At 37.0% G+C, this 57671-nt stretch carries 61 protein-coding genes (1 of these 61 cut by a window edge); 28 read left to right on the top strand and 33 right to left on the bottom strand.

The features are described from left to right. Nucleotides 1-568 precede the first annotated feature (568 nt). Nucleotides 569-2701 carry a DUF5011 domain-containing protein gene (locus tag B5D82_RS19185; protein ID WP_081154024.1) on the bottom strand — a complete coding sequence of 711 codons (2133 nt, stop codon included), beginning with the start codon at nucleotides 2699-2701 and terminating at the stop codon, nucleotides 569-571. 913 nt (nucleotides 2702-3614) lie between these two features. Here B5D82_RS19185 and B5D82_RS19190 point away from each other — a divergent pair. After that, nucleotides 3615-4085: a hypothetical protein gene (locus B5D82_RS19190; RefSeq protein WP_081154026.1), complete on the top strand. Its 471-nt coding sequence runs from the start codon at nucleotides 3615-3617 to the stop codon at nucleotides 4083-4085. A 178-nt stretch (nucleotides 4086-4263) separates the two neighbouring features. Then, nucleotides 4264-4752 carry a YchJ family protein gene (locus tag B5D82_RS19195; protein ID WP_081154028.1) on the top strand — a complete coding sequence of 163 codons (489 nt, stop codon included), beginning with the start codon at nucleotides 4264-4266 and terminating at the stop codon, nucleotides 4750-4752. On the opposite strand, the gene B5D82_RS19200 is transcribed toward B5D82_RS19195, so the two are convergent. From B5D82_RS19200 to B5D82_RS19210, 3 genes are all read right to left on the bottom strand, one after another. Further along, a complete protein-coding gene (locus B5D82_RS19200; RefSeq protein ID WP_245807519.1) occupies nucleotides 4749-5282 on the bottom strand; it encodes a VC2046/SO_2500 family protein in 534 nt (177 codons plus the stop codon). The two genes, B5D82_RS19195 and B5D82_RS19200, sit on opposite strands and share 4 nt — an antisense overlap. A gap of 123 nt (nucleotides 5283-5405) precedes the next feature. Continuing rightward, on the bottom strand, nucleotides 5406-6698 hold the full coding sequence (locus B5D82_RS19205; protein WP_081154032.1) for an ATP-binding protein: 1293 nt from the start codon (nucleotides 6696-6698) through the stop codon (nucleotides 5406-5408). 76 nt (nucleotides 6699-6774) lie between these two features. Beyond that, nucleotides 6775-7491 (bottom strand): response regulator, encoded by a 717-nt coding sequence (locus B5D82_RS19210; RefSeq protein ID WP_081154034.1) that lies wholly within the window; start codon nucleotides 7489-7491, stop codon nucleotides 6775-6777. 377 nt (nucleotides 7492-7868) lie between these two features. Between B5D82_RS19210 and B5D82_RS19215 the strand changes: the two genes are divergently transcribed. The 3 genes from B5D82_RS19215 to rlmA all read left to right on the top strand — a co-directional run bounded on the left by B5D82_RS19215 (nucleotide 7869) and on the right by rlmA (nucleotide 11101). Next, nucleotides 7869-9128 (top strand): MFS transporter, encoded by a 1260-nt coding sequence (locus B5D82_RS19215; protein WP_081154036.1) that lies wholly within the window; start codon nucleotides 7869-7871, stop codon nucleotides 9126-9128. 270 nt (nucleotides 9129-9398) lie between these two features. After that, nucleotides 9399-10208: an exodeoxyribonuclease III gene (gene xthA / locus B5D82_RS19220; protein WP_081154037.1), complete on the top strand. Its 810-nt coding sequence runs from the start codon at nucleotides 9399-9401 to the stop codon at nucleotides 10206-10208. A 68-nt stretch (nucleotides 10209-10276) separates the two neighbouring features. After that, a complete protein-coding gene (gene rlmA / locus B5D82_RS19225) occupies nucleotides 10277-11101 on the top strand; it encodes a 23S rRNA (guanine(745)-N(1))-methyltransferase (protein ID WP_081154039.1) in 825 nt (274 codons plus the stop codon). Nucleotides 11102-11165: 64 nt separating this feature from the next. Here rlmA and yfbV read toward each other — a convergent pair whose 3' ends face one another. Beyond that, nucleotides 11166-11597: a terminus macrodomain insulation protein YfbV gene (yfbV, locus tag B5D82_RS19230; RefSeq protein WP_081154041.1), complete on the bottom strand. Its 432-nt coding sequence runs from the start codon at nucleotides 11595-11597 to the stop codon at nucleotides 11166-11168. Between the two features lie 903 nt (nucleotides 11598-12500). Here yfbV and B5D82_RS19235 point away from each other — a divergent pair. From B5D82_RS19235 to B5D82_RS19255, 5 genes are all read left to right on the top strand, one after another. Next, the gene (locus B5D82_RS19235) at nucleotides 12501-12881 is read left to right on the top strand and encodes an ACT domain-containing protein (protein WP_081154043.1); all 381 of its coding nucleotides are present in this window, start codon (nucleotides 12501-12503) and stop codon (nucleotides 12879-12881) included. Between the two features lie 13 nt (nucleotides 12882-12894). Continuing rightward, entirely contained in the window at nucleotides 12895-13239 is a 345-nt protein-coding gene (locus tag B5D82_RS19240) for an ArsC family reductase (protein WP_081154045.1), read from the top strand. 14 nt (nucleotides 13240-13253) lie between these two features. Continuing rightward, nucleotides 13254-14402: a succinyl-diaminopimelate desuccinylase gene (dapE, locus tag B5D82_RS19245; RefSeq protein WP_081154047.1), complete on the top strand. Its 1149-nt coding sequence runs from the start codon at nucleotides 13254-13256 to the stop codon at nucleotides 14400-14402. 1 nt (nucleotide 14403) lies between these two features. Then, on the top strand, nucleotides 14404-15081 hold the full coding sequence (locus B5D82_RS19250; protein ID WP_245807520.1) for a M15 family metallopeptidase: 678 nt from the start codon (nucleotides 14404-14406) through the stop codon (nucleotides 15079-15081). A 117-nt stretch (nucleotides 15082-15198) separates the two neighbouring features. After that, nucleotides 15199-15429 (top strand): hypothetical protein, encoded by a 231-nt coding sequence (locus B5D82_RS19255; protein WP_081154049.1) that lies wholly within the window; start codon nucleotides 15199-15201, stop codon nucleotides 15427-15429. 51 nt (nucleotides 15430-15480) lie between these two features. Here the strand turns inward: B5D82_RS19255 and bamC are convergent, their stop codons facing one another. From bamC to B5D82_RS19270, 3 genes are all read right to left on the bottom strand, one after another. Then, nucleotides 15481-16566 (bottom strand): outer membrane protein assembly factor BamC, encoded by a 1086-nt coding sequence (bamC, locus tag B5D82_RS19260; protein ID WP_081154051.1) that lies wholly within the window; start codon nucleotides 16564-16566, stop codon nucleotides 15481-15483. A gap of 753 nt (nucleotides 16567-17319) precedes the next feature. Continuing rightward, entirely contained in the window at nucleotides 17320-17535 is a 216-nt protein-coding gene (locus tag B5D82_RS19265) for a hypothetical protein (RefSeq protein ID WP_081154053.1), read from the bottom strand. A 99-nt stretch (nucleotides 17536-17634) separates the two neighbouring features. Beyond that, nucleotides 17635-17874 (bottom strand): CDGSH iron-sulfur domain-containing protein, encoded by a 240-nt coding sequence (locus B5D82_RS19270; RefSeq protein WP_081154055.1) that lies wholly within the window; start codon nucleotides 17872-17874, stop codon nucleotides 17635-17637. A gap of 353 nt (nucleotides 17875-18227) precedes the next feature. On the opposite strand from B5D82_RS19270, the gene B5D82_RS19275 reads away from it, so the two are divergent. Together B5D82_RS19275 and bcp are read left to right on the top strand one after the other, a co-directional pair. Further along, complete coding sequence (locus B5D82_RS19275) at nucleotides 18228-18758, top strand: glycine cleavage system transcriptional repressor (protein WP_081154057.1); 531 nt, start codon at nucleotides 18228-18230, stop codon at nucleotides 18756-18758. Between the two features lie 167 nt (nucleotides 18759-18925). Next, the gene (gene bcp / locus B5D82_RS19280; protein WP_081154060.1) at nucleotides 18926-19396 is read left to right on the top strand and encodes a thioredoxin-dependent thiol peroxidase; all 471 of its coding nucleotides are present in this window, start codon (nucleotides 18926-18928) and stop codon (nucleotides 19394-19396) included. Nucleotides 19397-19557: 161 nt separating this feature from the next. Here bcp and cobA read toward each other — a convergent pair whose 3' ends face one another. The 3 genes from cobA to B5D82_RS19295 form a co-directional block, all read right to left on the bottom strand. Further along, on the bottom strand, nucleotides 19558-20388 hold the full coding sequence (gene cobA / locus B5D82_RS19285) for a uroporphyrinogen-III C-methyltransferase (RefSeq protein ID WP_081154062.1): 831 nt from the start codon (nucleotides 20386-20388) through the stop codon (nucleotides 19558-19560). A gap of 471 nt (nucleotides 20389-20859) precedes the next feature. Beyond that, complete coding sequence (locus B5D82_RS19290; RefSeq protein ID WP_081154063.1) at nucleotides 20860-21933, bottom strand: AI-2E family transporter; 1074 nt, start codon at nucleotides 21931-21933, stop codon at nucleotides 20860-20862. 5 nt (nucleotides 21934-21938) lie between these two features. Next, the gene (locus B5D82_RS19295; protein WP_081154065.1) at nucleotides 21939-22163 is read right to left on the bottom strand and encodes a sulfurtransferase TusA family protein; all 225 of its coding nucleotides are present in this window, start codon (nucleotides 22161-22163) and stop codon (nucleotides 21939-21941) included. Between the two features lie 117 nt (nucleotides 22164-22280). Between B5D82_RS19295 and B5D82_RS19300 the strand changes: the two genes are divergently transcribed. The 5 genes from B5D82_RS19300 to B5D82_RS19320 all read left to right on the top strand — a co-directional run bounded on the left by B5D82_RS19300 (nucleotide 22281) and on the right by B5D82_RS19320 (nucleotide 27678). After that, complete coding sequence (locus tag B5D82_RS19300; RefSeq protein WP_081154067.1) at nucleotides 22281-22871, top strand: hypothetical protein; 591 nt, start codon at nucleotides 22281-22283, stop codon at nucleotides 22869-22871. 43 nt (nucleotides 22872-22914) lie between these two features. Further along, nucleotides 22915-24372 (top strand): beta-barrel assembly-enhancing protease, encoded by a 1458-nt coding sequence (gene bepA / locus B5D82_RS19305; protein WP_081154069.1) that lies wholly within the window; start codon nucleotides 22915-22917, stop codon nucleotides 24370-24372. A gap of 56 nt (nucleotides 24373-24428) precedes the next feature. Beyond that, nucleotides 24429-24779: an arsenate reductase (glutaredoxin) gene (gene arsC, locus B5D82_RS19310; protein WP_081154071.1), complete on the top strand. Its 351-nt coding sequence runs from the start codon at nucleotides 24429-24431 to the stop codon at nucleotides 24777-24779. A 2-nt stretch (nucleotides 24780-24781) separates the two neighbouring features. Continuing rightward, nucleotides 24782-25174 carry a DUF2069 domain-containing protein gene (locus B5D82_RS19315; RefSeq protein ID WP_081154073.1) on the top strand — a complete coding sequence of 131 codons (393 nt, stop codon included), beginning with the start codon at nucleotides 24782-24784 and terminating at the stop codon, nucleotides 25172-25174. 533 nt (nucleotides 25175-25707) lie between these two features. Then, entirely contained in the window at nucleotides 25708-27678 is a 1971-nt protein-coding gene (locus tag B5D82_RS19320; RefSeq protein ID WP_081154075.1) for a hypothetical protein, read from the top strand. 185 nt (nucleotides 27679-27863) lie between these two features. Here the strand turns inward: B5D82_RS19320 and hda are convergent, their stop codons facing one another. Together hda and B5D82_RS19330 are read right to left on the bottom strand one after the other, a co-directional pair. Beyond that, nucleotides 27864-28574 (bottom strand): DnaA regulatory inactivator Hda, encoded by a 711-nt coding sequence (gene hda / locus B5D82_RS19325; RefSeq protein ID WP_081154077.1) that lies wholly within the window; start codon nucleotides 28572-28574, stop codon nucleotides 27864-27866. Next, nucleotides 28571-29689 carry a DUF2066 domain-containing protein gene (locus B5D82_RS19330; RefSeq protein ID WP_081154079.1) on the bottom strand — a complete coding sequence of 373 codons (1119 nt, stop codon included), beginning with the start codon at nucleotides 29687-29689 and terminating at the stop codon, nucleotides 28571-28573. Before B5D82_RS19330 ends, hda begins: the two co-directional genes overlap by 4 nt. Nucleotides 29690-29833: 144 nt before the next feature. Between B5D82_RS19330 and purM the strand changes: the two genes are divergently transcribed. From purM to B5D82_RS19345, 3 genes are read left to right on the top strand one after another with little or no spacing between them, the layout of a single operon-like run. Beyond that, the gene (gene purM / locus B5D82_RS19335) at nucleotides 29834-30880 is read left to right on the top strand and encodes a phosphoribosylformylglycinamidine cyclo-ligase (RefSeq protein ID WP_081154081.1); all 1047 of its coding nucleotides are present in this window, start codon (nucleotides 29834-29836) and stop codon (nucleotides 30878-30880) included. A 6-nt stretch (nucleotides 30881-30886) separates the two neighbouring features. Further along, nucleotides 30887-31531 (top strand): phosphoribosylglycinamide formyltransferase, encoded by a 645-nt coding sequence (purN, locus tag B5D82_RS19340; protein WP_081154083.1) that lies wholly within the window; start codon nucleotides 30887-30889, stop codon nucleotides 31529-31531. Between the two features lie 22 nt (nucleotides 31532-31553). Then, a complete protein-coding gene (locus B5D82_RS19345; protein ID WP_081154084.1) occupies nucleotides 31554-32306 on the top strand; it encodes a DUF3108 domain-containing protein in 753 nt (250 codons plus the stop codon). An 88-nt stretch (nucleotides 32307-32394) separates the two neighbouring features. Here B5D82_RS19345 and B5D82_RS19350 read toward each other — a convergent pair whose 3' ends face one another. Continuing rightward, a complete protein-coding gene (locus B5D82_RS19350) occupies nucleotides 32395-33174 on the bottom strand; it encodes a class II glutamine amidotransferase (RefSeq protein ID WP_081154086.1) in 780 nt (259 codons plus the stop codon). 325 nt (nucleotides 33175-33499) lie between these two features. Between B5D82_RS19350 and fadE the strand changes: the two genes are divergently transcribed. Beyond that, nucleotides 33500-35917 (top strand): acyl-CoA dehydrogenase FadE, encoded by a 2418-nt coding sequence (gene fadE, locus B5D82_RS19355; protein WP_081154087.1) that lies wholly within the window; start codon nucleotides 33500-33502, stop codon nucleotides 35915-35917. Between the two features lie 402 nt (nucleotides 35918-36319). After that, nucleotides 36320-37372 carry an aldo/keto reductase gene (locus B5D82_RS19360; protein WP_081154089.1) on the top strand — a complete coding sequence of 351 codons (1053 nt, stop codon included), beginning with the start codon at nucleotides 36320-36322 and terminating at the stop codon, nucleotides 37370-37372. Nucleotides 37373-37440: 68 nt separating this feature from the next. On the opposite strand, the gene B5D82_RS19365 is transcribed toward B5D82_RS19360, so the two are convergent. The 3 genes from B5D82_RS19365 to B5D82_RS19970 form a co-directional block, all read right to left on the bottom strand. Beyond that, nucleotides 37441-37839, bottom strand: coding sequence for a DUF1801 domain-containing protein (locus B5D82_RS19365; protein WP_081154091.1), 399 nt, complete (start codon nucleotides 37837-37839; stop codon nucleotides 37441-37443). A 143-nt stretch (nucleotides 37840-37982) separates the two neighbouring features. Continuing rightward, nucleotides 37983-39803, bottom strand: a complete 1821-nt coding sequence (locus B5D82_RS19370; protein ID WP_081154093.1) for an acyl-CoA dehydrogenase C-terminal domain-containing protein — start codon at nucleotides 39801-39803, stop codon at nucleotides 37983-37985. Between the two features lie 312 nt (nucleotides 39804-40115). Beyond that, nucleotides 40116-40337 (bottom strand): hypothetical protein, encoded by a 222-nt coding sequence (locus B5D82_RS19970; RefSeq protein WP_157673942.1) that lies wholly within the window; start codon nucleotides 40335-40337, stop codon nucleotides 40116-40118. A 500-nt stretch (nucleotides 40338-40837) separates the two neighbouring features. On the opposite strand from B5D82_RS19970, the gene B5D82_RS20270 reads away from it, so the two are divergent. Beyond that, nucleotides 40838-41326, top strand: coding sequence for a pilus assembly FimT family protein (locus B5D82_RS20270; RefSeq protein ID WP_081154095.1), 489 nt, complete (start codon nucleotides 40838-40840; stop codon nucleotides 41324-41326). A 377-nt stretch (nucleotides 41327-41703) separates the two neighbouring features. On the opposite strand, the gene B5D82_RS19380 is transcribed toward B5D82_RS20270, so the two are convergent. The 5 genes from B5D82_RS19380 to B5D82_RS19400 all read right to left on the bottom strand — a co-directional run bounded on the left by B5D82_RS19380 (nucleotide 41704) and on the right by B5D82_RS19400 (nucleotide 46414). Then, nucleotides 41704-42198, bottom strand: coding sequence for an AraC family transcriptional regulator (locus B5D82_RS19380; RefSeq protein ID WP_081154096.1), 495 nt, complete (start codon nucleotides 42196-42198; stop codon nucleotides 41704-41706). 69 nt (nucleotides 42199-42267) lie between these two features. Continuing rightward, nucleotides 42268-42792: a hypothetical protein gene (locus B5D82_RS19385; protein ID WP_081154097.1), complete on the bottom strand. Its 525-nt coding sequence runs from the start codon at nucleotides 42790-42792 to the stop codon at nucleotides 42268-42270. A gap of 331 nt (nucleotides 42793-43123) precedes the next feature. After that, nucleotides 43124-44395, bottom strand: coding sequence for an O-acetylhomoserine aminocarboxypropyltransferase/cysteine synthase family protein (locus tag B5D82_RS19390; protein WP_081154099.1), 1272 nt, complete (start codon nucleotides 44393-44395; stop codon nucleotides 43124-43126). 283 nt (nucleotides 44396-44678) lie between these two features. Further along, nucleotides 44679-44876 carry a CPXCG motif-containing cysteine-rich protein gene (locus tag B5D82_RS19395; protein WP_081154101.1) on the bottom strand — a complete coding sequence of 66 codons (198 nt, stop codon included), beginning with the start codon at nucleotides 44874-44876 and terminating at the stop codon, nucleotides 44679-44681. Nucleotides 44877-45439: 563 nt separating this feature from the next. Next, nucleotides 45440-46414 (bottom strand): transposase, encoded by a 975-nt coding sequence (locus B5D82_RS19400; RefSeq protein ID WP_081154103.1) that lies wholly within the window; start codon nucleotides 46412-46414, stop codon nucleotides 45440-45442. A 203-nt stretch (nucleotides 46415-46617) separates the two neighbouring features. On the opposite strand from B5D82_RS19400, the gene B5D82_RS19405 reads away from it, so the two are divergent. Together B5D82_RS19405 and msrA are read left to right on the top strand one after the other, a co-directional pair. Continuing rightward, a complete protein-coding gene (locus B5D82_RS19405) occupies nucleotides 46618-48006 on the top strand; it encodes an L-cystine transporter (RefSeq protein WP_081154106.1) in 1389 nt (462 codons plus the stop codon). A 502-nt stretch (nucleotides 48007-48508) separates the two neighbouring features. Beyond that, nucleotides 48509-49114 carry a peptide-methionine (S)-S-oxide reductase MsrA gene (gene msrA, locus B5D82_RS19410; RefSeq protein WP_081154108.1) on the top strand — a complete coding sequence of 202 codons (606 nt, stop codon included), beginning with the start codon at nucleotides 48509-48511 and terminating at the stop codon, nucleotides 49112-49114. A gap of 483 nt (nucleotides 49115-49597) precedes the next feature. On the opposite strand, the gene B5D82_RS19420 is transcribed toward msrA, so the two are convergent. Further along, the gene (locus B5D82_RS19420) at nucleotides 49598-49783 is read right to left on the bottom strand and encodes a hypothetical protein (protein ID WP_081154112.1); all 186 of its coding nucleotides are present in this window, start codon (nucleotides 49781-49783) and stop codon (nucleotides 49598-49600) included. 103 nt (nucleotides 49784-49886) lie between these two features. Between B5D82_RS19420 and tnpA the strand changes: the two genes are divergently transcribed. Genes tnpA through tnpC form a run of 3 tightly spaced genes read left to right on the top strand, consistent with a single transcriptional unit; the run spans nucleotide 49887 to nucleotide 52127 of the window. Next, nucleotides 49887-50192 (top strand): IS66 family insertion sequence element accessory protein TnpA, encoded by a 306-nt coding sequence (gene tnpA, locus B5D82_RS19425; protein WP_081148179.1) that lies wholly within the window; start codon nucleotides 49887-49889, stop codon nucleotides 50190-50192. Then, nucleotides 50192-50542, top strand: a complete 351-nt coding sequence (gene tnpB, locus B5D82_RS19430) for an IS66 family insertion sequence element accessory protein TnpB (RefSeq protein WP_157673808.1) — start codon at nucleotides 50192-50194, stop codon at nucleotides 50540-50542. The genes tnpA and tnpB overlap by 1 nt, the downstream gene beginning before the upstream one ends. Nucleotides 50543-50600: 58 nt before the next feature. Then, nucleotides 50601-52127, top strand: a complete 1527-nt coding sequence (gene tnpC / locus B5D82_RS19435) for an IS66 family transposase (RefSeq protein WP_172820608.1) — start codon at nucleotides 50601-50603, stop codon at nucleotides 52125-52127. A 135-nt stretch (nucleotides 52128-52262) separates the two neighbouring features. Here the strand turns inward: tnpC and B5D82_RS19440 are convergent, their stop codons facing one another. The 10 genes from B5D82_RS19440 to B5D82_RS19485 all read right to left on the bottom strand — a co-directional run. Then, entirely contained in the window at nucleotides 52263-52568 is a 306-nt protein-coding gene (locus tag B5D82_RS19440; RefSeq protein WP_081154114.1) for a DUF1330 domain-containing protein, read from the bottom strand. Between the two features lie 146 nt (nucleotides 52569-52714). Further along, nucleotides 52715-53077 (bottom strand): DUF4870 domain-containing protein, encoded by a 363-nt coding sequence (locus B5D82_RS19445; protein WP_081154116.1) that lies wholly within the window; start codon nucleotides 53075-53077, stop codon nucleotides 52715-52717. Between the two features lie 120 nt (nucleotides 53078-53197). Next, nucleotides 53198-53668: a DUF6265 family protein gene (locus B5D82_RS19450; RefSeq protein ID WP_081154118.1), complete on the bottom strand. Its 471-nt coding sequence runs from the start codon at nucleotides 53666-53668 to the stop codon at nucleotides 53198-53200. Between the two features lie 132 nt (nucleotides 53669-53800). After that, the gene (locus B5D82_RS19455; protein ID WP_081154120.1) at nucleotides 53801-54121 is read right to left on the bottom strand and encodes a hypothetical protein; all 321 of its coding nucleotides are present in this window, start codon (nucleotides 54119-54121) and stop codon (nucleotides 53801-53803) included. 89 nt (nucleotides 54122-54210) lie between these two features. After that, nucleotides 54211-54576, bottom strand: coding sequence for a hypothetical protein (locus B5D82_RS19460; RefSeq protein ID WP_081154121.1), 366 nt, complete (start codon nucleotides 54574-54576; stop codon nucleotides 54211-54213). Nucleotides 54577-54615: 39 nt separating this feature from the next. Continuing rightward, nucleotides 54616-55179 carry a hypothetical protein gene (locus B5D82_RS19465; protein WP_081154123.1) on the bottom strand — a complete coding sequence of 188 codons (564 nt, stop codon included), beginning with the start codon at nucleotides 55177-55179 and terminating at the stop codon, nucleotides 54616-54618. Nucleotides 55180-55242: 63 nt separating this feature from the next. Continuing rightward, complete coding sequence (locus B5D82_RS19470) at nucleotides 55243-55530, bottom strand: hypothetical protein (protein WP_081154125.1); 288 nt, start codon at nucleotides 55528-55530, stop codon at nucleotides 55243-55245. Nucleotides 55531-55676: 146 nt separating this feature from the next. After that, nucleotides 55677-56156 (bottom strand): thioesterase family protein, encoded by a 480-nt coding sequence (locus tag B5D82_RS19475; RefSeq protein WP_081154128.1) that lies wholly within the window; start codon nucleotides 56154-56156, stop codon nucleotides 55677-55679. Nucleotides 56157-56297: 141 nt separating this feature from the next. After that, nucleotides 56298-56810 (bottom strand): hypothetical protein, encoded by a 513-nt coding sequence (locus B5D82_RS19480; protein WP_081154130.1) that lies wholly within the window; start codon nucleotides 56808-56810, stop codon nucleotides 56298-56300. A gap of 90 nt (nucleotides 56811-56900) precedes the next feature. Continuing rightward, nucleotides 56901-57671, bottom strand: partial view of a phytanoyl-CoA dioxygenase family protein gene (locus tag B5D82_RS19485; RefSeq protein ID WP_081154132.1) — the 3' portion only. 18 nt of this gene lie beyond the right edge of the window; only the last 771 of its 789 coding nucleotides appear in the window; the start codon falls outside the window, past its right edge — the gene reads right to left on this strand; the stop codon is at nucleotides 56901-56903.

The following is a 57671-nucleotide window of genomic DNA, read 5'->3' on the forward strand; positions in this document are numbered from 1 at the left end:
AATATTTCTTACATATATTTATCACAAACCATGGTCAATTGTATTATTTCAATACAAAACACATGCATTAGTGACAACTGGATAATTACATCAGTTTAGCCACCCAATTACATCAAAACTGCAAGTCATTATCATCCAATATTACCACCAAATGACATCTGCTGTAGCCACTGAATTACATTAGATTTTCCGCTAATAAATAAGTTCACTTTGTGCATAGCTATCATCAGGATTTGCGTAAATAACGTCAGTTGATCCGACAAATCAGTCATTGGGGATTAGGGTAACTGGCTTAAAGACAAAAACTTCACAAATCCGACCTGATTTAGCCTTGAATTCACTACAAACAATAGTCCGCTTGGCCACCACAGCGGTCACTCAAACTTTAAATAATAAGGGCGGGAAATACGACAATTGCGGTCATAAATAAACATAAGTAAAGCTTGTATTCCCCCAATTTCACCAATTTCACCAATGTTGGTTGCAAACGCATTGTTTAGGAAGAGTTACGCAAAAGACATAAAAAAACCGTCAATCACGACGGCTTTGACATACAGTTAAGTATTTCCTACATACATAGTCCCCAATTAATACCATCATCACTACATTCTGTGGTGCGTGTATTATCTTCATGTTTCGTTATACGAACCCATTCATTGTCATTATTCGTATCAATCTGAACATCACTAGTTGTTTTGCGTTTACGCCAGTAACTCGCATCAATCTCTACAGCAGAATCAAATTCATAAGGAAGTGTATTCATATACGTAAACACATCAGTAGGGTCGAGAGCATCTGCTTTATCAACAACATTTATCCACGTCGATAACTCGTTAAAACTATCTTTATCATCACGGAAGAAAAATACGCCGAAGTAGTTATGATCGTCTACTGAGTAACTGACTCTAAACGACCTTTCATCAGGGGAATCTATAGCATCAGGAATACAAGTTTCAATTGTCGGGTGATTCGCTGATGGTATCGAGTTGCTGATCTCGTATGTAATATCGTAGTTTTTAAGTATGACTCTTTCAATTACCCCACAACGATAAGTTAAGTTATCGTTGACATAAATATCATTCCTAATACTCAATACACCATTGTAATTTTGATCGCCCCAAGAAGAATCTACTCTTTCAAGCTTCGATAAAACATAATCAACTTGATCTAAAGCGCCTGTATCTTTTAATTTAACATCCTCGATCAATGTTTTATTCTCAAGAAATATAATCTCATCTCTATACCAGGCATGGTCTAAATTGTATAGCTCATCATTTTCTTTGCTCTGGTAAACGACAACACGAACTTCAGTTGCATTAGGGTATTGCTCATTCAAATCCAACGTATATTTGTAAGCGGCCTTTAAGCCTTTAACTATCTCTTGAGCGGCAACATACGCAAAAGAATTATCATCTAAGATGAAATCAGCAAACATTTGCTCTTCGGACAAATTATAATGAGTAACAGCATTTAAAATAACACTTTCAACAACTGCTTTAATTTCATTGCGCAAAGCAATGTCGTCCATTAAATCTGAGCAACTAAGGTTACCTTTACCACTTCCTTGTAGCTTGCTTCGTAATAAGCCCCAAATACTCGACGTTAATGGTGAAATATGACGCAACTCATCATCAGATAACGTATCTATTGATGGTGGCAAGGCCATTTGGTAAGCGTCAGTTACGATTCCAGTGTCAGCATCTACAGCTCCCACAGGCACATCAACATATATAGTAGAGTATGGTAGGCACTGTTTCTGCTCTTCAGTAAACTCAAAGCTATAATCGCCCGCTTCGCCAGATAGAGTAGAAGGCTCAGTTTGTTCATCAAATTTGCCATTCCCGTTATAATCTAACCAAACAGTTGCACCTAATACATAACCATCAATAACTTTACCTGCAATGGTTGTGAGCTTTTCAATAACCGTCACGGCTCTAGTGACAGAAGATGAATTACCAGAGCTATCAGTCGCTGTATAAGTTAATTGATATGAGCCAATAGTAGATGTGCTCACCTCTCCATCAACGATAACGGATACATCACCATCGACATTGTCTAGTGCTGTCGCACCTGCATCAACATACACCTCACCAAACTCAACTGTGACTTCAGTATCACCTGTTAGGGTTATTACAGGGGCGATAGTATCAACCACATTAACCATTCTTGTAGCTGATGACGTATTGTCTGAATTGTCTGTTGCCGAATAAACTAATTCGTATACACCAATAATTGACGTATCTACCGCGCCATTAACCATCACAGTAATATCACCATCGGCATTATCTAGCGCTGTTGCTCCTACATCCTCAAACAAAGCCTCGAATTGAACCGTCATTAATGCTTCACCTGCCAATGTGATAACAGGAGCAACACTATCAACCACATTAATCGCTCTAGTTGCAGACGATGAATTACCAGAACTATCGGTCGCTGTGAAGGTTAATTTATATGAACCAACCGAAGATGTGTCCACCTCGCCATCAACGGTAACAGTTACATCACCATCAGCATTATCAATCGCAGCCGCACCTGCATCAACATAAGTGTCATCATATTGAACGGTGATTTGTGCATCACCTGCCAGTGTTATAACAGGGGCAATAGTATCAGTAACAACAGGAGTAGAGGATGAAGAATCACTCCCCCCCCCACAAGCAGAAAGAAGAGAGGCGAAAGCAAGGGTATAAAATAACCGCATAAATTTCCTTATAAAATATTTTATTGGAGCCACCTACGGCGGCAGAGTTTAAGTGCACTATAAACTAATAGAAAAAACAAGTCGTTATAACATTCTAACTCTATTAAAGCGATAAGTTTTTGCAGTGGTCAAAGGGGTCGTTGGTCACTATTTTATAGCAATAGTTACTTGAATTAATATTCCAATAATGTCGGCAATAGGTTCAAATATTCCAATAATAAATCAAATACCGACGGCAGCTTTGAGTTTAAACCAGCCCCACAAGTGGCAGAAAATTTTGGCTAATATTGCCCTAAATACGCCCCTGAATTTGCAAAGGCTTACTGTCCGCAATTTGGCTATCAGTTGTTCTAAAGAACAACTGATAGCTAACTTCGGCACTATAAAGCGCACAACGTGACCTTTAAATCTAGTGATTCCAACGACAGCAATAGGCTCCAAATGGCCCTTTCATATAATCAATCTAATGACTGCTTTATAAAGTTTCTTCATTTGTTAAGTGGCAACGCTGTATGTAATTGTATGGCCATAGTTGATGAAATTGGGTGGCAGCCACACGTTATTTTCCAATAACTTATTAGGGTTGAAAACAGCATAATAATTGAAGAAATTTAACGCTGAATATCTAATTGTCTTTTTGTCTTATAACAAATTATGTATTCCCTTTATCCCTAACACTAGTCAATTTTAGAATATGGCTGTAATACCATTTATTAGCTAGGTCGACTCTAGACGAAGGAAACAGCGCTAAACAGGTTATTCTTTAATTAATAACGCTGTAATAAAATTTTTGACGCAGAATAACGAGTGGGATAAATATAAATCACATGCAACAGAAATAGATCAAATAATACTTGAAATAACAGCTCAATCGATATACTGTATGTTTATACAGTATATCGAGGTTGGTACTATGATTAACATCAATAAAATAGATTTAGAACTAAATAACAGTAGCTTAGCTATAAATAACGCTGTAGAAAGTCCGCGTGAAATAAGTTTATCTTCTACATGGTGTAATATAGTACCTGTGAATAGTCCTTATGACTTATCTGAAAAATACCAAGATATTTGTCAAAATCATCATGATGATAACAAATGGATTTTAATGATTAATCCTGAAAACAATTCACTAGAACAACTCTCTAGTATGGGTAAAATTAATCCTGAAAAAATACTAAGAGTTAATGCAAATAAGGTTAATGTCAGCCTAGAGCATATTAAAAATACGTTATTAAAGGGTACTTGTTCAGCGATGATTTTGTCAGATACTAATTATAATGAAGCTCAACTAAGAGAAATATCGCGTTGTGCTGCTTTAGGAAAAACCCACTGTATTTTATTACAAAAAACAGATTCTCAACAAACCAAGCAACTTCATTAATTCACTAAATTAGTTCAATGGGAGTATGCTAGCAATAGGTTAATCTGTAGATATTAATAGTATCCGCATTGCGGTTATCAATAGGGCAAAAAAAAGGCCTGAAAAAGCTATAAATGATTAAACCATACTGGTGGTCATGATAAACTAGCTAAAATTTTAATAGCAATAGCCTATTTACATGTTATGTCCATGCGGCTCAGAACAAGCCTATACTGAATGTTGCCAACCATTTGTAATGGCAAGTAAACCCGTTAATTCCCCCGAACAACTAATGCGTTCACGCTACTCTGCCTATGCAAGTAAACAAGCAGAGTATATTTACCTCACTTATGCAAAGTCTAGCCAAGTTGAGCAATCAGTTGAAGATATTGCACAATGGGCTGCACAAACAACATGGTTAAAGTTAATTATTCACTATGCCAGTGATCATCAAAAAAATTTAGCTCGCAATGAGAATGCTCAAGTAGAGTTTTCCGCCTTTTATCAGCACAACGGTCAAATTTGGCAAATGCGAGAAATATCTAATTTTGTGATGGAAGATGGTAAGTGGCGATATCTTGATGGTGATGTCTCAGATAGCAAATTGTGTAATAAGCCCAAAAGAAATGAACTTTGTTTTTGTGGCAGTAATAAAAAGTTTAAGCAATGTTGTGCAAAGAATTTTTAGGCAACAGCATTCATTAATGGCGCTTTCACAATCGTTGTTTGTACTGCAGCTAACCAAGCCTGAGCATTAAAATCAGCCCTTTGTTGTGTTTTTTCAATTGATTTATCTTGGTGTTTTTGTTGGCAATACAAACTTGTATTAGTCATAACAGACTGACTTATATGTTTGGCATCGTCACGAAATACTAAAGGTTTAGGGTTAAGCGAGTTAGTTAACCGTAGATGTTCTAACTGCTGTAATTCTATTAAGCTGGCCTGATTATACATACTTATATCTTCAACGTTATTTAACGCGATAGGCGCTTCTTTGGGTAATTGAAAATATTTTCGTAGTTGCGCTGATGTCGTGATTTTTTCAGCAGTTTGTGAAAGTGGTAACTTGAATTGGCTATGCGCTCTAACATCGTCTGTTAGCATAGCGAGTAGAAGAGAAAAATCAGCACGACGATCATGTTGAACACTTTCGCTAAGCTGCTCGCCTAACTGAAGTTCATGAACAAGTATGTCGTTTGATAAAGCGTCTAGTGTCAAAATAATCTACTGTTTTACTGCTGATAATATTACTATCGGCAGCGTAATAAATTACTTTAATATTTCAGATAACTAATAATTAATTTTTACAATAATTACAATCTGTTGGACAATTTTTGTGCACTAAGCAATAACATGCTTAATTGGCCAACTTAATATAAAAGTCGCTCCGCCATGTTCACTGTCAACAACGGAAGCACTACCGCCATGCCATTCCATAATCCGGCATACAATGGCTAGACCTAAACCAAAGCCACCTGTTTCTCGGTTACGAGATGTATCACCGCGAGAAAAAGCGTCAAATATAGTACATTTAAAGTCATCAGACACTCCTTCACCATTATCAGTAACTTTTATTTGACAGTGATCATCTTTTTGCATGATGGTGATGTCTATTTCACCTTTACCGTATTTTATAGCATTTGAAATGTAATTATTTAAAGCTCGTCCGATAAATTGACGGTCAGCCTGAACGCTAACATCTCCAAGCATATTAATAATATTAAAATTTTGATCAAATTGTTGATAATTACTGACCTGCTTTTCAACAATTTCAACCAATGACTCTTCATTGAAGTTCAGTTCTGGTCTGTCACTATCGAAACTAGCATAAATCAACATTTCATTAATTAATTGCTCTAACTCACAAATATCTTTGCTAATAGCGGTGCGATATTTTTCTTGTTTAGCTTTATCATCGGTGCAGCCTAACATTTGCAAGGCAAATTTAGTGCGCGCCAAAGGGGTACGTAATTCATGTGCAACCGCAGTTGATAACTCTTTATGAGCATCAATTAAACGCTTGATTCTACTGGCCATAGTATTAAATGCAGTTACCATGGGCTCAGTCATCTTAGAACTTGCTTTGGGTGCTACAACATCAAAACTTTCTTGACCAAAGTCGATGGCTGTTTTTCTTAATTGATCCAAGTCACGAGATAGAGGCCGTAACCAAAAAAACAATATACAAGCTAAACATGCTAACAGAATAACGCGAATTAATGCTTCTACTCTAGGCCTAGTAGGCATTTTAGCTGGTCCTAAAACAATCACCGTGCCAGCACTGTTAATTCTGTGATGAATTTCTACGGCGTCATTATCATAATATATATGGGTATTATCTTCTTTAATAACGTCATTACGTTGATGGCTAATTATTTTTTCTTGTTGCTCTGACATTAACTTTAACGGTAACTGCCATTGCTTTGCAGCACCAGATATTATCTCTTGCCATTCATTTTCTGGATGTTTTTCTAAATAATTAGAAAGCGATAACAACATGCTTTTATAGCCAGTATAGGATTCAATATCTTGTTCAAGATATGAACTCCACACTTCATCTAGCATCCAGGAGAATACGATAAAAATAGAGATAATAAGAAAATATAAGCTGAAGAATGAGCGACCAAGTTTCATCAAAATGCCTAAAAAGAGAGGAGAATTACTGATGAGATGGCGTAGCAGCCCATCAGCTTACACAATGTAATAATGATTAACTCCACGCATCTGGAACAAATAGATAACCTTGTCCCCAGATGGTTTTAATACGAAAAGGTGTTTCATTACTATCATGCAATTTTTTACGTAAGCGCGATATACGAACATCAACACTTCTATCCATGCCATCGTACTCACGACCAACAACCGCTTTATAAATATAATCACGATTTTGTACTTCGCCTGAGCGACTAGCTAATAACCAAAGTAAATCAAATTCTTGGCTAGTAAGGTCTACATTTTTTCCATGCAATGTCACTTGTCTAGAGCCACGGCTAATATGTAGTTCTCCACAATCAATTTCAGCGTTTTCTTTACCTTCAGAAGGCAGTTGACCACGGCGTAATAGCGCATTTACACGCGCTAATAGTACTCTTGGCTCTACTGGCTTAATGACATAGTCATCAGCACCAATTTCTAAACCTAGTACTTGATCAAAGTCAGTACCTTTCGCTGTAAGCATTAAAATCGGGCCTTTGTAGCCAGGTCGTAAGTCTTTACATACCGCAAAACCATCTTTACCCGGTAGCATAATGTCTAAAATTATTAAGTCTGGCACGAATTTATCAACTCGTTTTTCGACCGTATCTCCTCTGAATTCTTGCTTAACGTGATAGCCTTCACTTTCTAAAAACTCAGCGACTAAATCCGACAACTGGCGATCATCCTCAACGAGTAATATCTTCTTAACTGACAATTTACTATCTGACATTAACTTGCTCCTACTTTGTTACGCTGCATTAACAGCATTTCATGGTTGTATTATCAACACGGTTCAATGTATACGCTAGCTAATAAATAACAACCATTGAAAGTATGAATGACTCTAATATTTATAAGCTTAAAATGTTTATGGTAAATTAACAACGCCATGTACAAGGTGTTACGGCAATAGCACAACTTATTACCCCGTGATTACACTTAATTACAATAGGCGTAACAATCTGATTTTATAGTTTTTTTACAATAAAAAGCACAAAAATACAATATAAGTGTGCTGATAAAAATACAAATTTTTACTTAGTTGCGAATACAAATTATTATACAATTCATTTGCCTTCTTCTCTTTGTAAAATCTAAATATTTGTTATGACCATTCACGCCGCTAAAATAAAAAAAACGATTATAAAAAGATCAAATCTAGAAGAGTTAAAAGCAAAAAAATCTCTATATTCTGTCATGCTTGTCGTGCTATTTAGCAGTGCGGGCATCGCCTTACCCTACCCGATATTAGCACCTATTTTTCTTAATGAAATTAGCCCGTTAACTACCTTCTATGACTTACCCAGCAAAATATTACTGGGTATTATTCTGGCTATATATCCTTTAGGTGTTATTTTAGGAAGCTCAGTGCTCGGCGCTGCATCAGGCATTTATGGTCGAAAGAAAACCTTAATCATCACGTTAGTATTAACTTCCATTAGTTATGTATTATCGGCTTTAGCCGTTATCTCTGAGAGCTTCCTGCTGCTTATTTTAGCGCGATTTCTTACCGGTGTTTTCTCTGGCAACATTAGTATAGCCAAAGCAGTCGCGGTAGATTTATCACCAACGCTTGATAAAACTTACACCTTTAACCTTGTTAATGCTACGGGTTATTTAGGTTGGTTACTTGGCCCTTTAGCCGGTGGATTACTTGCAGTATATGGCTTAGAAACCGTTTTCTATTTCGCAGCCGTTGCCATAATTATTGCTCTCATCAGTGTTGCATGTTTACTACATGCTGATGCCATTAACCCAACTATTAGCAAGATAAAATTTTCACAACTGTTTAGTAAACAAAACTCATTCGCCCTACTGTCCAATGATAAAATTAGACGTATCTTTATCATTTATTTACTGGCCACACTCGGTTTAAATGCCTATTACGAGTTTTATCCCGTTTGGTTAGTTGAGAAATTTGATTTCAACAGCCCTGACATCGGCTATATCACGGTAGTGTTAACTTTGTTTATGACCATAACCAGTGTCTTTTTTGTTAAAAAATTAAAATATTTACTAGGACTGAAATTTGGCGCTATTGTAGGAATGCTATTAATGGCTGCGTTATTTAGTTTGCACCCATTACTAACAGAAAATAATGTTTGGCCCATCTATGCCATAACAGGCATAGCTATAGCAATTTTTAATGGTTTATTACCGGTGTATATTTCTGAGCAATATAGCGATATTGAACAAGGTCAACTTATGGGGTTGATCACCACCACATTTAGTGTTGCTAATGTACTCATGGCACTTATCGGTAGCCTATTAGCATTGTTTGGTGCCCATTGGGCAATATTATTTGGTGCAGTTTTACTTATCATAGCCTCTGTCGACTTTCACTTTAGCCAAGAAGATATTCGATAAGTGCGATTAGCCCTATTTTAACGCTATTTTTTCATAGGTAGTTCTGCTATTAGTTAACAACCATCGCGAAAATAAAACCAATATAGATAGGGTACCTATACACTTTTAATAACTATTTTAAACTTTCTTCAAGTGCTGATTAATCTTCTAAATAAAAAGGTCTTATTCTATAGTAAACCTCGCCCTTATTGCTGAATTTCATCGTAATATGACTACTGCTAATGCATGAGTTCTGGTAGCATAAGCGCAAAATAATTATCGAGCTTTTAAATGAAAATCATCTCCTTTAACATTAATGGTCTGCGTGCACGTTTACATCAGTTGCAGGCAATTATAGACAAACATCAACCTGATATTATTGGCCTACAAGAAATTAAAGTGCATGACGAAGTTTTCCCGTTGGCTGATGTTGAAGCCATGGGCTATCACGTATATTTTCATGGCCAAAAAGCACATTATGGCGTTGCTATGTTGTGTAAAAAAGCGGCTGATGTTGTCACAAAAGGTTTTCCGTCTGATGATGACGAAGCTCAGAAACGTATGATCATGGTGCAAACAACCGACGAGAATGGTGAAAAAATAACGGTATTAAATGGTTACTTTCCACAAGGTGACAATATTGCCCATGAAACTAAATACCCTTACAAGCGCCAGTTTTATAAAGATTTAATGCAATACTTAAATGATAACCATACGCCTGATGAAAATGTTGTTGTTATGGGAGATATTAATATTTCACCTACTGATTTAGACATAGGTATTGGTGAGCCAAATAAAAAGCGTTGGTTAAAAACGGGAAAATGTAGCTTTCAGCCAGAAGAAAGAGAATGGTTAGCTACGCTAATGAATTGGGGCTTTACTGATACCTTTAGAGCCTTACACCCGACCCGTGAAGAAAGATATTCCTGGTTTGATTATCGTTCTCGCGGCTTTGATGATAATCGGGGTTTACGTATTGATGTGGTGCTAGCAACTGAGAAGCTTGCTAAACGTTGTATAGAGTCCGATGTTGACTATGAACTTAGAGGCATCGAAAAGCCTTCTGATCACGCTCCTATCTGGTCTACGTTTAGTAAGTAAAAGTTTTCTAACATACAACTTAAAGGGCTTATGCCCTTTTCTTTTTTAAAAACATAGTATTAATAATTATGACTATAGCTGACTATGCTTGCCCTTTATGTAGTTTACCACTGCTCAATCAAGCGAAGATTTTTCGCTGTGAAAATAATCATAGCTTTGATCTTGCGAAAGAAAACTATTTAAATTTACTGCCCGTACAATTTAAACATTCAAAAAATCCCGGTGATAACAAGGCAATGGTAAATGCTAGACGGGCATTTTTAGAAAAAGGGTATTATCAACCCCTTGTGGACAGGTTGGTCGCTTTATATCAGGAAAAAATAATTACTGATGCCGATAAACCCACTATTGTGCTTGATGCTGGTTGTGGCGAAGGGTTTTATACTCATCAACATAAAACTGCTGAAAATACGGTTTACGGTGTTGATATTGCTAAAGAAGCAATAAAAAAAGCCGGTAAGAAATACCCTCAATGTCACTTTAGTGTTGCGACATTATCAAAGTTACCTTTTGCCGAGAGTTTGTTTTCTTGGATAGTATCGGTTTATGCGCCAATTTTAGAACAGGAATTCACGCGAGTTTTATCCAATGGTGGCTTTTTGTTAACAGTTACACCAGCGAAACAGCATTTAATGCAACTAAAACAGCATATTTATGACGACGCTAAAGAACATGATGTAGAAAAATTACCCATTGCACATTTAGCACTGGTACATCAAGAAAATATCTCTTATCAAATGCACTTAAAAACCGGTCAAGACACGCTAAATTTACTGGCTATGACCCCTTTTGCTTTTAAGGCGAGTGAAGAGGTTAAGCAAAAATTATCAAATCAAACTGACTTTATCTGTCAGGCTGACTTTCTTATCCGCCTTTATCAAAAACAGGGCTAAAAAAAATGCGATACATATTTACTGTATCGCACTATTTTAATAACTCTCAACAAGGTTATTTCTGTTAAGACGTTTTGTAACGGTTTTGATAAGTTAAGTTCAATAATTGAGCTAGGTCTAAGTAGCGTGGTCGTTGAGTTGAAAGTTTAATCTCACCACCACTTTGATTAACGCGAGCAACACTTTCTTTGTACCAATTTTCTAGAGCTGGAGGCAGAAATTTATCAGCTTTCATTCCCATAAAAATCATTGCTTGTAATGGAAAACTTAAAATACAAAGGGTATATAGCAGTGCTTGCGGTAAAACAGCCATGCTACCAAAATACACCTGCATAATTAAACAAAATAGCGCCAAGCCTGGCATAATTTTACATACCAAACGACTGATTTTTACCGCTTGATACTCAGCAAAGTATTCACCGAGCTCTGCGCGGGTCGGCCATAAATTCATATATTTTCGGCCAAGTAATATAATTTCTAATATAGATAACTTCATAATCGATACACTACAACAGAGGTTAATCAAAAGATAGCACAAACTTGTTACCCATTCGTACTGCAGATCTGCTAAGAGGACCGCTATTGCTGATATTTTATTGCATAACAGCAATATTTCAATCACTTATTAGTCAAGTCGTTGCAATCGTGACATTACTTAAATATTAAAATTAAACTATCAAGGGTAATGCACTATTCTATTTATTGGGGGGAATATTAGCATAGCTATTAATTAATTAACTGGCCTACCTTAGCAGGAGGAAAACGGCTAAATATCTTTTACCCCATAAAAATGATCAGATAATTTATGCTCTTAATATTAGCATAGCTTCAGCTGCTAAGAGTTAATTACGTGTTATAAACTCATCCTACTCATCAGGCTTTGATTCAGTTATATACAGGAGCTATACATTGGGTGCAATTTGTACACATTAGTAGTCATCCAACAAAAATATCAATATATAGCAAGATTTCCCCTATGAATAAGTTAATCTTTAGCAGCTTTATTCATTAGTACTACATTTTCCTAACTTATCTATCAGCTTTTGTATATATTTTTATACCGGTATTTTTTAACCACCTAATTAAATACCTATAAAACATGTAGTTATGCACTTAAACAATAGTTGCACACAATGATATCCACAGGTTATGTGGATATCATTAAATGCACAATATTAACACTAGTACAATTAATCCACGCTATAAGCCCTTCTAGACATAGGAATACGCTTGCTTGATAGCAATAATCAAATTAGTACACAGTAAACACAGGTTAACCAGTTAAAAACTATAGTCTTCGGCCTCTAGGGCACAATACGGTAATAGTTTAACCGCTAGAGTTAATGCTCATTAAACGCTATAGTAGCGACATTAACATCTAAATAAACTAAGTTGATTTATGAGTATTTTGACCCTGCGCCGTTTATCGGAAACATTTTCTATTCATAGTTTACGACGTGAAAGCTTAATACCCGATGTAGTATTTAATGCACCAATTTTCTTCTTAGCAAAAACCTATGACGAAATTTCAATTGTTTTACCAGAGCACATTGAAATTGATAGTGAAGAAGCTGAACATGGCTGGCAAGCATTTGAAGTAGTTGGACCCCTCGACTTTACCTTAACCGGTATTATGTCGAACATATCAACGGTCTTAGCAAATGAAAATATCAGTATTTTTGCTATTTCGACTTTTGATACCGACTACGTTTTAGTAAAATCAGATAAATTTGAAGCTGCAAAAACTGCACTTATAAACCATAACTATCAAGTGATATAACTCAGGAAATATAATGACAATACTGTATGGCATTAAAAACTGCGATAGCGTAAAAAAAGCAAAAAAATGGTTAGAGCAAGAAAATATCCCTTACCAATTCCACGACTTTCGAACTGATGGTTTCAGCTCTTCATTATTAGAAGAATTTACAAACTCTGTGGATTTAAGTGCTTTGTTAAATAAGCGCAGTACTACTTTTCGTAATTTATCTGAAGACATTAAAAACAACCTGACCGATGAAGTGATGACCGAGGCTATTTTAGCGCAACCCACATTAATAAAACGCCCGCTACTTAAGCATAACCAAGCATTTTTGGTTGGCTTTAAAGATAGTCAATATCAAGAAACTTTGCTTTAGGTACACGTATCATTATGAAAAAACATAGTAATTGCACTATTTCATTAGCCCAAGCGTTGATTGAACGCCCTTCTGTTACCCCTGAAGACTTCGGCTGTCAGCAACTAATGTCTGAGCGTTTAGCCAAGTTAGGTTTTAATAATGAAAGTATGGTATTTGAAGATACCACCAATTTATGGTCTCGACGAGGTAACTCAGGGCCAGTATTTTGTTTTGCTGGCCACACAGACGTTGTGCCAGCAGGAAATTTAGAGAGCTGGAAAACCCCACCTTTTGATCCTGTTATTGCTGACGGTATGCTTTATGGCCGTGGTGCTGCTGATATGAAAGGAAGCTTAGCTGCAATGATAGTAGCAACAGAACGTTTTGTTGCTGATCACCCTAACCATTCAGGCTCAATTGCATTTTTGATCACAAGTGATGAAGAAGGCCCATTTATAAATGGCACTACCCGTGTTATTGATACGCTCGAAGCACGAAATGAAAAAATTGATTACTGTATAGTTGGTGAGCCTTCTAGTACAAGCAAGCTGGGTGACGTTGTAAAAAATGGCCGTCGTGGTTCAATATCTGGTGAATTAACTATTCATGGGAAGCAAGGCCATGTTGCGTATCCTGATCACGTCATTAACCCCATTCATAAAGCCATGCCCGCTTTAGGCGCGTTGAGTGAATTGCATTGGGATAATGGTAATGAATATTTTCCGCCGACAAGCTTTCAATTATCTAACATTCAATCCGGCACTGGCGCTACCAATGTGGTTCCAGGGCATTTAACTGCACTGTTTAATTTACGTTATAGCACTGAATTAATAGCAGAAATGATCGTTGATAAAGTTGAAGCATTATTAACACAGCATCAACTAGACTTTGACATTAACTGGGTATTTAACGGCCAACCATTCATTACTGAGCCAAGCACGTTGGTTGACTCTGTCGTTCAAGCCATTAAAACTTGCTGTAATATAACACCAGAGCTTTCTACCAGCGGTGGCACGTCAGACGGAAGATTTATTGCACCAACTGGCGCACAAGTTGTAGAGCTTGGTCCTTGTAATGCCACTATTCATCAAGTTAATGAATGTGTTGCTGTACAAGACTTGATTTTATTGACCGATGTCTACTATCAAACCTTGGTTAATGCTTTAATCAATGATGCGTAAAATGACTGAACTTGAGCTAATATTAACGGGAAAAACTGAAAATCATATTCATTGGTTAACCGATAACATTGGCATTCATCATGAAATGTTGTCGGCATTTACGCAACTACAACTCGCCGCACAAAACGCAGGTATAGCGCTAACAATAGCTAGTGGCTTTCGCAGTTTTGAACGACAATTATCGATTTGGCAAAATAAGTTTTCGGGTATTACCGCCATCAAAAATGCCTCGAATCAAATAGTAGCGATTGATCAAGTCAGTGAACGTGAAAAGATACACGCTATTATGTTATTCTCTGCGCTGCCAGGTGCTAGTCGCCACCATTGGGGCTGCGACATTGACGTTTATGCAAAAAATTTATTACCTGCAGAGCAATCTTTAGCCCTAGAACCATGGGAATACCAAGCTTCAGGACACTTCTATCCGTTAACGGTTTGGCTTGCTGAACATGCAAAAGCGTTTGGTTTCTTTTTGCCTTACGATAAGTTTCGCGGTGGTGTTGCTCAAGAGCCTTGGCACCTTTCATACATGCCATTATCTCAACACTATCAACAAGCATATACTGAAGCACTTTTGGCTGAAACATTACTCAATAGTGAAATTAAAGGTAAAGACTTACTTCTTGCGTTATTACCAGAGCTTTATCAACGTTATATTGTCAATATAGCCAATAATTAAACGCGTTCGAGTGACTGCAATTAGCCGTGCTGCAGAAAGCATTATAATGTGATTAGTAGAAGGTTTAATTAAAGATACTGTTGATATTGTTTATACATTTATTCGGAGTTTTAATTTATGTTCAGCATATTAAATGAAGCTTGGGTCGCCCCAACTATCGTTATTATTGCATTAGTTATTTTAATAGGTAATTTAAGTACTTTTCAAAAAAGTGCTAAAACACCATTACGTAAAAAAAGCTTGAACGACTTAAAAGAAACCATACCAAGAACGCAAAAGTCGCCTCATAAAATGCCAACAGTAACCAAAGATACTGTTCATAGTCATAAAACAAAAAACTCCGATTAACGGAGTTTTTTTATGCAACAATACAAGCTAAAGCAATAGTTATTTTAAAGACTAAAAAACATCTTTAAATGACAAACCGGCTTCCATTACGTCAAATATTTTCTCTAAAGTCGCTTCAGGTAAAGCACTACCTTCTTCGTCATATAGAGTAACTGAAGATTTATCGGCCACTTTCTCTACTTGAAATTGGTACTTACCATTTGGTAGTTCGACTACCGGTAGGCTGTCACCCCAAATGCTATTCCAAAAACTCGCTTCAGGTTTAATGTAATCAACATAATAAATTTTAGTTGTCTCATTTAAATCTGTGATACTAAAGCCATGATCTTCAAAAAATAACGGTAGGTTAGACCATAATAAATCTACATCAATTTCTACAATATAAGCAGCTTCACCAGAAACGTTCTCACCTAAACTAACAAAAGTTTGATTAGCACGTAGTAAACGATTTTCTTGCTGTTTTAAACGATATTGAAAATCAACTTGCGCTATAATTTCATTAAGCATGTTCATTTCAGCGCGTTGCTGATCAATAATATCGATACGCTTACTGCCGCCTATCTGATCTGTTTTCAGGTAATCAAGCAATTCAACAACTAATGAAACGCTTCGGCCATGAGATTTACTTTCAAGTGTATAGCGATACCGAATACTCTCAGAAATTGCTATTGATTTAAAAGGCCATGTGCCTGTTTCTACTTCTTTGTTATACCAGTCTGATTCAAAAACCAAACCAGCTTCATCTGTTTGTTTTAATTCAATATTATCTGTCGCTAACTGACTTTCTAGTGCTTTGGTAATAAAACCTTTAAGGTCTTCATTTTCGAGCACTTGATCAAACCACACTTTAGAAGTCGACGTGGTGTTTTCTGTTCGCGTTGACGCCGCGATAGGTAAAACAAGTGATGGTGCACGCACATCAACATCTGCACCAATGGGGCCTTCATGGTTTATTTCATCAGTTACAAAATAGGTGTTAACTTGTTTAGGTTTAGCTAAACCTGCAGGTATTTTTAACGCTGTTGCTTCTTTTTGTTCCGCGTATTCAAAATCGCCTACCGCTTGCTTATTATTTACAGTACCGCAGCTAGCCACTGCGACACTTAATAATGAAAAATAAAATATCTTGCGATTCATTAACACTCCCGAGGATACAAATCTGAATCTTTCTAAATTTAATTTTGCTTGTTTAGTATTTATAAGTAACATTTTTAGTCTTTACGACACACTAAAAGTCTAATGTCGTAAAGTTCAAGCAATACATCTATAACGCCGTTTTGATTACTGAATCAGGGCTAAGTTCCCTAAACTCATCTCTTTTATTTAAAAGCCGCTAAATTAAAGGAAATAGCGCTAAATTGAGCAGCGCACCATGGTACTTGCCTGAAAATACAAACACAAGATATTGAGGCATATTTATCTTAAAAAGAGCGAAATAATCCAATATTTTAATCGTAACTTTATCGGAAAGTTACTCTTATAGGTTTTCTATGGAAGAGTTTGTCTGCTGTCTGAATTTGCTTTAAATTTTTTAGCCTTATCAATAGTAACTTTCAAAGTCAAAGCAAGCTCACTTATGTTTTGTTCGTTTCATCTGTTCAAAATAACAACAGCATTGTTTTGAACAATGCCTTATTAAAATAAATGCCATATCTGTTGTTAGTACACCTGCATATAAAATAGCACAGTGAATTTACAAAATAGTTAACACATCGCTATATCTGAAGTGAAGCCATAAAGAAGGCATCTCAACAACGAGTTAATGTAAATTTTTTAAATAATTTACGGCTTGATAAACAGGTGAGTAATTGAATTAATAATATTAACTATCAAACGATAGTTAATATTATTATGACCATCTTAAAGAGGAAAAGCCTAGTTATTTAAATATCACTTTGATTCTAAGCGATATTTTTCTTGGTTACGTGAGACCTTAAAAGCTTTATTGATTGCCGATAACATGGTGCTAAACATTACAGCGAAAATAATAGCTTCATTAGAAAAAAGTCGAATACCGGGATATTTATCGAATAATACCGTTATTGAAATTGAAACGACAAATCCGATCAACGAATATATAAGCCAGACCTTTACGGGTGAATTCATATTTTATACTTCCTTGTTATAAAACCTTTAGATAAAGGTAGTTGATTAAAAATAAAAATGTAAATAATCAACTATCCAAGGTGCCGTTTATTGTTAATGTTAAGATTTTTTATGACTGCCATCACACATTGGCTGATTATTGGTTGATTTACAGCCACAAAAATATACTTTAGTGGACTCTTTGGCGGTATATTTCACAGGAGTAAATTCAGAACCTTTATGTGAACCATCACAAAATGGCTGGTTTTCACTTTGCCCACATGCACACCAGAAATAAGTTTTTTCTGCCTCTACCTCAATGCCATATGGAGTGTCTGATGCTCTTACTGGTTTACTCATAGGTATTCTCCGTAGTTAGTTTTCTAGATATTGTTTTCTAGATATTGTTTTCTAGATATTGTTTTCTAGATATTGTTTTCTAGATAATAAATTTAAATTTGCTAACGTCTGAATTCAGCTTAGCAATAATTCACCAAGAGCCAAGTAACTATTTCATCTTTTGGTATTTTAGTGGTTTGGTTATATGATTTTTCGCATAGTAAAAATGGGTATTAACTCTGCGAACACCTTTTTACCGTGTTAATTAAATTTCGCTTATTGCTAAGTTTAATTAACCCTGCGCCACTGACGTTAGCTTTAGCCCTATAACTTACGTTATAATAGCGTTTTTAATATCTCAGCTAGGTTAATTGATGAGCGAATATTTAGTTTTAACGGCCATGGGGCCAGATCGCAAAGGTAGTGTCAGTGACTTAACCAAACTAGCCAGCGAATGTGGTTGTAATATTTTAGACAGTAGAATGGCAATATTTGGCTTAGAATTTACGCTAATCATGCTACTGATGGGGACGAATAAAGCTATTCATCAATTAGAAAGTAAGCTACCCGCTGTGGCGCATAAACTTGAACTTATTACCATGATGAAAAGAACTTCAGGTTATCGCGATCAAGATTTTGTCCATCATTACCAAGTTGATTATGCTGGTATAGATCAACCTGGTGTTTTGAAATCCGTGACAGCATTTTTTGCCACACGCAATATTGATATATCGTCATTAAAGTCTGAAATTAATCAGAAGAGTAATCACATGAGTGCCTCAATTTTAATTGCGCTGATGGAAGAAACCAGTATCGAACAACTTGAAAGCGACTTCTTAGAATTGTGTGAACAATTTGACGTACAGGGCTGTATTAAAAAAGTTCAATCAAACCAGCTAGATTAACTTATTGAACAACTTTCAATGAAGATAAATATTAAAATTCAAGGTATTAAAGAAACTAATCGATAGCTATCAAGTTTACGCGAGATGAATACATTTATTATTTAGACCAATAGAAGTTATAACGTTAATTAATCTTATTTTTATTATATTTATTTTAGAGGGATACAATGAACACATTAGTTGTAGGCGATAACGCGCCACTTTTCACATTAAAAGATGAAAATGACCAAGACATTAAACTTGCAGATTTTATCGGAAAAAAACAAGTATTAGTCTATTTCTATCCTAAAGCAATGACACCGGGTTGTACTGTGCAAGCACAAGGGCTTCGCGACAGTAAATCAGCTTTAGATAGCTTAAATACTCAAGTATTTGGTATTAGTCCAGATGAGCCAAAAAAGTTAGCTAAATTTTGTGTGCGCGACGAACTTAACTTTAGCTTATTGTCAGACCCTGATCATAGTGTTGCTGATGCATTTGGTGTGTGGGGCTTAAAGAAATTTATGGGCCGTGAATACGATGGTATTCACCGTTTGAGCTTTTTAATTGGTCTTGATGGTAAAATTAGCCATGTGTTTAACAAGTTTAAAACCAAAGATCATCACGAAGTTGTTCTAGATGTACTTAACAAGCTTTAATTACAGCACTATTACTGCTTAAAAAAGTAATTAAATAGCAAAAAGGCTTAACAATTAATTTGTTAAGCCTTTTTATTTGCAAGATGCACATGACGCCGCTGTTACTTGCACATGAAAGCGTGCCGATATACCCGTAACTAGTACGGATAAATTAAAATATATTAACCGACTTCTGCTGCAAGCTGAATTGGCTGCTGATAATTTTTTGCATCTAAAAATCCAGGCTTTGCTAAAGCAGTATCTGTTAACTGATTCACAACATCACCTATGACAATTAAGGTAGGCGGTGTTATTTTATGCTCTGCAACTAAATCAGCAAGTGTCGATATTTTACCACGAAAAATTTGTTGTTCAGGCTGTGTGCCTTTGCGAATTAAAGCTGCAGGCGTATTAGCGTCGCGACCATGTTTGATTAACTGCTCTGTAATACTTGGCAAGGTATTAATTCCCATATAAAACACAACCGTTTGACTACTAGAACTTAAACTTTGCCATGGTAGATTAAGTTGTCCATCGTTTTGCATATGCCCCGTTATAAACGTACAACCTTGTGCCACACCTCGGTGTGTTAAAGGAATACCGGCATAAGTGGTGCAGCCAGATGCGGCCGTAATACCCGGACAAAGATGACAGCTAACACCATTTTTTAATAAATATTCAGCTTCTTCACCGCCACGACCAAATATAAACGGGTCACCGCCTTTAAGTCGCAATACTCTTCTACCTTGTTGTGCATATTGCAGTAACAATTCATTAATTTTATCTTGTGGAACACAATGTTTGGCCTGCTCTTTACCAACATACAAACGCTCACAGTCGTCAGGTAAAAGCGCCATAATTTCATCGCTAACTAAACGGTCATAAATGGCAACATCTGCCTGCTCAATAAAGCGCAGAGCACGTATAGTCAATAATTCTGCGTCACCGGGACCTGAGCCAACTAGTGCTACTTCACCAGGTTGTAAAATAGATTTTCTATTTACGTTTTTCAAAAGCTTTATACTCTATTGATTTTTATCAGAAAAAGCATCGTAATATACGACATCCCCTACCACGGTTATTCTATTATAGAATAAAAAGACCTAGCCTTATAAAATTTTATTCGATAACTTAGTGCGAATTAACCTAAGTTATTTTATTTACACTCTAATCAAACAAATATGGCTTAAGGGTTCAATAAAAAGGACGTGATAAAAGGGATATACGCGATAAGTTGTTGGTCAAAATAGGAGGACATTAAATTAAGTAACAAAACCTGGCTAACCCAGTTAGTGAGAAGAAGGCATAGGCTTAGCGTAGATATTTAGAATAGTCGCGGCTAAAAGCTAAAAATGTAAACTTGATAATATCCCAAACTAATCATTAAACGTTCAAGCAAAGTATTATTAAAGCAGTTTAATAAAATCAAAAATATAAGCCCATAAAACCAGGCTTATATTTATTCCTAGGCGGTATAAAAATCACTAAATGTCAGTGATGCCCTCACCTTGAGTTGTTGTTGACCAAGCATTAAGCACAGCCTTAACAAGCGTAGCTAATGGAATAGCAAAAAATACGCCCCAAAAGCCCCATAATCCGCCAAACAATATTACCGCTATAATAATAGTTACCGGGTGTAAATTTACCGCTTCAGAAAACAATAAAGGGACTAACAAATTACCATCTAGCGCTTGGATAATACCGTACGCTATCATCACGTAGCCAAATTCAGCGCTAGTCCCAAATTGAAATAAGGCCACAAGCAAAACAGGTAAGGTTACAATCGTCGCACCGACATAAGGTACTAATACCGATAATCCCACTAATACGCCTAGTAATACCGGGTAATTAAGGCCCAAAACAATAAATGCGATGGTTGATGCCGTACCAATTATAATAATTTCAATTAATTTACCGCGAATATAATTCATAATTTGTTGGTTCATTTCACTACCAACTTGTTTTGCCATTCGGCGATCTTTAGGCAAAAATTTGCGTAAACTATCAAAAAGCACACTTTTATCTTTTAGAAAGAAAAATACCATTAACGGTACTAAAATCAGATATATCAACAGTGCAACAACATTAGAAATTGAGCCAAGAGACGCTTTCAGGGCCATTTGCCCCCATTCAATAAGCTTATCATTGACTAAAGTAATAACATGGCCAATTTGCTCGGCACTAACTAACTCAGGGTACTGCTCTGGCAACGCTAATAAATAGGTATGCCCTTTCCCAACCATTTGCGGAACTTCTTGCAGTAAATTACTACTTTGTTGCCATATAACCGGCATAAGGCCCAAAATACCTATTAAGCTTAACCCCACAAAAGCTGAGACCACGATCACTACGGATAAACCACGAGATAGCCCGAGCTGCGAGAGTTTATTCACCGGTAAATCTAATAAAAAAGCAATTGCCACAGCAACAAATACGGGCATTAATAAACTACTAAAAAAGTAAACGAACAAAAAAGTACAAATTAAAATAACCATTAAGGTTACCGCACTTGGATCTGAAAAATTTCTTTTGTACCAATCGCTAAACAGTGAAACCATAATATTTACTTTTCCATTCTTATCTTTAATTCAACAATATATTTATCAACATTACGCTGTTCAAAATAAAATCCTTTTTTGATTAACAATTTAGGAATATCTCTTTTAGAACCATTATCGCAAATGCGTATTAAACAACTATCAATCGGTGTTAACTTTCTGAGTAACAAGCGTAAATTTACCAAAGGTACTGGGCATTTATCTTGAGTGGCATCGTATTCGTAAATCATAAATAAAATATGCGTAGAGCTTTAGTTTGATTATCTAATTTGCGACAATTGATTACAATGACAATTGTAAATTCTTTTGATGTATTTTTAATAATTTAAAGGGGTTAAAGAGATTAAATGAGCGAGCTTTCTGATAATCCGAGTCTTAAAGAGATATACGCCTACAAAAAAAAGATAAACTGGGGTGATATCCCCTCTATTTATCAATTAGCGTCAAATTCAATTAGTGAAATTGACGGTATTTTATCGCACGGTTTTAATAATGCATTTACACAGTTGCTAGACCAAAGTAATTGGAATGTAAATTTTAAAACGTCAGAAAGCGATATAGTTGGCAAGGTAACAACACCTAAGCCGAAGATTTCGCTGTATCATAATATTAATGAACAACATTATGAGTTACATTGTTATCCAGTAATCAATAATGAGTCAGTGCTTGAAGCACAGTATAATAACCCACGTTGTTCATTTATAGAATGGACACCACAAACAATGCAAATATTGTTTAGATTGAACTCATTGATACCTTTTATTGTCTACACCCTTCAAAAGGGAGATATAGCAGATTATGCCCTTATTCGTTATGCCAACCAGCGTGTTGATGAGTTGATTACCTTGCTAAGCCAATCCTTTGACATTACTGATATCAAAGGATTTTCAATTGCTGATTTTTGTAAAGAAGTTTATCGTAAACACTCACAATCTTAATCATCTGGTCGCGTAATACACTTGAATATATGGAAAAATAAATTTGTTTAAATTAAAGCCGCTTATTGTTGCACTTGCCATTACCTCTTCAATCACAAGCAGTGTATTTGCCGCGAACAAAGAAACCAACAAAAATAAATTACCCGAAATAGGCTCAGCGGGTGTCAGTGTGTTGTCTATCGAAAAAGAACGCCAAATTGGTGGCGAAATGATGCGGCAAATTCGCGCGACTCAACCGATATTAAATGACCCCGTATTAACCGAATATATCAACGACCTGGGCAACCGCATGGTACGCAACGCCAAAGACGTTAACTATAGTTTTGAATTTTTTGTCATACGTAATCAAGAATTAAATGCTTTTGCCTTTTTTGGTGGTCACATTGCCATTCACAGTGGCTTGATCACGACCGCAAGTACTGAAAGTGAACTGGCTTCGGTTGTCGCACACGAAATATCTCATGTCACCCAACGCCATTTGGCAAGAAGACTAGAATCACAAAACAGATCACAACCGTTAACTATGGCCGCTATGGTGTCTAGCGTTTTGCTAACGTTAATAAACCCTACTGTTGGCATGGCAGCCCTCAGTACAACAATGGCGGCATCACAACAAGCTAGCATTAACTACACCCGAGGAAATGAACAAGAAGCTGATAGAGTTGGCATTATGTTACTGGTTAATAGTGGTTTTAATCCACAAGGTGCGCCTGACTTTTTCAGCAAAATGGCAGAAAAATACCGCTATACATCAAAACCACCCGCCATGTTATTAACGCATCCTTTACCTGAATCTAGAATTTCAGATGCCCGAATAAGAGCACATAACTTTTCACCTCGGCCACTCGCACCAAGCTTGCAATTCGAGTTAGCTAAAGCCCGCATAATGGCAAGGTATGAAGGCAATGCTAAAGATAACATTATTAACTTTAAGCAAAGTTTAGAGAAACAGAACTATGCCATTGAAGCAGCGGCAAAATACGGTCTTGCGCTCTCACATTATGAAGCTAAAAACTATCAAACGGCTATCAATCAACTTGAAGCCTTATTACGCGACGACAACCGGAATCTCTTTTATGTTGACGCCCTAACCGATGCCTATATTGCGATAAAAGCTTTCGACAAAGCCATCGCTATGCTTGGCGAGTTAAATTTGTTAATGCCTAATAACCAAGTGGTAACATTAAACCTCGCCAACGTATTAAATGAAGCAGAGCAATATAGTAAAGCAGAAATACTATTACAAAATTTCTTGGTACTCAGCCCCAAAAACTTTATTGCCAATGATTTATTAACCGAAGTATATAGAAAACAAGATAAGAAGGCCCTGATGCATGCCAGCAAAGCCGAAGTGTATGCGTTATTTGGCGCTTACCCAAAAGCCGTTGATGAATTACAAACAGCTTATAACTTTGTTGAAGAAAACCCGTTATTACAAAAACGCATGAAAGGCCGGATATTACAATTACAAGAACAGCAAGAAAAGCTTAAGCGTCTTTAAAAAATCAGTTAAAATAGCGCTAATTGAACTATTTAAAATAATCTAAGAGAAAAAACATGTTAACTATTTATCACAACCCTCGTTGCTCTAAAAGCCGACAAACACTAGCACTTATCGAAGAACAAAAGCATGAGGTCACTATTGTTGAATATTTAAAAACGCCGCTTAGCATTGCAGAAATTGAAAGCTTAATGTCGTTACTAAAAGTATCGCCAAAAGATATGATGCGAACAAAAGAAGCTGAATTTAAAGAGCAAAATTTAGCTAACGCTGATGATAAAACGTTAATAGCCGCGATGGCAGCAACACCAAAATTAATTGAACGCCCTATTGTGACTGATAACACCCGAGCCATTATTGGTCGTCCGCCTGAAAATGTACTTACGCTCATGCAGGCTGATAAATAAAGATGACAACTCAACCTCGTTTTTCAACAACTACGCTTAAGAAAATAACCTTATTTGGCTACTTTTCCTTGTTGTTTTACATGCCTTTTTGGCTTGTTTTTATCAGCGATGACTCCGCACTTTCAGTGCCACTAACGTTGGTGTTTTTTACCTTACCTTTGTTATTTCCACTCAAAGGCTTGGTTCAGGGCAACCCTTACACTTATGCTTGGTCAAATTTTATTGTGATGATTTATTTTTTACATAGTTTAACCACTTTATGGGTTTCAGCCGATGAAAAGTTATGGGCAGTGGGCGAATTATTCTTTGCCACAATTATGTTTATTGCTGGCAGTTATTATGCAAAATATCGCGGCCAAGAACTTGGTTTAAGTATTCGTAAAAAGAAAGAATAATGTCACTGCTTTCATCTGCAAAAAATAAATGGATATTCGACAGCTAATTTACTGCTGTAAAATTTAATCATTTTCTTTAAAAACATAGCACTAAAAAGGTTATACACCTACATTAGTGCTATTTTCCTTTTACATTCAGTACATTCAGTACATTCAATACAATAATTAATCAACTTGGTATGATACTAATTTCATTTACACATTGGCTTACGTTACCTCCAGAGGTAACGGTAAATATAAGGCATTTAGTTTAATAACTCATCAATAAGGACAATACATCTCCAGTATTGTCTAATCAGCGCATCCATTCAGCGATATATATAAAATGTATTAATCTAGTAGTTAATTGTTTTAAATAGTAAAAATAATCAACTATGTGTGAGATAAGTATAAATACATTCAACCTTTACTATCAGAACAAAATTGTTTAAAAATAGGTCTGAAGATTAATACTGTAAACTATCAGCGTTATTTTGAAGTAAATTTACCTTTAATGGGTCTTTACTATATCCATGTAATAAACAGAGGCACGAATGAATAGTATTCACTTGAAACGAAAACGCTCTTCAAACGCAATAAATACATTGACGATAACTTTAGTTGCTTTGATTTTACAAGGATGCGGCGGTAGTGGTACTGACAGTGAAAATAGCCTGCCAACTGAAAGCTTTACACCCGTTGTTACTCAAACAGGCATAATCGCCTTTGACGAAGATAGTAAAATCGCACAACCGATAGAGCTATTCCTCTATTATCCCAACGACACGCTGAACAATATTAGTTGGCAACAAACCGCAGGGAATAACCTTGTTTTTCATGCTGGTAACGCTAAAGGAATTGCTTTTACACCGTCAATGGCAGGCGATTATAGTTTTCAAGTAAACTTTATCAGAAATGGCCAAGTCGAGACCTTGTCACATACTTTTACGGTGTCAAATGATAACAGCCAAATAGCGGCAAGGTTAGGTCATGCCGTGTTAGAAGGAAATGACGTTTCATTAAGAGCCAGTATAGAAAATTCAGCATTAAAAAATGACAGTATTATTTGGCAACAACTCTCAGGACCACGCGTTACATTCAGTGAAACCACAGCGGGGGAAAACGTCGTTTATTTCAAGGCGCCGGCAGTCAGTATCGATAGTTTACTTACCTTTAGCGTTAGTGCTTCAGATGGCGCAACACAACACCAAGATACCATTGCCATTTTAGTGGAAAATGCTCCAACAATTAGTACGGATGAAAATATTGCCTACGACACTCGATTAGCCACTGTATTTCCTTTCAATGCTAACTCGCCATATGCCGATGTTTTAGTCAATTGTGTTTACAGTAATGACATTGATTTTCGAACTAGCTGCCGCTTAAGTGAATTACCCTTGATTGCACAAGATACCACTACCCCAACGATTGAAGATATTATGGATCGCGTGGTGGTTTCTCATCAGTGGATGGGGCAAAGATTTAAAGAGTTTTTACAAAACTGGGATCAACAAGGTGATTTTAAAAATTTACTGCGTGCTACTACAGCCATTGTTATTTCGTATGACGTCCGCCCTTCCTATTATTGGGTCGTAACCGGTGCCATTCATCTTGATCCTAACAACCTTTGGTTAACCCCCGATGAAAGAGATACCATAAATGAAGCGCCTGACTATCGTGCGTCATTTGGCGACAGCTTAAATTTCGTAATGCCGTGGCGCTATGTTAAAAATAACGACTACGCTAGCTTTTACTACCCAGAAAATATGAGAGTAACACGAGAGGCAAGCGATGGTATTTATAACTTAGCTTCCTTGATGTATCACGAACTTGCGCATGCAAATGACTTTTTCGCACAAAGCACATGGGCAAACTTAAACCGAAACGACCGCATACTAGATGCCGCAGATAAAATAATACAAACAACCGGCATACAATCAGACTTGTTAAGTACTACATTAACGCTTAATGGCGCTGAGATGTATCGTTTAGCGCAAGTTCGCTATAAAGGGGAAACAGCTACCTCGAGCGAGAAAAACTATAGCCCAAGTGACGTAACAAGTTTTTTTAGTCCTGAACACGCACCGCAATTTTACAATTACAGCAGTAAGCGCGAAGACTACGCCATGCTATTCGATGGTTTTATGATGAAAGCCCGTTATGATATTGACCGAGACATTGCGATAACCAATCAGCCACAAAGTGCCAGTGAGCAATACATAGTTACCTGGGGACAACGTGGCCGTATTGGAGACGAAAATATTAAGCAAAGAGTGGATTATGTCACTCGCAGAATATTGCCAGAGTTTACTTCTGCCTCGGGGATTATTAGTAACCTATCAGTCCCCATTATGATGGAATCAGGAAAAACTTGGACAGAAAATTTAACGATTAGCCCTACGGTTAATAATCCTGAGAAAATAGCACTCGATGGTCAATTATTGAACAACTCGAAAGGTCATAGGATTAATGCCGATGGCCCGATGTTTTACGAAAAAACCATGCCTACACGCAAAAACAATTAATCGTCTATATAATCGCCTAAATAATCATCTATAAAAATATTTTATGCTCAGGATGAAGTAGACAGCAGCTAAACGGCATAAGTCCAATTTGTAGGTCGGCATTTATGCCGTCGAACTGTGCCTTTAGCTCGATAAAGAAAGTCAGTTTACTGACAGCGTTAACTGACTATTTTTAAATGAAGAATTTAAAACAGTACATCTTTAATAAAGGGAATAGTAATACGACGCTTTTCTCTTATTGATGCTTGGTCAAGTTGCTCTAACGCGGCGATTAAACTTGTCATATCACGTGATAAACGATTGATCAAAAAACTTGCCACTTCATCACTCATATATAAACCTCGCTGCTGAGCTCGGTATTGCAAAGCAAATGACTTTTCTTTATCTGACAACGGTTTCAATTGTTCCGTTAAACCCCAACTTAGTCGCGATACCAAATCAGGTAAACTAATATTTAACTTCGCAACACTTTGATCGCCAGTAATAATTAAACATTTGTTTTGCTCGACCATACGGTTATATAAATCAAACACACCTTGTTGCCACTTTTTATTACCTGCGATTAATTGAATATCATCTAAACAAACTAAATCGATATTCTCTAAACCGTCCAGTACATCAACCGAAAGCTGTGTGAGCTCAGAAAATGACAAACACAACGACGTTATGCCTAACGTGTCGGCGTAAGCACAACTTGCGTGTAATAAATGACTTTTGCCAACGCCTGTTAAACCAAACAAAAACAAACTGTGCACCTGTTTGTTAACATCGCCCATATGATCAAGAAAGTGCGTTAATTGTTGTACAACCATTTGGTTGCTTTCACTTTGAAAACTAGCAAACGTTTCATCATCAGGTAATTGCACAGACAGAGTTAATTGCGAAACTTTCTTCACTTTTTACCCCAATAAAATACCGGCACTTGTTCTGCGCCTTCAGGTGCGGCCAAGGGGTCGACATAACGATTCAAATGTTCGCTTAACTTTAATGAGGCAATCAAAGCTTGTTGTGAGCCAATTAACGACAATTTAAAACGCCGATTTGTACCATTTACGCTGACCAGTTGCACTGATTGTACGGCTGACAGCTCTTCAAGAAAGTCTGTCACTGCAATTAAATCGATTAATGAAGCGATATTAGCAACATCGACTTCAAGCTCATTACTATTCGTTGTAGATAACGCATATTGCTGATAAATAATGTCGGTAATATCGGAAAAAGCCGCTATTAATAATTCATCAACGTTATCACCTAAGTATTGTTTACTAAATATTTGTGCATGCTCACTTTGCACATCCGTCATTAAGCTCCAGTCCACTGCTAAACTATGGTTTTGGCAAAGTGGACAGTCATCTTTATCAGCTTCGGTCGCTACTAAACTTGAATTAGACACCCTGACTACCACCACGGCTTCTGCCATATAACGGGCAGAGGCTTGGGCAACAGGTTGAGAAAATCGCCCCCAAACATCGGTTAATGTCAAAGCGGTTACGTCAGTTAAGTCCATTATTGGCATAACTATAGGAAGACCACGTAACTCAGAAAAATCATTTATAACAACAGGTAACTGTGAATTCGAAGTTGAAGAAATTATTGTTCGATTAAAACCATCCTCTTCAACCAACCAAACCATAATTTGCGGTCTTAATCGCCCCCAAATAGCCAAATCGCTTTCTTTAAATAATTGATTAATTTTATCTTCATCGAAGGAAACATTAAGTAAGACTTTATTACTGCTGCGAATATATTGATATTGCGTAACATACTTATTGTAGTTATTAATAGCTTGGGAAATAAGCGGATGCTCAATTTCCTTACCACCAACCTTGACTAAAATAGCGCGTAAGGCATTTTTAAGTGCTAAGTTACGATCGTCATTTGATTGTGACGCTACAGCAACTTTCGCGCTGTACAAGTTTGCAACTTCTATAGCGCTAATGTTAAGCGGCAATACAAAGCAAAAGAATATCAAAAAATTTCTGAACATATATGGCATTAGCGTGTGTTTCATAATGAAGATCTTATCATAATGTTGCTGATTTTTATCACTTATAAAAAATAATTTATTTTAAAGATTTTCAGCGCGTCTTTGCGCTGATAGAATGTGCGCCTTTATCGTAGAAGCAAACTAACACAACATAATCGAGGTTTCCCCGTGAGCGAAGAAAAACAGTCTTTAAGTTATAAAGATGCTGGCGTTGATATAGATGCAGGTAATGCCCTAGTTGAAAATATTAAAGGTGCCGTAAAACGTACTACACGTCCAGAAGTTATGGGGGGGCTAGGTGGTTTTGGCTCTGTCTGTCAACTTCCTACCGGATACAAAGAGCCCGTACTTGTTGCTGGGACCGATGGCGTAGGTACAAAATTACGTTTAGCTATCGATTTAAAGCGTCATGACACTGTCGGTATCGACTTAGTCGCCATGTGTGTTAATGACTTAATCGTACAAGGTGCTGAACCATTATTCTTCCTAGATTACTATGCTACAGCAAAACTCGATGTTGCCGTTGCCTCTGCCGTTGTTGAAGGTATTGCTGAAGGCTGTGTGCAAGCAGGTTGTGCATTAGTCGGTGGCGAAACCGCTGAAATGCCAGGTATGTATCATAAAGGCGACTACGATATCGCAGGTTTTTGTGTCGGTGTAGCTGAAAAGTCACGCTTGCTAGACGGTACTAAAGTTGCTGCGGGTGATCAGCTTATTGCGCTTGGATCTTCTGGTGCACACTCAAACGGTTATTCTTTAGTACGTAAAGTATTAGAAGTAAATAACACTGACACTAATGATTTACTTGACGGTAAACCATTAGCCGAACATTTATTAGCGCCAACAAAAATTTATGTTAAGTCAGTTTTAGAGCTACTTAAGCATGTTGACGTGCACGCATTGTCGCATATTACAGGTGGCGGATTTTGGGAAAACATTCCTCGTGTATTACCAGAAAGTGCACAAGCGATTGTTGACGGCAACAGCTGGCAATGGCCTGCAATCTTTAATTGGTTGCAAGAAAATGGCAATATCAGCGAACACGAAATGTACCGTACATTCAACTGTGGTGTTGGTATGATCATCGTTGTTCCTGCTGACCAATTATCGAAAAGTATCGATATTTTGAATGCTCAAGGTGAAAACGCTTGGCACATTGGTGAAATTGCTGATCTGCAAGCGGGCCAAGAACAAGTTATTATAAACAAAGGTTAATCATTGATGCGAAGCCGAATTGTAGTACTAATTTCCGGCGGCGGCACAAACTTACAGGCGATTATTGATGCCAGTAAGCAAGACAACTACGGCGGCGACATCGTCGCTGTAGTGTCTAACAAAGCTGACGTTTATGGACTCACACGAGCACAAGATGCTGAAATACCAACCTCGGTACTTTCACATAAAGACTTTGACAGCCGAGAAGAGTACGACAGTGCATTAATCACTGAGATTAATAATTATCAGCCTGATTTAATTGTGCTAGCGGGTTTTATGCGTATTTTAACCGCTAAATTCGTCCAGAAATTTCAAGGTCGATTAATTAATATCCACCCTTCTCTGTTGCCTAAATATCAAGGTTTACATACTCATCAACGGGCAATTGACGCCGGTGATACTGAACATGGTGTCAGTGTGCACTTTGTCACAGAAGAACTTGATGGCGGTCCGGTGATTTTACAAGCTAAAGTACCTGTTTTCCCAGAAGACACGGCCGATGAACTTGCTCTGCGAGTACATCAACAAGAACATCGTATTTATCCCATGGTAGTTAATTGGTGCTGTACTAAGCGCGTAACTATGGTAAAAGAAAGTGCATTATTTGATGGTGTAATCCTACCAGTTTCAGGGTATGCTAGCGAAGAATAACCTTTAATCTAGAGAGTTTACCATGTTGAAATCATTACCTTATACCGCTTTACTTTTTTCTAGCTTGGCATTTAATGTCGTGGCAACTGAAAAAGACAATAGCGTAGTGATCCCGGCATTTAATGCTAAATATACTATTTTACATAAATCTAAAACGGTTGGTGAAGCAACACGCGAATTAACTTATTTAGATAATGGCTTAGCACAGTACAGTTATCATACTGATATCGAATGGCTAATTTTCTCAGATATTCGTATAGAAACTTCAATTGTTAAACTTGAAGATTACAAAGTAACGCCGAAGAACTTTGAATATCTTCGCGAAGGTACAGGCTCTGATAAACATTATAAATGGCGATATGATACCGAAAAAAATATTGCCGTTGATGAAATAAAAGAACGAACAAAAAACATTAAATTTCCTGAAAATATTCAAGACTCGCTCAGTTATCATTTGCAGCATCGATTAAATATGATGGCTAACCCTGAGCAAAAACATTTTGTCTATCCGGTGATTAAAACATCAGGTTCTATCAAAAACTATGTTTATCAATATGACGGTGAAGAAGAACTCATGTTGCCATATGGTTTGGTAAAAACCATTAAACTTAAACGGGAAGTTATTGAGAAGAAACGTGTAACTTATGCCTGGTTCGCACCAGAACTAGATTACCTGTTAGTTAAACTTCATCAAATTAAAGGTGATGTAGATCAATTTGAAGCACAGTTAAAGTCTGTTACCGCCATTAAAGCGGCGACACCGGAAAAAAAATAGCTAAGTGAGAAATGGCTAAGCAAAATTTACTTTTCTTAGCCATATCGCTTATGTCACTTTGCTAACCATACAATTTTTACTCACTTGCTTAGCTGCTTTGGTAAATTAATTGCCCTTTACAAAACAACAACCCTTCACCTTTTTGCATTTTATGCCATGTTTCATCATCAGTTAATGGTTGTGTTGCCACGACCGTAACGATATCATTTTCAGTGGTTTCTTGATCAAAGTTCACTACCATTTCTGCATCAATTAAACTCGCTTTACCAAACGGCGCCCGTCGAGTTAGCCAATGTAAATTATTGGTACAATAAACTAATAAAAAGTCACCATCAGTTAACAATAAATTAAACACACCGAGCTCATTAATTTGCTTACATAACCCAATTACATAATGAAATAAGTCTTCTGAGTTAGGCTCATCGCCGTCAAACCTTTGTAAAAGCTGATCTAATATCCAACAAAATGCATGCTCACTATCCGTTTCTCCAATGGGCAAATGATACTTTGTTGCTAACCTAGATTGAAAGTCAGCTAATTGGCCATTGTGTGCATAAGTCCAATTTTTACCCCACATAGGGCGAATAAACGGGTGGGTGTTCACCAAAGATACATTGCCAGAATTTGCTTGACGTATATGACAGATCACCGTTTCACTTTTAATCGGGTAATCCGTCACCAATTGGGCAATGGGCGAATGGGCGCTAGGTAGCGGATCTTTAAAGCTGCGACAGCCCTTGCCTTCATAAAAAGTAATACCCCAGCCATCTTTATGCGGGCCGGTATTACCACCGCGCTGCATTAAGCCACTAAAACTAAAACAAATATCTGTAGGTACATTGGCACTCATGGCCATTAATTCACACATATAATAGAACCAACTAAACAATAAATTGATAGGATAAATACCAGAGAAATACAGTGTTGTAATTCAGGTATCAGTCAGGGAAAAAAAGTTGTACATCACTTAAAATCAAAACTTAAAATCGAATTAATCAAGGCTACTTAACCATTTTACGTTAATATGATCATTAATTAATACTGTTTTAACACACAACGACAAATAACCGCAGAATAGGCTGCTAAGTAACGATAAATAATTTGAAATTATACAGCAGACGAATTAAGCTTAATCACTAATCTGGTCTGACCTTAACCAGCGTCGACCAAAACATCAACATTAAGGATCAAATGTGGACTACTTAACTTGGATACTCATTGCTATAGCGTTAAGCGGGTATATGGCTTATTCACGCGCCTCACTATCAACATTTACCATCGCATTTACCTTGCTGATGATTGTGGGTACTTTCTTCGATGTCATCGGTTTCTTCGGCTGGCTAATTTTTGCCATTATTGCCCTGCCACTAAATATTGCTGATATTCGAAAGCAGTATATTTCGAACCCTTTACTTACTATGTTTCGGGGCATTATGCCTGAAATGTCAGAAACTGAACAAGAAGCCATAGATGCTGGCACCACCTGGTTTGAAGCAGAGTTATTTCGTGGTACACCTGATTGGAAAAAGCTACACAACTACCCTAAACCAAGATTAAGCGCAGAAGAACAAGCATTTCTAGACGGGCCGGTAGAAGAAGTTTGTCGCATGACTGACGATTGGCAAACAACTCATGAGCTTGCTGATTTAACACCTGAAGTGTGGCAATACCTAAAAGATAATAAGTTCTTCGCGATGATTATCAAAAAGCAATATGGTGGTCTTGAGTTTTGCGCTTATGCTCAATCTCGTGTTTTACAAAAGCTTTCAAGCGTGAGTACCGTTTTATCGTCTACTGTCGGTGTGCCGAATTCACTCGGGCCTGGCGAATTATTGCAGCACTACGGTACAAAAGAACAACAAGATTATTATTTACCACGCTTAGTAAAAGGCGATGAAATCCCTTGTTTCGCCTTAACTAGCCCTGAAGCGGGTTCAGATGCTGGCGCTATACCTGACTACGGCATTGTTTGTCGTGGTGAGTTTAACGGTGAAGAAGTGTTAGGTATGCGCTTAACGTGGAACAAACGTTACATAACCTTAGCACCTGTTGCGACAGTATTAGGCTTAGCATTTAAATTACAAGACCCTGATCACCTATTAGGTGAAGAAGAAAACTTAGGTATTACCTGTGCATTAATACCAACAGATATTGAAGGCGTTATTACCGGCCGTCGTCATTTCCCACTTAACGTGCCATTTCAAAATGGCCCAACCCAAGGTGATGACGTTTTCGTCCCCTTAAGTTACATCATAGGTGGCCCAGAAATGGCAGGACAAGGCTGGCGTATGCTGGTTGAATGTTTGTCAGTTGGCCGTGCGATTACCTTGCCTTCAAATAGTACTGGCGGAATAAAGTCATTAGCGTTGGCAACGGGTGCTTATAGTCGTATTCGTCGTCAATTTAAAATATCTATAGGTAAAATGGAAGGTGTTGAAGAAGCCTTAGCCCGTATTGGTGGTAATGCTTACTTAATGGATGCAGTAACCACGATGTCGACAGGCGCAATTGATATGGGCGAAAAGCCAAGTGTAGTTTCGGCTATCGCTAAATATCATTTAACCGAAAAAATGCGCTCGTGTGTGGCAGATGCTATGGATATTCATGGCGGTAAAGGTATTTGTATGGGTCCAGGTAACTACTTGGCTCGCTCATATCAAGGCGCTCCAGTGGCCATTACCGTAGAAGGTGCAAACATACTAACGCGTAGCATGATTATATATGGACAAGGCGCTATTCGCTGTCATCCGTATGTGCTTGCAGAATTATCAGCAGCAAATAATCAAGATAAAGACCAAGCATTAAATGATTTTGATCATGCTTTGTTTGGCCATATTGGCTTTGCTATTAGTAATATTTGCCGCAGTGTTTGGTTTTCATTTACCGGCAGTTATGCCCTAAGTGCACCTTATAATGATGATACTAGACGTTATTACCAGTTAATGACGCGTTTTAGTTCAAATTTAGCCATGCTTTCAGATATTGCTATGTTGACCCTTGGTGGTGATTTAAAGCGCAGAGAACGCATTTCAGCGCGACTAGGTGATATCTTAAGTTACCTATACTTAGCCTCTGCAACGCTTAAACGATATAACGATGAAGGTCGTCAAAGTGCTGACTTACCTCTTGTTCAGTGGGCCTTAGAAGACAGCCTGTTTAAAACTCAACAAGCCATTGATGAGCTTATTAGCAACTTCCCAAATCGGGTAGTGGCGAAAGTATTAAGACTTATCATTTTACCGCTCGGCTGTTGGTTGAAAAAGCCGTCGGATACCACAGATCATAAAGTTGCTGCGTTATTACAGTACCCAAATGAAACGCGCACACGCTTAGGACAAGGCCAATACCTGACTCGTGAGCCTGGAAATGTTTTAGGTCAGTTAGAACAAACGCTTGAAGATATTATTGCTTGCGAACCTATTTTTGACAAAATTTGTCGTGAACTAGGTCAACGCCTGCCATTTTATCAACTTGATCTTGTGGCTGAGAAAGGCCTAGCGGCAAACATTATTACTGAAGAAGAAGCGGCATTACTTACGGCTACTGAGGTTTCGCGTAAAGCGACCATTGATGTTGATGACTTTGACTCTGACTACTTAAAAGCAGGTTAATCACCGTTATTCATTAAAAATGACTGTCACAAAGCCCATTACTGCGAATAGCAATAATGGGCTTTTTTTTAGTTATGATTAAAGGAGTAAATTGAACAAATAACAATTTTTATAAAAAAAAGTAAAAATCCCCCGCAACAAAAACCTTTACAGCTATCCAACTAAAGCTTTGTTCAACTTAATAAAATAAGTTAAATTAACACATAATAATCTAGCGTTTAACTAGCGTAAGTCATTTAAACAAACCTTAATAGGTACCCAAAAACAAATGCTACAAAATTTTATTTTGGGCATACGCACAGTATTTTTCCGTATAATAAACAGAGTGTAAATCTTTTTACTTAAAACCCTAACACAGCAACAAGCATTCTTTATTGAAAAGAATTATATAAGGTTAATCATATGAAATATGTTCGATTAGGCAGTAGCGCATTAGATGTGTCGACTGTTTGTTTAGGCAGTATGACCTGGGGCTTTCAAAACAATCAAAGTGATGCCAATGCCCAACTCGACTATGCTCAATCAGCAGGTATAAATTTTATTGATACTGCCGAAATGTACGCGATACCTCCGACAGAAAAAACCTATGGTAAAACCGAGGAAATTATTGGCCATTGGCTTAATGCTAATCCTTCACGTCGAAAAAACATTGTCTTAACGTCAAAAATTTCTGGACCAGGTTTTTCCTATATTCGTGATGGCAGTGACATATCAGGAGCCAATGTTATTGCCGCGGTTGAAAGCTCATTAAAACGTTTACAAACCGATTATATCGATCTTTACCAGTTACATTGGCCTAACCGTCAATCACCACACTTTGGTAATCACTGGCCGAATAACATCAACTATACGCAAGTTAATGCTGAACAACAAAATGAAGAAATGTTAGATATTCTCCAAGGATTAGATAGCTGTGTTAAAGCAGGAAAAATACGCTATTGTGGCCTATCAGACGATACACCGTGGGGCATTAATCAGTACCTTAAACTCAGCGCAGAGCACAATTTACCGCGCATGGTATCAATACAAAATGAATTCAGTTTGTTACATACCAAAGACTGGCCCTATTTAATTGAAAATTGTGTGCATGAAGATATCGCCTATTTACCTTGGTCACCACTTGCTACCGGCGCACTTACCGGTAAGTATCTTAATGGTCAACGCCCAAAAGGTAGCCGCTGGACGTTTGGACAACGCCATGGTCTTTATAGAGATAATGCTAATACTGACGCAGCGGTTAGAGCATATTTAGACATAGCTAAACGGCATAACATTACGCCAGCACACTTGGCTTTAGCTTGGTGTGAACAAGTCAATGGCGTGACTTCAACCATTATTGGTGCTACCAACCTGCAACAGCTAGAAGAAAATATAGCGGCATTCAAACAACCACTAACAACAGAAGTACTCGAAGAGATTAAGCAAGCATTAAGGCAGTTTCCGTCACCGTTTTAGTCATAAAGAGCCTTTAACAAGGCATATATTAACGTTAATTAATGAGAATGAAGTATATAGCTGCTGCGCTATTTATCGTTGCAGCTATATTTATTTTGCATTTCCTTAACCGACAAATTCGCAATGACTTTTAAAACATCAAGATCGATATCCTCAAGCTTATTGATGTATAAGCAAGACTGCCCCACTTTATGTTTGCCAAGTATTTTTAATTGTGACTGAAATGTTGAAAACCCAGGCATAATATAAATAGCAATATTTTGCTTACGTGGTGAAAAGCCAATAACCATGCTATCGCCCTCTCGTCCACTTTCATATTTATAATGATATTGTCCAAAACCTATGATATTGCCATGCAGACTAGGTTGATAGCCTGACGCATCAGCTAATAAATTGACCAGTTTTCGGCTATCATCTTGTTTAGTTTTATTGTCAATAGCAGCGATAAATCTCGTAATTTCATCCATAAAACCTCCTCTTTGAGTTAACAACAAGAGTATAAACCAAAATATTCACTTGAGCCGATAGATCGAAAAAGGCTGTATTTCAAATGAAATACAGCCTTTAAATTTTATTGTCTAAATCGAACTAACTAACTAATGCTTAAAGATTACAAGAAAGATAATAACTCTTCATCTAACTGCATTAAGGTTTTCGGGTCTGCCATCATAGTTACAGCTAAAGACTTAGTACGGGGTAATAAACGTTCAAAGTAGAATTCTGCCGTTTTAATTTTTGCACGGTAGAAGTCTCTATTTTCAACATCAGTCGCTAATTTTTCATACGCAGCTTGTGCCATTTGCGCCCAAAAATATGCCATAACGATATAACCTGAGTACATTAAAAAGTCGACAGATGCTGAACCGATAACGTCACGATCTTTTTTCGCTTTAAGCCCTAAACGAATAGTGTATTGTTGCCATTTAGCTACGGTAGTACTTAGAGGCCAGATAAACTTGTTCATTTGACGTCTATGTGGATTACTCGAGATCATACTCTTGTCTTTACAGAAAATAAGCACTTCTTTTGCAAATGCATTTAAAGATTTACCACGCGTCATCAGTACTTTACGGCCTAATAAATCAAGCGCTTGAATACCTGTGGTACCTTCATAAAGTGTTGAAATACGGGTATCACGAACAATTTGTTCCATGCCCCATTCTTTAATAAAACCATGACCACCAAAAATTTGTAAACCATGGTTAGCACTTTCTTGTCCGAGCTCAGTTAAAAATGCTTTTAAGATTGGCGTGATAAAACCTAAACGATTATCGGCTTTTTTACGCTCCTCTTCAGATTTGCCATTTTCTATTTCATCAACCAACTTTGCGGTGTAATAAATCATCGCACGGCCGCCTTCACTGATGGCTTTTTGGGTCATGAGCATTTTGCGAACATCAGGATGAACAATAATAGGATCAGCCACTTTCTCAGGATGTTTAGTACCCGATAAAGAACGCATAGACAAACGCTCTTTTGCATAGATTAACGAGTTTTGATAAGCCAATTCAGCCGCACACACACCTTGCAGTGCTGTACCAACACGCGCGGTATTCATAAAGGTGAACATACATTCTAAGCCTTTATTTTCCGGGCCAATTAACACGCCTTTAGCATTGTCAAAATTAAGTACTGCCGTTACCGACGCTTTTATGCCCATTTTGTGTTCAATTGAACCACAAGAAACATTATTGAATTCGCCAATAGTCCCTTGTTCATCGGTTTGATTTTTAGGAACGATAAAGAGTGAAATACCTTTCGTACCTTCAGGCGCGCCTGGTAACCTTGCCAATACGATGTGAATAATGTTTTCTGTTAAGTCATGCTCACCGGCAGAGATAAAAATTTTCGTCCCGGTAAGGTTATAAGTACCATCACCATTTGGCTCTGCTTTAGTTTTAACTTGACCTAAATCTGTACCACATTGCGGCTCGGTTAAACACATGGTACCGGTCCACGAGCCTTCTATAAGTCGTGTAAGGTATAATTCTTTTTGCTCATCAGTACCGTGCGTGTGAATAGTATTCATAGCGCCGTGACTTAAACCTGGATACATCGCCCATGACCAGTTTGCCGTGCCCATCATTTCAGACATTACCATACCAAGTGACGCAGGTAAGCCCTGGCCACCGTGTTCAACAGCATGCGGTAAACTAGGCCAGCCACCTTCAACAAATTTTTGATACGCTTCTTTAAAACCTTTTGGCGTTGTTACAACACCATTGTCAAAGGTACAACCTTCTTCATCACCGCTTTGGTTAAGAGGAAGGAGTTCATTTTCACTAAATTTTGCACACTCTTCCATAATAGCATCAACCAAATCAGGTGTTGCTTCTTCAAATTCAGGATGCTTTTGGTAATGCTCGTAATAATTAAATACATCTTCAAACAAAAATTTGATGTCTGCTATCGGCGCTTTATAACTTAGCATGGTTAACTCCTAACACTTTTAATAATAATTTTTTTGCATTTCTGCCTAAGTGCTATCGAGTATACACAGATTCGCCCACTGGTCCAACCACTAATTTAAATTTTAATAAAATTAACAACCAACAAACCTACTAAATAAATATAATCAGTTAGTTAAGCGCAATACCAGCTATTAAAATAATGATTAAAACTGCATATAACATGGAATAATTAGTGTTAATGGTTAAGAAATGACATTAAATAAGTAAATAAAAGAGCGATATATGAAGTAAGAGAGGTGCTTTAAGTGAGAGTAATGCACAAAAGTTTGTTGTTATAAAGTGATACAAGCCCCTAAAGCGAAGTTCAAATGCATCAGCCAATCATTTAATCGAGCTACTCCCGAAGAGAAAATAAAACTATGTTTGTCTCTAGGAAAGTGAAGACTAGCTTGTTGTAAGCCAATAATGTCGAGTAAAGTAATAGCCAAACAGATCCTTGAGATCCAAACCCAAAAGTCAGGTATTCGCCAAAGCGGATTATTAATAATAAACACAACGGCAGCGCCTCGTAAGAGATAAATAACGGCAATATTAACTAATAAAACGCGAAGCTATGGTCGTTGGAAGATCAAACTCGCGATAGAAAAAATAACGTAACCAAACAACCAATACAGAGGTGATAGCCAAAATAATGTGATTGGTTGTTAGCTTCCAGACTCAACCATCTGCGCCATTTGCTCAAGCGCTCGTAATTACGCTACCAAGTCGTGCTAAAAGTATCTCACCAACATGTAATAATCAAAGCACATTTATATTTTTTTATGCTAAGTTTTCGCTGGCTGTCATTATTAGTCAACAGTTTTTAACCCATGAAAATCGCAAGGTAAAGTGTATTATATTGGCCGATATTCCATCCTCGTGATAATGATTAACTGATTTTGATTTAATCATAGAAATACTTCAAACAGTTGAATATAATGCATTAAATTCGATAAACGATTTTTAGAATATTAATCGTGCTTAACAATATCTTATCAATGAGTAATTAAAGAACATGAAACTAAAAAATACCCAGGGGTTTACCTTGATCGAGCTAGTACTCGTGATCGTTCTTCTTGGCATACTAGCTGCAACAGCGGCACCTAAATTCATTAACCTTAAAAGTGATGCGATTATTGCTAACCTCAACGCATTAGAAGGCAGTTTAAAATCGGCGAATCAGCTAGTTTATTCAAAATCTATTGTGCAAAATGAAACAATTGGAGATGGAGTCATCTCTATCGGTAATGTAAACGTTGACACTTATTATGGTTCAATAAAAGCCGACGCCCTTAATATTGTTAATGCTATTGATTCATCCTTTACGGTACTGACTAGCCCAACCGCCTCATTTACTACCAATTGGGGAGTTTATAAGGTGCCGAATGCTGGAGTGCAAATTTTCCCAAATGGTTATGACATCTCGAGTAATTGCCTATTATATTATATTGAAGCAGACGAAAATAATTCAGCGTTTTATTCACAAACCACCAATGGCTGCTAGGCTTTCATATTGCCTTTAGTGACTACAGTCTTTAAAGTCAAAATTTAAAATAAAACGAATAAAAACGTAAGGTATGGTTTTTATTCGTTTTCTGCTTAGCTTGCCATGATAAGCCCATGATAAATAAATCATAAATCACTTCTAACCTAGCTCCCGCTTAATTCCCGCTTAGTTCAGCTAAACTTAACGCCAATTTCGGTTGAGTTGACGATACTGAAACTGTTCACGCCTTTAATCTAGAAACAAAAATCATCCTATATGGCTACATTCAATTGGGCGAAAAAGTTAACTTAATTCATTCAAAACGCTGATACATACCCAAATAAAAAGTTGCGACTTTTTTATAAATTGGGCACTAAAACCTGAATGTTTTTTGTTTACTCGTCAATTTTATGGATAGGTAAATAAATATCCATAATTGAGTCTGCCTCAGTTACCTCTGGATAAAAAGACACTCGCTCTAGAAAGAGCGGAAAATCTCTTAGTGCCAAGCTCGATTCGCTTAACCACTGATGATATAAAAAGTTGATCACAGCCGCTAACTTTTCATCACCGCCAATAAGCCGTACCTTTGCACATTGTCCCGCAGGGATTACTTTACTAATAACACCCTGCTTATTTTCTTCAACCGCCTTTTTTATCGTACAAGCTAAATCAAAACGAAAATTTGCGTTAGCAGTAACGCCCGGATCATCATAAATAATATTGAACGTTTTACTTTTAGTTGGCGACAAGCCGTTTTCTTTTCGCCAACTGATAAATTGCGCAATACTATTACCTAACAAACTTGGCGCAGCTCTGTGCTCATAAACCGCAACAGCTGTTTCAGGAAAGCTGACTAATTCAACTTCAAAGTTGTCTGCTTTATTCATTTATTTGTGCCTTAGGGTTAATAATGTAATGACTAAGCGCTAGCTATAATACCTATTGTTTATACGATGCTAATCTTCAGTCAGCCAATCTTGATAACATTGCATAAATAACTGCCAAAAGTGCTGACAGTTAGAAATTTCAAACAATTGCTGTTCCAATATTTTTAAAGCACCTTCATCTGTGACACTACTTGAGTCTGGAAAAAACTGCGCCTGGGTTTGTTGACCATGGCTGAACAACAAATTAATACATGCAACATAACCGGCTAAACTGCTGGCTACTTGTTCTATTTCCCAGCCCTTATCTCCTAAGAAACCGGTGTAAACAGGTAAGCTAAGCTGATTAGTATCAACAAAATATGGATCACCCAATTCTGTATCACGGGCAAAAACTTGCCATGAAGTTTGCCAACTTCCTTGCTCTGTAGCTGAGCCCTCATTAGCACTTACTTGACCTAACTCACTCATACCAAAACCCAGTTGTGCTTTGTCAAGCTCTGCGACAGATGCCACGTTTTTAAAACCCTGTGGACCAAAAAACACTTCATGATTATCTAAAGTATTTAAAATATTAATTAGTTTATTGTCTGTCATATCTACCTGGTGAATATATAAAATAATAAAAACAAATACACCTTTATGACTTTATTAAGGTCACAGTGCACTTCAAAACAAGATTATGCCACAACCTTGAACATTATAAAAAGTTGGCTGAATTTGAGATTTATAAATGAAGAATAATTGAATCATCAAAAACCGGAAATTAATCGGTCAATAATGATATCAAAACGGTGATTATCGAAAACTTTATTAGGGACTTACTCAATAGCCTACAGGTATTTATTTATCACATTGACTCAGCATTTTAATTAGCAGCAATATCGAAACAAAAAAATGCCCTCTTTCAAGGGCAGATACAGTGGACTTAAGCTTTTTCTAACGCTTGGGTAACATCAGCAATAATATCGTCGATGTGCTCAATACCAACCGAAATTCTGATCAAATCTGCACTAACACCTGCAGAAGCTAATTCTTGTTCATTCAACTGCCTATGTGTGGTTGACGCAGGATGACATGCAAGTGATTTTGCATCGCCAATGTTTACCAGTCGTAGGATCATTTCAAGCGCATCAATAAAACGCGCACAAGCTTCAATGCCACCTTCGACGCCAAAACTTAAAATGCCGGAGGCTTTGCCATTGGTAATCTTTTTACAAGCATCAAAATAAGGACTATCAGGTAAAGCCGCATAATTTACCCATTTAACTTTTTTGTGTTGTTGAAGAAATGCGGCAAGCTTTTCAGCATTCTCACAATGACGGTCCATCCGTAAACCGAGAGTTTCAAGACCTTGTAATATTTGAAAAGCATTCATAGGAGATAGTGCCGCGCCAGTATTTCTTAACGGTACAACACGACAACGGCCAATATAAGCAGCTGGTCCCATGGCTTCAGTGTAAACAACATTATGATAAGAAGGATCAGGTTCATTCATTACAGGGAAACGAGCTTTATTTGCCACCCAGTCAAACTTTCCTGAATCGACAATCACGCCACCAATCGATGTGCCATGACCGGCAATGTACTTAGTCAGAGAATGTACAACAATATCTGCACCCAACTCAAACGGTCGACATAAGTAAGGAGTTGCAACGGTGTTATCAACAATTAACGGCACACCATGTTTGTGTGCTATTTGGGCTAATCGAGCAATATCAACAATATTGCCTGCAGGATTGCCGATAGATTCACAAAATACAGCTTTAGTTTTGTCGTCAATCGCATTGTCGAATGCTTCAAAGTCATCATGTGAAATCATTCGAGCTTCAACACCTTGCCTTGGTAGAGAATGCGCAAAAAAGTTATAAGTACCACCATACAACTCGCTAGTGCTGACGATATTATCCCCAACCTCACAAAGACATTGAATAGCATAAGTAATAGCAGCCATTCCAGAGGCAACACAGAGCGCGCCAATTCCCCCCTCCATCGCAGCAATACGTTTTTCCAGCACATCGGTAGTCGGATTCATAATGCGGGTATAAATATTACCAGGCACTTTAAGGTCAAATAAATCAGCCCCGTGCTGGGTATTATCAAAAGTATAAGAGGTGGTTTGATAAATCGGAACAGCGGCAGCTTTAGTGGTTTCTTCCGACTTGTAACCTTCATGTAAGGCAATTGACTCTAGTTTCATGCTCGTTCTCTCCTTCGTGACGATATGTAAATTGAAAATGAAGTAATGTATCTTCGAAAATATACAATCAATTAATGACTTTCAATAACTTAATATATAGCTTCGTATTTAGCTATATATGTTATTAGTTTTTCGATAATTAAACTAAAGTATAATGAGGAAAAAACGAGCAACAATCACGACGGATATCACGAAATCGGGGATAAAAAGATGTGATTTCAATCAATAAACCACTTAAATCAATTAGATTTACAGGCCATTATATTTAGCTGATATTTGTTGTTTAGTACGTATCATCTTCGCTATAAACATTAACGATTAGCTCGCCATCAGCATTTTCAGAAACCACGAAATTTATAGGCTTACAACAGACTTGGCAATCTTCAATATACTGTTGCTCTATATCAGATGAATCAATAAGAACGTTAATCGTCTCAGAACAATAAGGACATTCTATTAGCTTTTCTGTTAATTGGTTCAATTTAAAAGGCCTCCCATACTTATTCCTGTTATGCGCCTGCGTCACATCGCTAAATAAAGTTGTTTAAGAAAACAACGCGGACATCCATCCTAACTGAATCAACTACTTAATAAAACAACTTGGACACCCATTAATAATTCAGGTCAAGAAGTAACATAAATATCAGTATTATTTAACCAACATGTATAGCGTGGCTAAATGTAGATTTAAGAAAATGCTTCAACTATTAAATTAGGCGTCAATTTAGGGCGATTTACTAATATTTTGACATACAAATGAGGCTCAACTTTTGAGAAACAACTCGGACATCCATCCTAACTGAATCAACTACTTAATAAAACAACTTGGACACCCATTAATAATTCAGGTCAAGAAGTAACATAAATATCAGTATTATTTAACCAACATGAATAGCGTGGCTAAATGTAGATTTAAGAAAATGCTTCAACTATTAAATTAGGCGTCAATTTAGGGCGATTTACTAATATTTTGACATACAAATGAGGCTCAACTTTTGACGATTGAGGTGATTGTAGTTATCAACTTTCGTTAAACTGAATTATTTAAGCTAACAACTTTTCACAGCACTTGAGGTTTTGTCTTCGTTTAGCTTCATGGTGCTGATAATAAGCGGTCAAGGCAGCTGTATGACCTACTGCACCATGAAATAGCTTTCTAAAGTCTTTCGTTAACGTTAACCAATTCTCTGAGCCGATGTTTAAACGCTGCAGAAGCTCGGGATGTTTGTGGGTTATATATCCGGGTTTATCCTCTCGCATACTGCGCCCTGTCAAATCGACTAATTCGAGGTAGTCTATTAACACAAACGGTAAACCTTTCGGCATGTGGTTTTTGGGATTACCGACAAAAGGCAATAGATATGTCGGCTGTTTACCCATTTTAGCTTGAATAACGCGCGTTTTTACACTGGTGTAGGCTGAGCTTTCAGGCGTATTGGCAACGCCTGCTCTAACAGGGTTTAAATCAACATAAGCCATACAAGCCGCAAGTGCTGATTCATCAAGTAAGGCTTGTGATTTAAAACGCCCTTCCCAAAATCGTCCGGTACAGTTATCTTCTTGATTGGCTTTTCTAGCGACACTCTCGTTGAGTAAACGCATAAACCAACTAATGTCCATTAACCGACTGCGATAACATTCAACAGTATCGTTTAACGTTGGCTGTAAATAGTCAGCAATGGACTCCCCTCGGCAATATTGTTGTGTTAACAACGTACCTTTAAAAATTTGGTGCCAACGCTTTAATACTTCCTCACTTGACCACGCCTTAGCGCTGGCCTCATCAATAAATAGCACTAGGTGAGTATGATTACTCATAATGGCATACGCACAAATATCAATGGCAAATACCTGGCTTAATGTAATTAGTTTATCTTCAACCCAACTACGGCGGTGTTCAAAACTTTTGCCGGTGAGTTTATCTTCACCACAAAGGTAGGCGCGGCGAACACAGCGTGAAATACAGTGATAATAAGGTGTATCAACTAAACTAATAAGTTGTTTTCTGGCGGTAGTCATTAAGAAAATCCTTTTACTTTGACTGGTCGATAAATCCTAGTTGAGATATTGATACTTTTCAATTAACTTGTCATAAGTACCCAATTAATGAAACATTATAAGAGCATATCAATTTCGTCTAACTCATAGCACAAGCGTTCTTTATTAAGTTAGGACTATGCGTTAAAGTGCCGCGCTAAATCACAGCTCCTAAAGAAGGTACTATGTCGTTCGCTGTATTATTGATGCTAGCCTTATTTGCTGGCTTACTTTTCTCTATCTATCTTTTTTCAAAAAAAAGTAAAACCTTATCACGCACTGTACTATTTGGCCTTATAGTCGGTAGTGTATTCGGTTTAGCATTACAGTTTTTATTTTCAGAACAACCACAAGCCACCCAAGACGTTTTAAACTGGGTTTCCATAGTTGGTAAAGGCTACGTTGGGCTGTTGAAAATGGTTATTATGCCCTTAGTACTGGTGTTTATGATTGCTGCGGTAGTCAAACTTGAAGACCAAGGTTCCTTGGGGAAGATTTCATTTGTCAGTATTTCTATTTTGCTATTCACCACTGCCATATCAGCACTGGTTGGTATCGCTGTAACTTATGGTTTTGATTTAAACATAAATAGCCTAGTGGCCGGTACGCGCGAAACAGCAGAAATGACCACCATACAAAACAAAGCTGCTACTGTTGCCGATTGGACAGTACCACAAATGTTGTTAAGTTTTATTCCGGAAAATCCATTTGCCGACTTAAGTAATGCACGCTCAACCTCAATTATTGCGGTGGTTATTTTTGGTGTATTAGTAGGAATAGCTGCACGAAAAGTTATGCTTGAGCGCAGCGAACTTGCGACCCCTATTCGTACGGGTGTAAATGCCTTACAAGCCACCGTTATGAATTTAGTCAAAATGGTAATCGCCCTAACTCCTTATGGTGTAGCTGGACTAATGGCTAATGTGGTCGCAAATTCAAGTGGTAACGATATCCTTAACTTACTCTCGTTTATTGTGGCCTCTTACGTTGCTATCTTAATAATGTTTATTGTGCACGGCTTATTACTGAGCTTAGTTGGGGTTAATCCAAAAGAATACTTTACCAAAATTTGGCCGGTTATGACCTTCGCATTTACTTCACGCAGCTCAGCCGCCTCAATCCCAATGAATATTGACGTACAAGTTAATCAACTTAAAGTAGCGCCAGCCATAGCTAATTTATCAGCATCTTTTGGTGCCACTATCGGTCAGAATGGCTGTGCCGGAATTTATCCCGCCATGCTTGCGATGATGGTTGCTCCTAGCGTTGGAATTGATCCAATGACAATCGAGTTCATAATACCTTTGGTGGGTATTATTGTGATCAGCTCCTTCGGTATTGCAGGGGTGGGTGGCGGTGCTACTTTTGCCGCATTAGTCGTGTTACCTACGATGGGATTGCCTATAGAGATAGTCGCTCTGCTAATTTCAATAGAGCCTTTAATTGATATGGCACGCACTACATTAAATGTCTCAGGTGCAATGGTCTCAGGTGTTATTACGAGTAAAATAATGAAAGTCCCCCTAGCTGCCACACCAGCTTTAAATGATATAAAGTTAACTAGTAATAACTAAAATTTCTGACAATGGCAGTCCAAGTTAATTTTGAGTCTGCTTTCTTTATAAATTGTGGAGAATTAGCCATTTTGTAGGCTAATTCTCCATTCTTCAAGAAAAACCATACACTCACATATGGATGTCCTCGTTATTCGAGTTATTCTCCAAGTCACCTAGTTATTTCTTTAGATGGATGTCCTAGTTATTTCTTTTTGGATGGGTGTCCTAATTATTCTAAGTTATTTCTTTAGATGTATGTCCTCGTTATTTTCTCTAGTTATTTTGGATGAGTGTCCTAGTTATTCTGCTAGTTATTCTCTTAGATGGATGTCCTCATTATTTTTTTAGATGGATGTCCTCATTATTTTTCCTCATTATTTTTCCAAAAAATCCAAAATAAAAATCTTATACCTATTTTTAAATAAAACACTCAAAAAATTGAAATATCATTCTCTTATAGCGGGTCTATTGGGTATGTCTACATAACTTTTATACATGCCTCATTAGAAGCGAGACTCTTATGAAAAAAATATTATCCTTAGTTTTAACATCCTCAGTACTTTTTTATGCATCGCTCAGCTCTGCAGCAGAAACTGAAAAAGCCATTTTAGCTGGTGGTTGTTTTTGGTGCATGGAATCTGACTTTGAAAAACTCCCTGGCGTTACCGCTGTTGTATCAGGTTTTACTGGTGGAAATATTAAAAACCCGACCTATAACGGTAATCATACCGGCCATTATGAAGCCGTCGAAATAACTTACGATCCGAAAGTAGTAAGCTACCAAGGCATACTCGATCATTACTGGGTGAACATTGATCCTTTTGATGCCAAAGGCCAATTTTGTGATAAAGGCCCAAGCTACCTAAGTGCCATATTTGTTGCTAGCGATCAAGAACGTAAATTGGCTGAAAAAACAAAAGCTGCTGTAATAACAGAGTTTCCCAATCAAACAGTTGTTACGCCTATATTAAACGCGAGTACGTTTTATCCTATAAAAGGTGATGAAAGCTACCATCAAGATTATTATAAAAACAATCCAATACGTTACAATACCTATCGTTGGCGCTGTGGCCGAGATAGCCGTTTAGAAGATATTTGGGGGGAAAGAGCAACGCATTCAAAGTAATGAATTGCAAAGAGTTAACAATGGATGATTGATGTAAAGATTCTGATAAAAAATTAACAGCGAATGATGAATGCCTTAGCAAAGATTCCTGTGAGTGCGTAATTATGCTTACCTACCATCAGAATCTTGATGGTTATTAGGTAAATCATTGCAAACAACACAATTAATATTTTTGCGATAATTGTAGAAACGTCTAATAGCAAAAATAGTGATTGATACCAATGCCCACAAGATACCGAATTCAATAGAGTATTCTAAACTTCTGCCTTTTAAGTATTGAACACTTGATAGCAGAAAAAAAATAATGGGTAAAGCTATTACGTATTGAATAATCCATTTTTTTATTGGCATAAATTTCCATTAACTATCTGAACTTAAAGTAAATATTACGCCTATTCAAGGCTGATAATTGTTAGCTAAAATATGTAGAAAAACTAAACTGAGTAAATTGTTAGCAGCCCAGCTTTAAATTCTTATATGTTCTTAGTTCATTGATTCTATTAGGATGGTATAAGACGTAATACCGATAATAAAATGCGAATTTGCGGCTACAGAAACTACATGCCAACCATCATTTTCTATTTCCCTAATTTGAGTATTGAGTAAATCTAAATCAGGCTCTCCTGACCAAAAATTCTTCTTTTTACTAAAATTTACAACCTTTCTCATTTGACGCTCCAGTGTCTATATAGGTAAGCGCGTAATTAGCCCCACATACTAATATTAATCCAGTCTGCGCATAATTATCTTAGCAAATTAACATGAGGTCATTATGAATAATCAACAAAAAATAAAACACTGGCAAAACATCTTTGAACAGCAGCAAGATAGTGATTTAACTATCATTCAATTTTGTCGCGACAACAATATTAACGTGTCTACCTTCTATGGTTGGCGTAAACGCCTTTCTGATAAAACCCAACCAATTGAACCGCAACAGGTGATCCCCTTTGTTATTCATGAGCAGTCTTTGACACAACCTTCCATGATTAAACTCTCCACGCCCAGTGGCTACCAAGTAGATTTTGAGTCGACCTTAAGCCATCAAGCCTTAACGCAACTATTGAGTGCGCTGTAATGCATTCCCCAAGCCAAGTTTATTTGGTTACCGGCTTCACTGACATGAGAAAATCAATCAATGGTCTTAGCATTATAGTCAGCGAAACCTTATTACTCGATCCTTTGAGTCAAGCTTGGTTTGTTTTTTGTAATAAACAGCGCGATAAATTAAAAATATTATTTTGGGATACTAATGGTTTTTGGCTTTATTATCGTCGTTTAGAGCAAGGACGATTTCAATGGCCAAAATACGGCGAAGCATGTGCTGCAATGAGCATTGAACAGCGCCAACTTCAATGGTTATTATCCGGTTTGGCGGTGACGAGCCAGACTCGACATCCCACATTATCAGGCTTGTCTGTGATGTAATCCATTACGATCATTGTTACCCTCTTGTACGATCTTGCCAGTGTGTCATGCTATAAAAATGACAGATGACACACAACTCCTCACCTTACAAAATCAACTTGCCCAGATGCAAGTACAGATTGATGCCTTGAAAAAAGATAAGGCGGTATGGCAAGAAGATAAAGTTGAAATGCAAACGCGTATTGACCATCTACTCGCCGAATTAAAGCTAAGCAAATCACAAAAGTACGGTCGAAAAAGTGAAAAAGCCCCCCGAGGTACCTTCAACGAAGCCGAGCAGCATAAAACGAGTGAGCCTCCCAAACATCATAAAAAAGGTAAACAATCGCTAGCTAAACACTTTGAGCGAGAAGACGTTGAGCACACCTTAACCGAGTTAGCTTGTACGTGTTGCGGTGAACAAATGCATCACTGTGGCAGTGAAGATAGCGAACAAGTGAAAATTATCCCCGCCAAAATCAGTGTGATAAAACATAAACAATTTAAATACGCTTGCAGGCACTGTGAGCATGAAGAGCTAAGCTGTAAAATAATAACTGCGCCTAAACCAGCTCAACCTATTCCTGGTAGTATCGCGAGTCCTGAGGCCTTAGCCGCAGTAGTTACTGCTAAATACTGTGATGCACTGCCGCTGTATCGTTTAGTTGATATCTTTGAGCGCGGCGGTTTAAAAATATCCAGAGGAACCCTAGCCAACTGGTGCATTAAGGTCGGCGTACTCATTAAGCCATTAGTCAAAGCAATGCAGCGCCACTTACTTGGTGAGCATAGTTTATGTGCGGATGAAACGCGTGTACAAGTCCTTGATGAAGGTGATAATCCAAGTAGCAATTCACAAATGTGGGTTTATCGCAGTAATGAAGTCAGTAAACAGCCAGTGGTTATTTACGACTATCAAGCGGGTCGTAGTCGTGCTTGCGCAGAAGCGTTCCTCAGAGATTATCAAGGATATTTACAATGCGATGGTTACAGTGTTTATGACGGTATTGAAGGCGTTATTCCTGTGGGATGTTGGGCGCACGCTAGACGTAAATATGATGAAGCCTTAAAAGCAGAGTCGAAAAATAAAGGCCGTGCGCATAAAGCGATCAGCTTTATCAGTCAATTATATAAAATAGAAACTCAAGCGAAGAACAAAAAGTTATCACCACAAGCACGGTATCAATTACGACAAGAAAAAGCCCTGCCGATTTTAACACAATTCAAAGCATGGCTTGATGAAGCCAGTGATAAAGTGATCGCGGGGAGTTATATTGGCAAAGCAATAAAATACAATCTCAACCAGTGGCATAAACTGATTAGGTACGTTGAAGATGGTCATTTAGGGATTGATAATAATATCACTGAACGAGATATTCGGCCGTTTACAACAGGTAGAAAAAACTGGTTATTCTCAAAATCAGTCAATGGTGCACAAGCAAGTGCGATACTTTATAGTATTGTCATGACGTGCAGGGCCAATGACATCAATCCATATTATTACTTCCAGCATTTATTCAAAACATTGCCCGCACGTCAAAGTGACGATGATGATTTTACCGATCTAATGCCATGGAATGTGCATCTAGACTTCGATTATAGCTAAGCGCACTGCTTAATTGTGCGCTTACCTATATAGGCTCAATATACATAAATCACCTCACTAAGAGGCGAACAATTATTGGTTAAAAAGAGCGACGAATAAGCAAAAACTAACTATTTTCACTCTTTGTTTATTTTCTTAGGTGTTCTTTTCATGCATAGAAATAGTTGTAACTGATTTTACGGAGCTTTGGAAATATTGAGCTTTTACCGCAAGATATTCTGGATCATTAAAAAAATTATCCATGATTTCTTTATTCGGAAAGTCGATAGTAAACACGCGATTTATAGGCTCACTTGTTTTCGACTTCAAAACCTCATTAACTTTAAAGTCAAAACCAAAACTGCCACCAAATGAATGAAGTATTGGTATCATACTCTCACGATATTTTTGATATTCACTATCATTAGTAACTTCCAAACCCATTATTCGCTCATAAGACATATTGACTCCAAACTAGATGAACACCTAACGCTTTCCAAGTGGCTTAAAATGGTTTGGCTACAATAACGAACGTAAGTGTGGCAGCCAACTGTTTTTTATCCTTATTTACTTTCTTATAGTTCGATCAAGCCACTATAGACAATCTATCATTTAAAAAACTTAATGCTAAGAGGATAATGCCATAATTGATTATCGTTAGCTTTTATAGCTGCAATAATTGCAAATACCAAATTAAGTACTGCTAATACTATAAGGCCTATTATCCCTATAAAAATAAAAACTAAAATCCCACAGACTACCGAATATATAAATAAACTAATTAACCAATTCATTGTCGTTTTACCGTGTTTATCTATCTCCTCATTTTTATCTTTATTCATTGTCCACATTACAATGGGCAAAATAAAACCTAGCCCCGGTATTATAATACTAGTCAACTGACTCAAATGAATCAGCATGCAATAAGTATTTAAAGGCATTCCCCAATATTCTTCTCGACTTTCCGACATAAAACTCTCCCTGTAATAATTGAAACATACCAACGCCTTGTTAACAGGCAATAATAAGTTGGTTAAAATAAGTGAAGTAGGAGAAAAAAACAACTGTCTTTTTCCTCGTTTAACAGCTTGTTAGCTATCATTCCCACCAATAAATTCAATTGAAAAACCGTCACCTTCCTCTCCTGAAACAAAAACAGTAATATTTTTATCTTTATTCAATTGATAATTGAGCTTCTTAGGGAAGTCATGTCGTGAGTTTTCGAATATAGCAGTTTCAGCTGTGCACTTTGTTAATTTGAAAGCAACAGGTAAGTCATTACTGGCAACTTTTGCAATATAAAACACCTCTCCAGACATTTCGACTAACCGTAAGGTTTCAGAACCGACAATTTTATTCTTTTCGATAGAATACGTGTAACCAGAGCCTTCAAAGGTTTTGCCACTGATCCGTTTCCATGATTCATTGATTTTCAGTTTGCTGTTTTCAGAATTCCAATTACCAATAAGCCACGTTAATGATTCGAGCGTATCACAAGCCTTCGCTTGCACCGCTGATTGAAAGACTAAACACAGTGAAACCAAACTTAATAATTTCAACATTGCACGCAACTCCATTGATTAACAAAGATAGCTAACGCCCTTATAACGACTTTATGACGGGCTAAATATTGTGGGCTAAAATAAGCCACGAAGGAGCAAAAGCCAATTTTTTTCTCCTTGTTTAATTCCTCGTTAGGTATTTTTACCCGCTATAAGTAATAATTCTTTTTTTATAATACTATCTTTAAATTGATCTTCTAAACGAGAAAGTATCCAAATTACAAGTCCAATTGATATAGCTAAAGCTACATCTGAATTAATTTCGGTATATTTTCCAAGCAAATAACCAACCATATACCCTGCCAGTATGTATAGAATTATAGAGACAATTGAAATTACCATCCGTAATTTGACAGTTGAATCTTTAGCCTGTTGGATATATTCAAATGTTATTGCACTTGACTCATTTTCTAAGTGTGGCAATTCAGCCTTAATCCATTCTGTGTATTTCAATGAGAACTCCTAAATACTCAACGCCCAATTAGCAGGCTAAAACGATTGAATATAGTGAACAAAAAACCAACTATTTTGTCCTTATTTAATTACTTGTTCGTAATTAAATAAGCCATACCATTACACCGCATATGTGTATTACAACGACCAGCACTTCTATTAACCAAACAAGAATCAAAAACTAAAGCATTACCGCCTAGTTTCTGGGTTTTAACTCTTAAATCAGAAATCAAAGCTTCTTTACTCGGTTTGTAGTCTTTTATATCCTTTTGGCAATATTCGGCTTCTACATAACCGATTTTTGAAGCACCTAACTCCCATACTTCATAGTTAGTATATCTTTGTACTACACTTTTTCTAATTTTGTTTTCAACATAAATACCGGCATTAGAATTAAATGTAGCTGTTGAGCAGCCATTTAAAAGAAAACATATGATTGGGAACAAAAATTTCATGCGAACTCCATTTCTATATAACACACGCTGAATCGCTGGTTATGCTGCAACTTCTATTTCAATATTGCTATAAATATCCGAGCTTTTGTATCTTGCCCAAATATCTCGATATAAAGGGGACTTAGGATTATAGTAATCTTCGGGCATACTTTTCTGGTAGCCACATTTGTTTAACTTATTATCTTCATTTTTCGTAACATAAACAATGACGAGTGCATTAACCAAATAATCATGAACTAATGAAGCCAAATCGACTTTGGATATGGTCAAAGACATTGTTAGAAAATGATTCATTACTTCATTTACCGGGAATAAATGTTCTTTAATGGCACTAGTTTGGTCTGTTAAGTTTTTTGAATAATATATTTGTTGCAACCCTTCTTTTGTTAAAGGTTCACTAAATTTTCTAATCAAATGGTTTATAACTACTTTACAATCATTAACAGTCCCTAGGTTATCGATTCGATATGTCATCAATGAAGAAACAATTTGATGTGCAATCCCTTGAGTAGATAATGCCACATAGCCTCCTTGCTGCATAACGCCGGCCGAACCGGCGGATTTTAAATGAGATAAAATATTAACGTAGTGACCATAACCCATTTGAAATAGTCCGAGCAAGTTTACGAGCAACTTCAGGCACTTGTTATATTTATATTTAATCAACTAATTAAGATTATTGATCGAAACTTCATCACCATCTTTTGATACTGTTAAGGCTAAATTATAAATTTTATCGCAAGCCTTTATTCTCCAATGCTCTTTAAAAGTATCATCAGAACTTGGCATAGTGGCAATAACTTCTTTATTCTGGATGTCATTGCAGTTAGCGGCTTCCATATAAAGTTTAATTAGTTTGGAGGATTTAGAGCGTATTTCGTTATTGTATTTATATGGTGTTGAATTGCATCCAACAATCAATAAAGTGATAGTAATTAGAATACCTGCTTTCATATTGACTCCTACTTCCAATAAATATAACGCCTTCATCAGCTGCGTAGCGAGCTGTCACTTTTTTGCGATTTTCGCACAAAAAGCGAAGTTTGCGTAGTCACATTTCATGGCCTTGTTAGATCTGCCGTTATCATTTTTAGCACAGTTTACTTTACTGGAATTTTAATAGTGCTGCCTATTTTATCAGGTCTTGGAAACTTGGCGTATTCTTTTTCTATTGACTGTAAGCGTTGAAGAACATCATTAGGAAATGGTGATACTCGCCTAGTTTCTATATCTATGTGAACATCAAGGTGCTCACCAGCTGCCGCTCGATACCCTTTATTTGTGCAATATATTTCATGAAAGGTATGTAAGCGTTTTTCATCAACTGACAAAAGCCAAGAAATAACCTCGATTTCGTCATGTTCACATAATTCTCTCTCAAAAATACAGTGGCTCTCAACCAGTGCTTTACTGCAGTTGTTCGCATACCGGTAACGTTCACCTAAATCAAGATGTTCAGTGAAATCAATATGCGCATCATATATTACCAAACCATAATACTTTGTATTCATATGCCCATTAAAATCAACCCAGTCAGCAGGAACTTTGGTTGAATATTTTCTAAATGGATATGCTTCCATTTTTACATCCTCTAAAAAATGGCTAAAATCTGACCGCGCCTATCGCCTCTTAAGAGGCAAATAATATGTTAGTTAAAATTAGCTACGATGAAGCAAAAGCCAACTGACTTTTTGTCCTTTTAAACGACTTGCTAGTTATGTTTATTCACCCGCGCTACTAATAGAAAAAATAACGGAATTAATTTTCCAGCCATCTTCTGCTTTCACTAAAAGTAAACTTTTTCTTCCCCAGTTTGCTTTAGCCCCTTTTACAAAATGGTTGTAATCTAAGTAAACGCTTGCAATATCCCCATCTTGTTGGATTTTTATATTCTCAAACATCATTTCATGATCCTTCTGGCGAGAAACAATAACATCAAAAAAATGTACATGATCGCCGGGATAGGTTTTCATAGGCTTCCAAGATTCCTGACCTTTCATTTTTGCTGTTTCCGCTTTACTTTGGTTTTTCTCAAAATCATTCGTCGAAGAAACACCAACCCAAGATACAGTCCCATCGTAAAATAAACTAAAATATTTAGATCTATCTATAGTCGTAATTGAGTTTTCAAAATCTTGCACTACTTTTTGCAACTGCTCGTCATCTGAAAGCTGGCTTGCAAAAGACACTTGCGTGAATATTAAAAGAGATACCACTAAAATAATTTTGTTCATAACGGCTCCTTGTTTGATTAGTTAGCTAACGTCCACTTAAGCGGAGAAAAATAGTTGTATAATGTGAAGCGAAGCGGAACTAGCCAACTTTTATTTGTCCCGCTTGAACAGTTTGTTAGCACAACTATACCATTGATTATTTTTAATAAGTTCTATTTCTTTCTCTGTTGGAAGAACTTGCTTATCAAAAAAATTAAAGCTTAAGTGATGATACTGACCAACACAGAGGTCGAGCGCTTTTCGTGAATCGTTGAGCTCATAATTTCCACGGTGGATCATTTGCGAACTGAAAATTAAAATATCACCTACATCTAGCTCTATAAGTATCGCATTAGGAAGTTCTTCATTATTCTGATGACCATTTAGCTCAAACCGAACATCTCTTTCTAGATCAGTATCCCATCGTTTATGTGTACCCGGTATGATTTCAACTCCCTTTTCCTTTACCAGTGGAATTCGTATATGCAGACTAACCATATTTTTTTGTTCTGCTTTCTGTATATCATCAGAAATAGGGCTATATTGCATATCTCTATGCCAATATGGAAGACGTTTACTATTTAACGGATTAAAAAACAATTGGGTATTATGAAAGTAAATTTCTGAGCCAAACATACTTTCAAGTAAGTTAGTTAGCTTTACTGGAGATATAGAGTTAAAAAAATCCACTCGTTTCTCTGGAGTGTCTTCAAAAAAAACCTGTTGAGTAAGTGAATGCATATTCACTAATTTATGCTCAAAAATTTCTGTTTTATTACTGCACATCCATGATTCAAAAATACTATTTACGTGCTTTGAAATAGCTAAAATCTCAATATCACTTAAAAAGTCACGGATAACGACATAGCCCATATCATCATA

Origin of the sequence: Cognaticolwellia beringensis (assembly GCF_002076895.1) — a bacterium.
In the GTDB taxonomy this organism is placed as follows: Bacteria; Pseudomonadota; Gammaproteobacteria; order Enterobacterales; family Alteromonadaceae; genus Cognaticolwellia; species Cognaticolwellia beringensis.

Bases quoted from the DNA above. Each gene is read 5' to 3' on its own strand.
- B5D82_RS19185 (WP_081154024.1), bottom strand. From the start codon at position 2,701: ATGCGGTTATTTTATACCCTTGCTTTCGCCTCTCTTCTTTCTGCTTGT.
- B5D82_RS19190 (WP_081154026.1), top strand. From the start codon at position 3,615: ATGATTAACATCAATAAAATAGATTTAGAACTAAATAACAGTAGCTTA.
- B5D82_RS19195 (WP_081154028.1), top strand. From the start codon at position 4,264: ATGTTATGTCCATGCGGCTCAGAACAAGCCTATACTGAATGTTGCCAA.
- B5D82_RS19205 (WP_081154032.1), bottom strand. From the start codon at position 6,698: ATGAAACTTGGTCGCTCATTCTTCAGCTTATATTTTCTTATTATCTCT.
- B5D82_RS19210 (WP_081154034.1), bottom strand. From the start codon at position 7,491: ATGTCAGATAGTAAATTGTCAGTTAAGAAGATATTACTCGTTGAGGAT.
- B5D82_RS19215 (WP_081154036.1), top strand. From the start codon at position 7,869: ATGACCATTCACGCCGCTAAAATAAAAAAAACGATTATAAAAAGATCA.
- xthA (WP_081154037.1), top strand. From the start codon at position 9,399: ATGAAAATCATCTCCTTTAACATTAATGGTCTGCGTGCACGTTTACAT.
- rlmA (WP_081154039.1), top strand. From the start codon at position 10,277: ATGACTATAGCTGACTATGCTTGCCCTTTATGTAGTTTACCACTGCTC.
- yfbV (WP_081154041.1), bottom strand. From the start codon at position 11,597: ATGAAGTTATCTATATTAGAAATTATATTACTTGGCCGAAAATATATG.
- B5D82_RS19235 (WP_081154043.1), top strand. From the start codon at position 12,501: ATGAGTATTTTGACCCTGCGCCGTTTATCGGAAACATTTTCTATTCAT.
- B5D82_RS19240 (WP_081154045.1), top strand. From the start codon at position 12,895: ATGACAATACTGTATGGCATTAAAAACTGCGATAGCGTAAAAAAAGCA.
- dapE (WP_081154047.1), top strand. From the start codon at position 13,254: ATGAAAAAACATAGTAATTGCACTATTTCATTAGCCCAAGCGTTGATT.
- B5D82_RS19250 (WP_245807520.1), top strand. From the start codon at position 14,404: ATGACTGAACTTGAGCTAATATTAACGGGAAAAACTGAAAATCATATT.
- B5D82_RS19255 (WP_081154049.1), top strand. From the start codon at position 15,199: ATGTTCAGCATATTAAATGAAGCTTGGGTCGCCCCAACTATCGTTATT.
- bamC (WP_081154051.1), bottom strand. From the start codon at position 16,566: ATGAATCGCAAGATATTTTATTTTTCATTATTAAGTGTCGCAGTGGCT.
- B5D82_RS19265 (WP_081154053.1), bottom strand. From the start codon at position 17,535: ATGAATTCACCCGTAAAGGTCTGGCTTATATATTCGTTGATCGGATTT.
- B5D82_RS19270 (WP_081154055.1), bottom strand. From the start codon at position 17,874: ATGAGTAAACCAGTAAGAGCATCAGACACTCCATATGGCATTGAGGTA.
- B5D82_RS19275 (WP_081154057.1), top strand. From the start codon at position 18,228: ATGAGCGAATATTTAGTTTTAACGGCCATGGGGCCAGATCGCAAAGGT.
- bcp (WP_081154060.1), top strand. From the start codon at position 18,926: ATGAACACATTAGTTGTAGGCGATAACGCGCCACTTTTCACATTAAAA.
- B5D82_RS19290 (WP_081154063.1), bottom strand. From the start codon at position 21,933: ATGGTTTCACTGTTTAGCGATTGGTACAAAAGAAATTTTTCAGATCCA.
- B5D82_RS19295 (WP_081154065.1), bottom strand. From the start codon at position 22,163: ATGATTTACGAATACGATGCCACTCAAGATAAATGCCCAGTACCTTTG.
- B5D82_RS19300 (WP_081154067.1), top strand. From the start codon at position 22,281: ATGAGCGAGCTTTCTGATAATCCGAGTCTTAAAGAGATATACGCCTAC.
- arsC (WP_081154071.1), top strand. From the start codon at position 24,429: ATGTTAACTATTTATCACAACCCTCGTTGCTCTAAAAGCCGACAAACA.
- B5D82_RS19315 (WP_081154073.1), top strand. From the start codon at position 24,782: ATGACAACTCAACCTCGTTTTTCAACAACTACGCTTAAGAAAATAACC.
- B5D82_RS19320 (WP_081154075.1), top strand. From the start codon at position 25,708: ATGAATAGTATTCACTTGAAACGAAAACGCTCTTCAAACGCAATAAAT.
- B5D82_RS19330 (WP_081154079.1), bottom strand. From the start codon at position 29,689: ATGAAACACACGCTAATGCCATATATGTTCAGAAATTTTTTGATATTC.
- purN (WP_081154083.1), top strand. From the start codon at position 30,887: ATGCGAAGCCGAATTGTAGTACTAATTTCCGGCGGCGGCACAAACTTA.
- B5D82_RS19345 (WP_081154084.1), top strand. From the start codon at position 31,554: ATGTTGAAATCATTACCTTATACCGCTTTACTTTTTTCTAGCTTGGCA.
- B5D82_RS19350 (WP_081154086.1), bottom strand. From the start codon at position 33,174: ATGTGTGAATTAATGGCCATGAGTGCCAATGTACCTACAGATATTTGT.
- B5D82_RS19360 (WP_081154089.1), top strand. From the start codon at position 36,320: ATGAAATATGTTCGATTAGGCAGTAGCGCATTAGATGTGTCGACTGTT.
- B5D82_RS19365 (WP_081154091.1), bottom strand. From the start codon at position 37,839: ATGGATGAAATTACGAGATTTATCGCTGCTATTGACAATAAAACTAAA.
- B5D82_RS19370 (WP_081154093.1), bottom strand. From the start codon at position 39,803: ATGCTAAGTTATAAAGCGCCGATAGCAGACATCAAATTTTTGTTTGAA.
- B5D82_RS20270 (WP_081154095.1), top strand. From the start codon at position 40,838: ATGAAACTAAAAAATACCCAGGGGTTTACCTTGATCGAGCTAGTACTC.
- B5D82_RS19380 (WP_081154096.1), bottom strand. From the start codon at position 42,198: ATGAATAAAGCAGACAACTTTGAAGTTGAATTAGTCAGCTTTCCTGAA.
- B5D82_RS19385 (WP_081154097.1), bottom strand. From the start codon at position 42,792: ATGACAGACAATAAACTAATTAATATTTTAAATACTTTAGATAATCAT.
- B5D82_RS19390 (WP_081154099.1), bottom strand. From the start codon at position 44,395: ATGAAACTAGAGTCAATTGCCTTACATGAAGGTTACAAGTCGGAAGAA.
- B5D82_RS19400 (WP_081154103.1), bottom strand. From the start codon at position 46,414: ATGACTACCGCCAGAAAACAACTTATTAGTTTAGTTGATACACCTTAT.
- B5D82_RS19405 (WP_081154106.1), top strand. From the start codon at position 46,618: ATGTCGTTCGCTGTATTATTGATGCTAGCCTTATTTGCTGGCTTACTT.
- msrA (WP_081154108.1), top strand. From the start codon at position 48,509: ATGAAAAAAATATTATCCTTAGTTTTAACATCCTCAGTACTTTTTTAT.
- B5D82_RS19420 (WP_081154112.1), bottom strand. From the start codon at position 49,783: ATGAGAAAGGTTGTAAATTTTAGTAAAAAGAAGAATTTTTGGTCAGGA.
- tnpA (WP_081148179.1), top strand. From the start codon at position 49,887: ATGAATAATCAACAAAAAATAAAACACTGGCAAAACATCTTTGAACAG.
- tnpB (WP_157673808.1), top strand. From the start codon at position 50,192: ATGCATTCCCCAAGCCAAGTTTATTTGGTTACCGGCTTCACTGACATG.
- tnpC (WP_172820608.1), top strand. From the start codon at position 50,601: ATGACAGATGACACACAACTCCTCACCTTACAAAATCAACTTGCCCAG.
- B5D82_RS19440 (WP_081154114.1), bottom strand. From the start codon at position 52,568: ATGTCTTATGAGCGAATAATGGGTTTGGAAGTTACTAATGATAGTGAA.
- B5D82_RS19445 (WP_081154116.1), bottom strand. From the start codon at position 53,077: ATGTCGGAAAGTCGAGAAGAATATTGGGGAATGCCTTTAAATACTTAT.
- B5D82_RS19450 (WP_081154118.1), bottom strand. From the start codon at position 53,668: ATGTTGAAATTATTAAGTTTGGTTTCACTGTGTTTAGTCTTTCAATCA.
- B5D82_RS19460 (WP_081154121.1), bottom strand. From the start codon at position 54,576: ATGAAATTTTTGTTCCCAATCATATGTTTTCTTTTAAATGGCTGCTCA.
- B5D82_RS19465 (WP_081154123.1), bottom strand. From the start codon at position 55,179: ATGGGTTATGGTCACTACGTTAATATTTTATCTCATTTAAAATCCGCC.
- B5D82_RS19470 (WP_081154125.1), bottom strand. From the start codon at position 55,530: ATGAAAGCAGGTATTCTAATTACTATCACTTTATTGATTGTTGGATGC.
- B5D82_RS19475 (WP_081154128.1), bottom strand. From the start codon at position 56,156: ATGGAAGCATATCCATTTAGAAAATATTCAACCAAAGTTCCTGCTGAC.
- B5D82_RS19480 (WP_081154130.1), bottom strand. From the start codon at position 56,810: ATGAACAAAATTATTTTAGTGGTATCTCTTTTAATATTCACGCAAGTG.